Below are 56,910 nucleotides of genomic sequence, written 5' to 3'. Positions count from 1 at the left end.
TTGAGGAACAGGCCGTCGGCGAGCGTCGACGGATCGGCGTAGACCGCGAGGAAGTTCGGCCCGAGGCGCAGGCCGAGGAAACGGTAGAGCTCGTGGTCGAACGCGGTGATCAGCAGGTTGGCGGAGAGCAGCGCCACGAGCAGCCAGTCGCCGGCCCGCCACCAGGGCGAGCGCAGCGGCCGATCGCGCAGCAGCAGCCAGAGCAGAAGGAACGGGCCGGCGAGCAGCCAGACCGCGAGCAGCTCGTAGACCAGCGGCCGGATGATGAACGTCTTCCACTGCAGCAGGAACGGACCGCCGTACGGCGAGGGCCGCAGGTAGAGGAGGAGCTGGAGCAATGCGCAGCCGATCCAGCCGGCCGCGGCCAGCCGCCAGGCGGTCTCGAAATGGTCCGCCCCGCGTCGATCCTCCGCGACCTGGAGCAAGCGCGTTCCCCGATCAGACGCCCCGGTGTAGCACGACGGGGCGCCGGCGTCAGGACGGCGCGAACGAGGCCGAGGCGCGGCCGGGCCGAAGATGAACATCTCCGCTGGCGCCCTTGCCGGATGAGGCATAGGATGCGGGCATGACGAAGGAACCGGAAGAGTTCGACTTCGTGATGATCAAGCCGTCGCATTACGACGACGACGGCTATCCCATCGTCTGGTGGCGGACCCTGATACCGTCCAACTCGCTGGCGGCGGTGAACGGTATCGCGCGCGATTGCGCGGCGCGGCAGGTGCTCGGGCCCGAGGTTCGGATCAATCTGGTCACGCTCGACGAGACCAATACCCACATCGTGCCGGCGCGGATCATCCGCGACCTGCGCAGGCGCGGCGCGCGCGCGCTGATCGGGCTGATCGGGGTGCAATCGAACCAGTTCGACCGCACGCTCGACCTCGCGCGCGAGTTCCGCGCGGCCGGCCTGCCGGTGGCGATCGGCGGGTTCCACGTCTCGGGCTGCCTGGCGATGCTCAAGGCGATCCCGGCCGAGATCCAGGCCGCGCTCGACATCGGCTGCTCGCTGTTCGCCGGCGAATGCGAGGAAGGCCGGCTCGACGAGGTGCTGCGCGATGCGTGGCGCGGCGCGCTCAAGCCGATCTACAACTATCTGAAGGACCTTCCCGACCTCGAAGGCGCGCCGCTGCCGGTGCTGCCGCGCGACGCGCTGCGGCGCAACTCGCAGAGCTGGTCGAGCTTCGATCTCGGTCGCGGCTGCCCCTTCCAGTGCAGCTTCTGCACGATCATCAACGTCCAGGGCAGGAAGAGCCGGTTCCGCACCGCCGACGATCTCGAGGCGATCATGCGCGAGAACCACGCTCAGGGCATCAAGGCGTTCTTCATCACCGACGACAATCTCGCCCGCAACCGCCGCTGGGAGGAGTTCTTCGACCGGCTGATCCGCCTGCGGGAGGAGGAGGGCATCAAGGCCAACCTCACCATCCAGGTCGACACTCTCTGCCACAAGATCCCGAACTTCATCGACAAGGCGGCCCGCGCCGGGGCGATGCGGGTGTTCATCGGGCTCGAGAACATCAATCCGGACAATCTCGTCGCCGCGAAGAAGAACCAGAACAAGATCACCGACTATCGCCACATGCTGCAGGCGTGGCGCGACCGCGGGGTGTTCCTGTTCGCGGGCTACATTCTCGGCTTCCCCGGCGACACGAGGGAATCGATCCTCCGCGACATCGACATCATCAAGCGCGAGTTGCCGATCGACGTGCTGCAGATCGCCTTCCTGACGCCGCTGCCGGGCTCGGAGGACCACAGGACCCTGCTCGAGCGGGGCGCATGGATGGATCCGGACCTCAACAAGTACAATCTCCACCACCGCGTCAGCCATCATCCGACCATGTCCGACGCCGAGTGGGAGGCGGCTTATGCGGACTGCTGGCGGCTGTGGTTCGCCGACGAGCATATGGAGACGGTGGCGCGGCGCCACGCGGTGCGGCCGGGCGGTCGGCCGAAGAAGGCCGTCCAATACATGAACGAGTTCAAGATGCTGTGGGAGGTCGAGGGCCTGCATGCGATGGAGGGCGGCGTGCTGCGCCGGAAGCGCCGCAAGTCGCGCCGTCCCGGCTTCCGGCGGGAATCGCCTGTGACCTTCTACCCGCGCTACGCGCTCGGCACTGCCGCCAAGGCCTGGCGCTACTGGCGGATGTACGCCAAGGCCGCGCGGATCGTGCGCCGGGTGGAGAGCGACCCGGCCCGCTATGCCTATAGCGACATCGCCATCCAGCCGGTCAGCCCCGACGAGCTCGAGACGCTCGACCTGTTCCACCAAACGGCCGGCGGCGAGGCGTTCGTCGCGAGGAAGCAGAGGCAGGACGCGATCATGGAGGCGGTCCACGCACCGCACCAACCCGCAGCCTGAGGACGTCTCAGCCCCGGGGCGTTTCGCGCCCATTGCCATGCCGTGGACTGATGGCATCGACGGCGAGACCGGCTGCCGGCGAGGCCGGATCGCGACCGTCGTCTTCGCCGGTGCCGCCGAGGCCAATGCGCGGGTCGCCGGAGTGGCCGCCGCGGCGCGGATCGTCCGGGCGCTGGCGGAGGCTGGTTTCGCCGAGGCCCGGCTCGAGTTTCGCGGCGGCGGCGCGCTGGATGCGGCGGCGGCCGCCGACGTCGAGCGCCTCGCCGGGCCGCTCTGCGTGCAGACCGCTCCCGCGGTGTCGGAGGCGGAGGGCCTGCGGCTCGACGGAGCGTGGCTGGTGCCGGCGGCCGCGCTGGCCGGCAAAGCGACGACCGGCGCGTCCGGCGCGCTCCGGCTGGCGGCGCCGAGCGCGGCGGCGGAGATCCTCCGCGGCACCGGCAAGGCGAGCGATGGACCGGTCTCGCGATCGCTGAACCGGCCGATCTCGCGGTGGATCTCGGCGCGGCTGTTGCGCCTGGAGTGGATCCGGCCGGTCCACGCCACCGCCGGCACCGCCCTGCTCGCCTTGCTGATGGTGGCTGCGCTGCTCGCCGGCGGAGAGGCCGGGCTGCTTGCCGGCGCGCTGTTGTTCCACGCGGCCTCCGTGTTCGACGGGGTGGACGGCGAGATCGCCCGCGCGACCTTCCGCACCTCGAAGGCGGGCGCCCTGCTCGACAGCTTGATCGACGAGGCCACCAACCTGCTGTTCGTCCTCGGCGTCACCATCAATCTCGGCCTCGCCGGCGCGCGGCTCGCTGTGTTCCTCGGCCTGTGGGGGCTTGGCCTGTTCGCCTGCGGCCTAGCCGTGATTGCGTGGCGGGCGGCGCGCAGCGCCGGGCCGTTCAGCTTCGATCTGGTCAAGCATCATTACCGGCGCCGCTGCACCGGCGCGGCGCCGGCGCGACTGATGCGCTTCCTGACCATCGTCACCTGCCGCGACTTCTACGCTCTGCTGTTCCTGGTGCTGATCCTGATCGGCCGGCCGATGGCGGTGCTGCTGATCTTCGCTGCGGCGGCGACGATCTGGATCCTGTTCGTGCTTGCCGCGCTCGCCGCGCCGGCCTCGGCCCGACCGCGCGCACGCGGATCCCCGCTCCGCCGCGTGCAGAGCTGACCGCTTCCTCCAGCCGCGGCGCGAGAGACCGAAATGCCCGTTTCCCTGTCCACCTCCGCCGAAACCGGGATGCAGGCGCCCCGCCAGCGGCCGCGTGAGCTCGAGGACCGGCTCAACCTTCATCTCTACCATCCGCTGGCGGCGGCGCTGGCCCGCGCCCTGCAGCCGACCGGCGTCACGCCGAACGCGGTTTCGGTCGCTGGCCTGCTGCTGGTCTGGGCGGCGGCCTGGGCCTATACCGCGCTCGTCTGGCCGGCGTCGGCGCTGGTCGGCTTCTCGCTGCACGCGCTCTGGCACGTGGTCGACGGCGCCGACGGCGATCTCGCCCGGCTGAACGGCAAGAGCTCGGCCACCGGCGAGCTGGTCGACGGCGTCTGCGACTATGCCGGCCATGTCGTGCTCTACATCGCGCTGGCGGCCGCGCTCGACGATCGGCTCGGCGGCTGGGCGTGGGGGCTGGCCGCCGCCGCCGGAGCCTCGCACATCGTCCAGACCAACCATGCCGAGACCCAGCGGCGAACCTATTTGTGGTGGGCCTATGGCGTGCCGTGGCTGAAGCATGCTCAGGCCGCGGGTGACGACGTGTTCCGCGGCGGAAATTGGTTCAGCCTCACCTTCGGCTGGATGGCGCGCGACTATCTGCGGCTCGCGCAGCTGATGAGCCCGTGGTCGACGCGGATCGAAGCGCGGCTGGACGCCGCAGCCGCCGACCCGCGGCGGCTGGCGCGGATGCGGCGGCTGGTCCGCCGCGCCTCGCGCCGCTCCCTGGCGCTGGAGAAAGCGGTCGGCCCGAACCCGCGCACCATCATCCTCGGCCTCAGCATGTCGATGGGAAGCCCGCTTTTCTACTTCCTCGCCGAGACGATCCTGCTCAACCTTCTGCTCGTGCTCTCGGTCCGCCAGCATGCGCGGCGCGACCGCGCGCTCGCCCGCCGCTTCGATCGGCTGGCGCGGGCCGCCGCGCCGCACGCCTGAACCGGCGGCTGGCTAGTCCTCGCTGGCGAGCCCGGTCAGGCCCAGGCGCTGCCCGGTCAGATGCATCCACATTTGCAGCGCCGCCGCATAGACGGCGAGCGCCGCCAGGGTCGGCCACCACGGTCCGCGCTCCCAGCCGAGCGCCAGGCTCGCGGCGGCCCCGAGCGCAGCGGCGCCGACCGGGCCAGCATGATGGGCGCGGCCGACCGCGAATGCGAAGCGCGCGCGCAGCGCCCAGCCGCGCAGCAGGGCGCGAACCCCATAAGCGAGCAGGACGGCCAGGCCGGCGCCGGCGGTGCCGAATTGCGGGATCAGCAGCAGAGCAGCGGCGATGCCGAGGGCGATGCTGATCGCCGTCAGCCCCAGCCCCAGCCGCGGCCGCAGATAGACGAACACAAGATCGCCGATGCTGAAGGCGGCCTGGATCGTCTCGGCCGCGGCGAGCGCGACCAGCGCCCAATAGCCGCCGGTGAAGGTCGGGCCGAGCCAGGCGAGCAGGGTACCGCCGGCGGTGAACAGGAAGAGCAGGAGAGGCAGCTGAAGCACCAGCACCAGCCTGGTCGCCGACGCGAGCGCCGCGCTCGTGGCGCCGCCGCCGCGCACGGCAAGGCTGCGCGCGACCAGGGGAATGAGCAGGCCGTCGAAGCTCTGACGGATCTGGCGGAGCGGCGCGGCGATCTGGCGGGCCATGTTGTAGATTCCGGCCGCAGCCTCACCGAGCAGCACGCCGACCAAGTAGAGATCGACGCGCAGGTAGAGGGCGTTGAGCAGGTCGGTGCCGGTATTGTCGGCGGCGCCGCGCAGGGCGGCCGAGAGCTCGCGCCGGATGGGGCGGTAGGTGCGGAGACGCAATCCGCCGAGCCGCCGCCGCGCGGCGCTCGCCGCATAGAGCAGCGCGGCCAGGGTCCCGCAGCCGTAGCCGAATGCCAGCCCCTCGACTCGCCAGCCGAGCCCCCAGCCGGCGACGCAGCCGGCGAGCAGCGCCCAGGGCTCGACGATGCTGCGGGCGACGATCTCGTCGCGGATGACATGGGTCCAGCGGGTGGCGGCGAGGAAGAGATCGAGCAGCGCCTGGCCGGCCACCGCCGGCGCGAGCAGCAGCAAGGCGGTTGCGGTGCCGGCCGCGATTGTCTCCGGCGGAAGCATCGCCGCGAAAAGGGCGATGACGCCGCCCAGCGCGAGGCTCGCGGCGAGGACGAGCAGCGCGGAGTCGAGCAGGGCGTGGGCGGCCGGCCGTGCCGCGCCGCCGCGGTGGCGATCGAGCAACTGGAAGAGCGTCTTCTTGGTGCCGAGGCTGCCGACGCTGACGGCGAGCTCGACCGCCGCCAGCGCCAGCGCGTAGCTGCCGAACACGGCTGCGCCGTAGAGGCGGCCGGCGACGAACAGGAACAGGAGACGCGCGGCGAGCCGGACGGCAAAACCGAAGCCGGTGGCCCGGGCGCCGTGCAGGATGAGCCGACCGCTGTCTTCGTTCACCCTCCCGCCTTCGTTTCGCTGTGTCTCACCACGCATTGCGCAAGTTTCGCTTGTATCGCGCGCGGGGAGCGATGACCAAGGGAGAGATGGACGGCGTTCCCCGCGAGGACAGACCGGCGGTCGCGATCTTCCGATCGCCGCTGTTCAACGCGTCGGAGACGTTCGTCCGCGATCATGCCGACGGGCTGCGCCGCTATCGGCCGGTCCTCGTCGGCCTGCACGATCGCGGCGGCGGCGCGGGCGCGATCGTTCCCCTCGGCCTGCGCGAGCGGCTCGGCCTCACCTTGTTCGGCCGTGCGGGCGCGATGGCTGCGCGGCTGACCGCCGAACGGCCGTGCCTCGTCCACGCCCATTTCGGCACCGACGGCGTGCTTGCCCTGCCGCTCGCCGAACGGCTCGGTGTGCCGCTGGTGACGACGCTGCACGGCTACGAGATCGGCCGCTCGCCCGGACGGATGCTGCTCTCCGGCCGTCTGTCTTGGATCCGCTACGCGCTGCTGAAGCGGCAGCTGGCGATGCGTGGGCGGCTGTTCCTGGCGGTCTCGGAGGCGCTGCGCACCGAGGCGCTCGCCGCCGGCTTTCCCGCCGCGCGGACACTGGTCCATTACAATGGCGTCGATCTCGACCGCTTCCGGGCCGACGGCAGCGCGCCCGAGGCCGAGCTGGTGCTTCATGTCGGCCGGCTGGTCGAGAAGAAGGGCACGGCCGTGCTGCTCGATGCTTTCGCCGCGGTGAAGGCTCGAGTGCCGGCCGCCTCGCTGGTCGTGATTGGGGAGGGGCCGCTGCGCGCGACGCTCGAGCGGCGCGCCGCCGCCCTGGGACTCGCCGGAACGGTCTGTTTCACGGGCGCGCTCGCACCGGCGGCGGTGGCGGCTTGGATGCGCCGCGCCTGGCTTCTCGCGGTGCCGAGCCACCGCGCGCGGGACGGCGACAGCGAAGGCCTGCCGATGGTGATCTGCGAAGCCGCAGCCAGCGGCCTCCCGGTGGTGGCGAGTCGCCATTCCGGCATTCCGGAGGGCGTCGTCGACGGCGAGACGGGGCTGCTCGTGCCGGAGCGGACGCCAGGTCCGCTCGCGGCGGCGATCGTCGCATTGCTCGGAAATCCGCCGCTGCGGGCGCGGCTGGCGAGCAAGGCGCGGGCGCTTGCCGGGGTGCGCTTCGACGCCGCCAGGCAGATCGAGCGTCTCGAAACCCTGTACGATGAAGCGCTCGGCACCGGCGCGGCGACGGCGCGATGCGGATAGCCTATCCGCTGCTGTGGGCGCGGCCGTCGCGCGCCGCCTGCCAGGAGCAGACGATCAACACCGTCGCGGCGCTGGCGCGGGGCGGCGCGGACATTACCCTGATCGCGCCGCAGGGGCGGGGTGATCCCGATCTCTCCGCCGACGACCTGCGCCGCTGGTTCGACGTTCGCGGGGACTTCGCTTTGGTCCAGCGGCCGAGCCGCTGGGCCGGCGAGCGGCTGCTGCTCTCGCTGCTGTGGCTGAGGCAGGTGTTCGAGGATCCGGAGGTGCGCAACGCCGACTGCCTCTATTCGCGCATCCCGGCGATGCTGGCGATGGGGGCCCGATCGCCGCGGCCCTTCGCGACGGACCATTATCGCGCCTGGCCCGACGAGCTTCCCGCGCTGCGGCCGCTGTTCCGGCGGACGGCGCGGCATCCCTCCTGCTTGGGCCTGATCCTGCACTCGCATTATGCCGCGGAGAGCTACCGCCGATCCGACGTGCCCGACACGAAATTGCTGGTCGCGCACAATGGTGTCGACCCCGAGCGAATGCGCGCCGTCCCCGCCCGGGACGCGGCGCGCGCAGCGCTGGGCCTCCCCATGAAGCGGCCGATCGCCGTCTATGCGGGCCGGGTCAATGCGCGAAAGGGCCTCGACCAGCTGCTCGCGCTCGCCGATCTCAGGCCGTCCTGGCTGTTCCTGCTCGTCGGCGCCGAGGACCGACAGGCGTTGGCGCGGGCGCGACCCAATGTGCGGCTGGTGCCGTGGCAGGCGCCTGCGGCGCTGCCGCCCTATCTAGGCGCCGGCGACGTGCTGCTCGTACCCGCCGCCAGCGCGCCGCTGCGCCGTCACCGCACCACCGTGCTGCCGATCAAGATCTTCGCCTACCTTGCCGCCGCCCGGCCGATCCTTGCGCCGCGTGCGCCCGATACGGCCGAGCTGCTGGCCGACGGCGACACTGCCCTTCTGGTCGAGCCGGATCGGCCGGAGGAGGCCGCGGCGGGGCTCGACCGCCTGCTTGCCGATCCCGCCCTGGCGGCCCGACTCGCCGCTGGTGCAGCGGCCCGGGCGACGGGGCTCAGCTGGGATGCCCGCGCCGCTCGGATCGCGGAGTTCCTGGAAGCGCGGCTCGCGACGCCTCAGGCCTCGCAATAGACGAGGACGGTCGTCGCGATCAGCCCGAACAGGCACGGTGCTGCCCATGCACCGATCCAGGGCAGGATCAGGCCGGCTTCGGCGGCGAGCGTCAGCACACCGTCGCAAACGAGGAAGACGACGCCGCCGAGCACGGGATAGAGCAGCCGCGGCCAGCTCGGCCCGCGGCTCGATCCCAGCGCCAGCGGCAGCGCCATCAGCAGCATGATCACCGGCACCAGCGGCTCGGCGAAGCGACGCTGCAGGCGCGTCTCGAACCGCGGCGGCCCCTGCTCGACCGGGGCGACTCCGGCGAGCGCCCGCCGGGCCTCGGCGATCGAGATGTGCGACGGTGATGCGAGCAGCGCGCGAAGGTCCGTCGGGACGAGCGCGGTCGTCCAATGCGCCGATGCGTCACGGCGCCGCCCTATCCTTGCGTCGGCGACGGTGACGATCCTGACGTCGCTGAGACGCCAGCCACCCGGCCGCGCGACGGCACGCGACGCCGCGATCCGCGCCGACAGCAGCCCATCCGGCCCGCGCCGGTAGAGCGACAGGCCGACGATCTCGTCGCCGCGCGGTGATGCGCCGTCGATATGGACGATGTCGCCGCCGATCCTGAACCAGCGGCCTTCCGCCTGGCGCGGCGCCGGATCGGTGCCGCGCCACCAGGTCGCAACATCGACCTGCCGCGGAGGAACCGCGCGATCGGCGAGCAGCGCGTTCGCCATCGCCATGGTGGCGGCCAGCGGCAGCAGCATCAGCAGCAGCCGCGGCAGCGAGATTCCGGCGGCGCGGATCGCCACCATCTCGCTGAACCGGGTGAGACGGAGCAGGCCGAACACCGCACCAGCGAGGGCCGAGACGCCGATCGCCTGCTGTAGCAGGATCGGCAGGCGCAACAGGGCATAGCGGCCGACATTGGCGAGACCGAGCCGGCGATCGACGAAATCGTCGCTGCGCTCGATCAGATCGACCATCTGCAGCAGCAGGATCACCGCCGCGGCGGCGACGAGCGTCCAGAATGCCAGGCTCCCGGCGACGTAGGCGCCGATCGTTCCACCCGGGAGCGGAAGCAGGCGGCTCCGTCGAACGCGCGGCCGCGGCGCCGCCAGCCGGAGCCGGTCGAGCAGGGCCGAGAGAGGACTGTGGCTCGGCAGCCTGCGGCTCGCCCAGAACAAGGCGACGACGAACGAAGCATAGCCGCCGCAGAGCAGGCCGAACAGCAAGGCGGGATCGGGGTCGGCGTCCCGGGAGACGTTCCGGGCGAAATTGACACCGTGGTGGAAGGCCATCAGCAGCGTGCCGCCGAGGGCGATGCCGATGCCGCGCCGGGTCCTCTTCGCCGCAAAGGCCAGCGGTATGGCGAGCGGCGGCAGCAGGACGATGCTGATCGAGCGGGCGAGGCGGGCGTAGAGCTCGGCCGTCACCGCGGCCGGCGGCAGGCGCCGCGCGCCGCTTGCCCGCTCGACGAGCAGCTCGGCGATGGTCAGCTCCTTCTGATCGCTGCTGCGGCGGCGGCCGACGACTGCGCCGGCCGCAGTCTGATCGATCTGATAGGCGTCGAAGACGAGCACGAATGCCTGCTGCCGCCGCGCCGGATCGGCATCCTGATAGCTCAGCCCGTCCTCCAGGCCGAGCCGGATCAGTCGTCGGTCGGAACTGGTCGCGAGCTGCGCATGGCGCGCTGTCAGCAGAGTCTCGCCGCCGTCTTCCCGCTGCCGGTGCACGAACAGACCCGACACACGCCCCCGCTGTGCGCCGGCCGCGTCGAAGCTCAGGGTCAGGCTCTCTGTCGGCCGGTAGAAGGAAATCGGCTGGAGCGCGCCGATCCGCGCCGACGCCTGCGCCTCGGCCCGCATCAGACGGAAATGGTGGCGTCCGAGCGGCTCGAGGAAGCCGTTGGTGACGAAGGTGGCGCCGGCGACGAGCAGGGCGAAAGCGATCAGCGGCAGCGCGATTCGCGGCAGAGTGAGCCCCGCCGCCAGCATCGCTTCGAGCTCCAGCATCTCGTCGAGCCGCGCGATCATGAAGACCAGGGCGATCATCAACGCCATCGGCATCGCCAGCCCCAGATAATATGGCGTCAGCAGGCCGAGCAGCGGCAGAAAATAGGAAAGGTCGGAGCCGGTCGCGGCGAGGTCCTGGGCGAGCCTGAGCGCACGCTCCAGCATCATGACCGTGGCGGTGAGCAGCAAAGCGACGACGAACGGTCCAGCAAGGTTGCGGAGCAGGTAAAGGTCGATCCGGCACGGGGGAACGAAGCGCGGCCGACGCGCGGATATTTCGGGTGCGGGACCGGCAGCATGCGCCATGGCGACGAATTCCCCGTCGTGGCCGCGTCCCGGATAGCGATGCGGCAAATCGGCTACGCCCCGACTCAGGGCGCATGATGCGGACCGCTCAGGGGTAGCGCAGCGTCACCCGCGTCTCGAACCCGCTGTGCGGCACGCTGAACCGGACCGCGCCGAAGCGCGGGAGGCCGAAGACGGTCGGCGCATTGTTGGAGAAGCCGTAGCCTTCCTTGGGCAGACCGAGGGCGTTGCGATCGAAGCCGCGGTCGCCATCGGCGTCATGGTAGACGGCAAGGCCGTAGATCCCCGTGCTGGGAAGATGGATGCAGACCCGGGTGCGTCCCTGCCTCGCCGGCACCCGCCCGACATAGAGCGCGCCGCGCTTGGCGAGAAAGCGCTTGGGGTCGTCGGCGTAGAGAGTCACGGCAATCAGGCCCTCCGCGGCGCGCACCCCTTCGACGGTGACGAGCAGCCGCACCTGGCTCTCGGGGCCGGTGCAATCCGTCTCGGCCGCGAGCAGCGGCAGCGGGGCGCCGATCAGGCCCAGGCCGGCGGCCGCCCGTCCGATCCCGGCGCCTCTCCACCCGCCGGGAGTCATGCTGCGGCCGCCGGTTGCGCCGCCCGATAGGCATTCTGGTCGTGATCGAGCGAATTGGGAGGCAGAGCGTCCCAGAACGTCCCCAGGTCCTTGCGAATGCGCCCGGTGAAGAAGGCGGGGAGGACCCGCGTCTCGCCGTTCAGGAAGGCGAGCAGGTCCGGCTCCTCGCGGAGCCTGCGCGCCATTCCGGCCTGGTATTTGGGACGGCCGGTGGTCACTCCGCGCAACAGGTTGAACAGGCGCGCCGTGACTCCCGGATTGGCTGCGAAGCGCCGCATCGTACCGCGCGCGCCGAGCGCGTGCTGGGTGAGATCGGCGACGTGATCGTAGAATTCCGCCCAGCCGTAGTTCTTCGGGACGATGTTCATGCCGTGATTGCTGTCGAGGAAGTGGAACGGCATTGCGTTGATCCGCCCCGCCCGCTGCAGTTCGAGGTTGAGCGGCGAGGCCCGGCCGTAACAGGTGAACAGCGAAAAGGCCGGATAGGCGCCTGGCGTGAGATCGATGAACCGCTTAGTCAGCTCGAACGGCTCGCGTCCGAGATCGGAATCGAGGCCGAGGATGAAGTTGGTCTGGACGAACGGGATCCGGGCAAGCACGCGATTGACGTGATCGGCCACCTGGCGGACGCGCTCCGCGCCGGAGACGCGAGTCGTGCGGGTCTTGTTGCCATATTCGTACCAGGATTCGATGCCCGGCAGCATGCCGACGAAGCCGTTGCGGCGCAGCCTCTCGAGATTGGCGTCGCCGAGCAGGGACATGCTCATCTCTGCGATCGAGCGGGTTGATCCGGGCGGCACCGCCGCCTCGATCGCGTCCATATAGTCCTTGAAGCGCACGCCGAAATTCGGATCGTGCCAGCCGAGCAGCGGCCTTTTCACGCGGCTGACGGCGAAGCGCAGATCGTCCTGCAGCTGGTCGAAATCGAGCGGCTGATAGGCGATCGTCGCGTCGATGCAGAAGCTGCAGCTATAGGGGCAGCCGAAGCTGCCGATCATCGGGATGATCTTGATCGGACCCGCTTTGGCCAGGGTCGGCTCGACGAACTTCCAGCGTTGCCGGAGGCTCGGCAGCGCGCGGGGCTGACGTTCGGCACCGAGCAGCCGGCCGATCGGCCGGCGCGGCGCCCGCTCCTCCAGCATCTCGGCGATCTCGGCCTTGGTGGTGAAGCCGAGGACATAATCGAAATGGCGTGCCGCGTCCTCGGGATAGCAACGGGCATGTGGGCCGCCGAGCGCGGTGACGGCGCCATGGCGGCGATAGATGTTGCTGACCGCGTAAGCCGTGAAGGCGGAGAGGGTGAACGCGCCGACGATCAGCATGTCGGTGTCGCGGGCCGGAGCGGCGACGTCCTCATAGCCGGTGTAGCAGAGATAATGGACCTGGTGGCCGAGCTCTTCGCACCACACCGCCACTGCCTGCGGCATCACGCTGGCGAAGCTGGGGCTCATCTTGCGCTTGAACAGGTCCCGCGTCGGGCCCCGCTCGGCAAAGTCGATCACGGTGATCCGCACCAGCCGCTCCTTCGTCGCCGCCGCCAGCCTATCAAGAGAACGGCCGCAGCGCCAATGACTAGCGGCGAGGCGCGGAGGGCGGGGCCGAACCTCTGCCGGTCCGCCGGCCTCCGGCGGCCGGCCAGATCGCGCCGCTGCGCAGCAAATGATCGTTGAGACGGGCCGATCGCCGCGCCCATTGCTCGATAGCCGCCGCCGACCGGCCCTGGGGAAGCGGCCGGTTCTGCAGCCAGTCGTGCCGGCGATCGAACAGGCGGAAGGCGTCGCTCACCGGATCGGTGACTCCCGAGACGCCTTCGTCTTCGGCAAGGACCAGATCGCGGGCGACCATATGGAACGCGCGGTTCGGATCGGCGGCGAGCAGGCTGTGCCCTTGCCAGGGATTTGCCTCCCGGATGCCGAGCAGATCGGCGACGGTCGGTGTGATGTCGAGCAGGCTGGCATGGCCATGATGTACTCCCCTGGGCAGGCGGGGATGGGCCCCGAGGAAGAGCAGGGGCACCCACACCGACTCCCGGTACAGGTTCTGCTGCCCCGGGCGTTGATCGTGCTCGCCGAGATTGAAGCCGTGGTCGCCGAAGATGACCACGATTGTGTGCGCGAACCAGGGCTCCTTCTCGAGCGTACCGAGCAGCTCGGCCACGACGTCGTCGGTATAGCGGGTGGTGTTGCGGATGCGGTGCTGCGGCGTGTCGTGCTCGGCGATGTCGAGGCGCGTCTCGCGGCTCAAGAACGGCGTGTGGTTGCTGACCGAAACGATCGTAGCGAGGAACGGCCGGCCGGAGCGGCCGAGCGCCCGGATACGACGGGCAGCCGCGCGGAACACCGGACGGTCATGCTCCTTCGCTTCCGGATAGCGCCACAGGCGATCGTACCAGCGCGTCAGCCAGTAGGTGGCGCCGTCCCAGTCGGTGTCGCCGGCGTTGAACATCTCCGCGCGGTAGCCGTAACGGCGGAGCATCCCGGGAAGGCAGTGGAACTCGGTCGCCACGAAGGCAGTGACGTAGCGGCGGCTGTGCGGCGCCACCGAGCAATGGCCGGCAAAGATGCCGTTGATGCTCGGCGGTCCGAAGCTGAGCGCACGGGAAAAGGCGGCGGCACGGCCGCTCGTGGCGAGCGAATCGAGATAGGGAGTCGCGGAGGGACGCGCGCGGGACCCTAGAAAGCCGACGTCCACGCCGCGCAGCGTCTCCAGCTGGATCAGGATCACGTTCCAGGGCGGTTGCGCGGGGCCGGTCGCGCCCCCGGTCGGCTCGCGCAGATACGGGTAAGCGGGGTCGGCGAAGCGCCAGGCCTTGTCGTCGCTCTCGTCCAGCCACCGGGCCTGATAGGCGGTGACGAGGCTCCGAAGATCGTCGGGCGCCGACACGTCGCCAAAGCCGAGCGCGGCGTCGGTCGCAAGTGCGAGGACGACCGGCTCGACCTTGCGCAGGCGGAACTGGCTCGTCGCCATCCGCCAGCCGTTGGCGGGCGCCGCGAGCGGCACCAGCAGCAGCAGCACGGCGATGCCGTACGGGATTGCCGCGGGCCGACACCGCGCGCCCGGCGCGCGTGCGATCAGCCGCATCGCCCATGAAGCGTAGAGGCCGGGCACGAGGATCAGCAGCACGAGTGGGAGCAGAGCTCCGCCGGCGTCGGCGAGCAGGACATCGGCGAACAGGCTGTCGCCCAGCGTATGCGAGCGAGCGTAGGTGGCGAGGAACGACAGACCGAGGCGTATGCCGAGGAAGCGGAGGACCTCGTGGTCGAGCTGACTGAGCAGCAGGTTGAAGGTCAGGAGGGCGGCCTGGATCCGATGGACCAGGCGCGCGCCGCGCCAATTGCCGGTGCGGCGATACCACATCAGCCAGAGGAGCAGGAACGGTGCCGAGAGCAGCCATACGCCGAGCAGGTCGTAATAGGCCGCGAGGAAGGCATAGCGTCGCCACTCGAGCAGGAACGGACCGCCATACGGCCCCGGCCGCGCATAGAGGAACGCCTGCAGGACAAGGCAGCCGAGCCAGCCGCTCGCCGCCAGGCGCAAGGCGATGACAAAATGCCGGCTTCCCGCCGCCTCTGGCTCGCCCTGCGACATCGTCCCCGATCCTCGCGAAGACGAGAGCCTAACCCAGCGAGCGGGAGGCGACTAGGCGCGAGGGCGGCGTCGCCGGCGAGACGCCGCCGCCGCGGTTACTCCTTGCCGCTACCGGGCTCCGCCATATCGCGGTGCATCTCGGCCGCGACGCCGCCGCCGAGCACCTTCGCGCCGGCGACCTGCAGCTTGTTCATCAGGCCGTGGACGACGCTGCGCTCGCCCTTCATCATCGCCTCGTAGCCGGTCTTCGCCACGTCGGCCGGATCGTCCTTCTTGGACGTGCCGACCTTCGTGTCCTCCATGCCGGCGCGCTCGAAGAACTCGGTCTCGGTCGCGCCGGGCTTGAGGCAGGTGACCGTCACATTGGTCTCCTTGAGCTCGTTGCCGAGCGCGTCGGAGAAGCTGTCGATGAAGGCCTTGGAGCCGTTGTAGACCGCCTGGAAGGCGCCGGCGATGTGGCCGGCGATCGAACCGGTGATCAGGATCCGCCCCTCGTCGCGCGCCACCATCTGCTGCGCGACCTTCTGAATCAGATAAAGGGTGCCGGTGATGTTGGTGTCGATCACATGGCGCCACTCGGCCGGATCCTGCTCGAGGAAGGCGCGGCCGAGGCCGTGGCCGGCATTGGCCAACAGCGCGTCGACCTGCCGGCCGCCCGCCGCCGACAGCAGCTGGTCGACGCCCTCGAACGTCGAGAGATCGGCCTCGACGTTGGTGACCTCGACGCCCATGCCCTTGAGCGACGCCGAGGCGTCGACCAGCGGGGTGTCGGCGGCGATGACCAGATCGTAGCCGTCCTGCGCGGCGAGCTTGGCGAGTTCCAGGCCGATGCCGGTCGACGCGCCGGTGACGATGGCGAGCTTACGCTGGCTCATGCTGCTTCTCCTGCTTGGCCTTGACCTCGCCCTTGGCGAGGCCGGGTTTGAGAACGATTTTGGTGTAGCTGTCCTGCTCGTCGTGCCAGTGCCGGTACATGTCCGGCCCGTCCTCCAGGCTGGCGTGGTGCGAGATGAACCAGGTCGTATCGAGCTTGCCCTCCTGGATCATCTCGAGCAGCTGCCTGGTGTACTTCTGGACGTGGGTCTGGCCGGTCTTCATCGTCAGCCCCTTCTCCATGAAGGCGCCGATCGGGAACTTGTCCATCATCCCGCCATAGACGCCGGGCACGGAGACCCGGCCGCCCTTGCGACAGGAGAGGATCGCCTGGCGGAAGGCGGCGGGACGATCAGTGCCGAGTTTCAGCCAGACCTTGGCATGATCGGCGAGATTGTCGATGCCGAGGCCGTGGGTCTCCATGCCGACGCATTCGATGCAGGCGTCGGGGCCGATGCCGCCCGTCATCTCGAACAAGGCGTCGCGGACGTCCACCTCGCGGAAATCGAGGATTTCGGCGCCCATCTGCTTCGCGAGCTGGAGGCGGCGGGGATAATGATCGATCGCGATCACCCGGTGCGCCCCGAGTTGGAAGGCCGACTGGATGGCGAACAGCCCGACCGGCCCGCAGCCCCAGACGGCGACGGTGTCGCCCTGCTCGATCTCGGCGTTGACCGCGCCCATCCATCCGGTCGGCAGGATGTCCGAGAGGAAGAGGACCTGATCGTCCTCGAGTCCGTCGGGGATCACCACCGGGCCGACGTCCGAATAGGGCACGCGCAGATATTCGGCCTGGCCGCCGGCATAGCCGCCGGTGAGGTGGGCGTAGCCGAAGGCGCCGCCCATTGGATAGCCGTAGAGCGTCTCCGACATGTCCGAGGTGGTCGCCGGATTGGAATTGTCGCAGGCCGAATATTGCTGCTTCGAGCAATGGAAGCAGCTGCCGCAGCTGATCGTGAAGGGGATGACGACCCGCTGGCCGACCTTCAGCGTGCTCTTGGAGCCGACCTCGACCACCTCGCCCATGTTCTCGTGGCCGAGGATGTCGCCGGCTCGCATCGTCGGGATGTAGCCGTCGTAGAGATGGAGATCGGAGCCGCAGATCGCGGTCGAGGTGACCTTGATGATCGCATCGCGGGGGTTGACGATCTCGGGATCGGGAACGGTGTCGACGCGGACGTCGTGCCGCCCGTGCCAGGTGAGTGCGCGCATCATGGTCTCCTTAAAGATACTGGCGGGTCGGCTCTTCCGAGCGACGGCCGGACGGGCTGGCGGAGCTGGTGATCTCGCCGGTCTCCATCAGCTGCTTGAAGCGGCGAAGGTCGCGCCGCGCCTGGACGTTGGGCTCGCGCTGCAGCAGCTTGGCGACGCCGCGGCCGAGCGTGCCGAACGGCGGATCGTAATCGACGGTGGCGCGCACCATCGTGCCGCGGCCCGGCGCGGCGTCGAGGAACTCCACGCGCCCGCTGTTGCGGACCGGCGCGTCCTCCTCCGATTCCCAGGCGATGACGCGGCCGGGCTGATCCTCGGTGATCCGGCTGACGAACTGGATCTCCGTCCCGCCGGGCGCGGCGATCGTCCAGCGCGAGCGCTTGTCGTCCAGCGTCTCCACCGATTTCACATTGTCCATGAAGCCCGCGAGATTCTCGAACCGGCGCCAGAAATCGTACAGCTCCCGGGCAGGCCGGGCGATCGTCACCGTCCGACTGACCAGGGCGTCTGACGGCTTGTAGCCGCGCCGAAGCGCCGAAGGCGGCGCGTCGCTGATCGGCGCTTTGTCGCCGCCGCCGCCGCCCAGCGTCCGGGCGACGAGATAGGCGAGGCCGGCCGTCGCCGCGACCGCCGCCGCGCCGATCAGGGCACGCTCGACGCTGCCGTTGCGTTCATCGTCTTCATCATTGAGCATAAAGGGCGCCATTGCTCCTCCTTGGCGGCTCAGCTTGGCCGCGACCCTGGTCCTAATCCGGTATGCTTTCGCGCTGTCGCGCTGATCTGTCGCTGTTCTTGCCGGTGAACCAAGCGCGCGCTGGTCGGTTCCCCATCAACGGAGCGCATCCTGCTCCGGCAAGGGTGGCCATGCTCAGTCTCCAGCGCGCGATCGAACGGCAGGTGCATCGGCTGCTCGGCGAAGGGGAGGCGGGGGACGCGGTACGCGTCCCCGTCCGTGCCTCGACCTCGCCGCCGCTGTTCCCGCCGACCGCGGTCTGCCGCGCCGTCCATGCCGATTTCACCACCATGCTCGTCGGCGGCATGTCGGGCCTCCTCGTCCAGATGCTGCACCCGGGCGCGCTGGCGGGGGTCTGGGACCACAGCAACTTCCGCGCCGACATGGCCGGGCGCCTGCGAAGGACGGCGCAATTCATCTCCGCGACCACCTATGGCAGCCAGGACGACGCGGCGCGGCTGATCGGCCGGGTGCGAACGATCCACGATCGGGTCCACGGCCGGCTCCCCGACGGCACGCTCTATTCGGCGAACGATCCGGCGTTGCTCACCTGGGTGCACATCGCCGGCGCAAGCAGCTTCCTCGAAGCCTATCGCCGCTACCGCGCGCCCGGCATGAGCGCCAGGGATCAGGATCGGTATTTCGCCGAGACGGCAGAGGTCGCGCGCGCGCTCGGCGCCAACGACGTGCCGGAGAGCCGGCGCGCGGCTGCGACCTATCTGCGAGCGCTGCGGCCGAGCCTGCGCTGCGACGAACGCACTCGCGAGGTCGCGGCGGCCCTGTTCGAGGAGCCGGCGCCGAGCCTCGCCCTGTTGCCGTTCCGGCAGCTGGTGATCCGTGCCGCGATCGACCTGCTGCCGGATTGGGCCGCGGCGATGCACGGTCTCTCCGTGCCCGTGCCGCAGCGACCGGCGATCCGGCTCGGACTTTCCGGCGTCGCGGCCGTCACTCGCTGGGCGCTGGCGCGCTGACCCGGCGAAGCCTCACTCGCGGGTGAGCGCCTCCGACTTGTGAGCGGCGCGCTTGCCTTCGTCGGTCTTGACGATGAACTGGGGCGCGTCCTTCGAGGCCGCGACCTTGTGACCCTTGATGTGGGTCTCGCTGGTCTGCTTCTTCTCGACGACGCCGTGCGCCTGGCCGCCGTGACTGTTCCAGCGGACGCGGTCGCCCGCCTTGAGATCCTTCGCCATGTCGCCTCCTCTCGGTGCGTCGGAGGAACAGGCGTCGGCACGGAACGGTTCCTGCGCCTTTCTATGCGTCACGGCCCAAAGGCCATGACGGTGACGATCGTCAGGGCGCTGGGGAGCGCAGGTCGCGGCCGAGCGCCTCGGCCAGCTCGGCCGCGCGGAACGGCTTGGCGAGGCGCGGGAGATCGGGCGCGATGTCGTCGACATCGGCATAGCCGGAGACGATCAGCAGGTGCATCGCGGGCCAGCGGGTGCGGGCGGCGCGCGCCAGCTCGGTTCCCGACATGCCGGGCATCAGGTGATCGGTGATCAGGAGATCGAACGATCCTTCGGCGAGCAGGTCGAGCGCCTCGGCCGCGGAACCAGCCTGAACCACCTCATAACCGAGCCCGGCGACGATCTCGGCCGTGCCCTCGAGCACCAGCGGCTCGTCATCGACCACCAGCGCGCGTCCCGCACCGGCCGCGCCGACCGGCGGCGCCGCCTCGACTGCCGGCGTGGCCGCGGCCTCGCCGGCCTCGCGCAGAAACAGGCGGATTGTCGTGCCCTCGCCAAGGGTGCTCTCGATCCTCAGGCCGCCGCCGAGCTGCGCCAGCAGGCCGTGCACCATCGAGAGGCCGAGGCCGGTGCCGCGGCCGAGCCCTTTGGTCGAGAAAAAGGGCTCGATCGCCCGTTCAACGACCTGCGGCGGCATGCCGGTGCCATTATCGGTGACGGCGACCTCGACGTAGCGACCTGGTTCCGGGCCCTCGCGATCATTCGGAACGAACGTGGTCAAGCGCGCCGCGATGCGGATCCTTCCACCGTCGGGCATCGCATCCTTGGCATTCACCGCCAGGTTGAGGATGGCGAGCTCAAGCTGGTTGCAGTCGGCATGGACCGGCCGCAGCCCGGCGGGCACGTCGATCTCCAGCGCGACACGCGGGCCGAGGGTGGTCGCGAGCAATGGCTCGAGATTTCCGAAGCATTCGGCAAGATCGACCGCACCGGCCTTCAGCGGCTGGCGGCGAGCAAAGGCGAGCAGGCGCTGGACGAGGACGCGGGCGCGCTCGGCCGCTTCGATGGCGTTACCGACCATCCGCTCGGCGCGCGAATCGGGGAGGCCGCGCTGGCGTAGCAGATCGAGCGTCCCGACGATCGGAACCAGCAGATTGTTGAAATCGTGCGCGACGCCGCCGGTGATCTGCCCGATCGACTCCATCTTCTGGGTCTGGCGCAGGGTTTCCTCGGCCTTGCGCAGCGCCTCCGCCTGCTCTTTCTCGCGGGTAATGTCGCGGGCGACGCTGTAGAAGCGGTTGCCCTCGGGCACGGAGTTCCAGGACAGCCATTTGTAGCGGCCGTCGCTGGCGCGGAAGCGGTTCTCGAAGCGCTCCGTCACGTTCCCGGCCGCGAGCGACTCGTTCTCCGCACGAGTCTTGGCGGCGTCGTCCGGATGCTCGAGCCATTCGGACGTTCGGCCGAGAAAGTCCTCGAGCGGATAGCCGAGCAGGCTGGTCCAGGCCGGGCTTGCCGCCAGCCAGACGCCCTTGTCGTCGGCGACGACGAACGGGTCGCGGGCCAAATTCCAGAGCCGGTCGCGCTCGAGCGTCCGTTCCTGCACCTGCCGCTCGAGAAGCTCGTTCAGCCGGTGCAGCGTGTCCTCGGCCTCATATTCGATCGTCCGGTCGCGAACGATACCGACCGAGCCGATCCTGCGCCCGTCCTCGCTGAAAATGGGCCGCCCCTTGGCCACGATCCAGCGGACCGATCCGTCGGGCCGCAGCACCCGATATTCGATGCTGGCCGGATCCCCCGCCGCCAGTGCGGTGTCGACGCGCGCGAGGTAATCGGCACGGTCTTCCGGGTGGACGGTCTCGACGACCTGCGAAAAGCGGAGCGGCCCGCGGACGTGGGAGAGGCCGTGCATCTCCTTGTAGGTGTCCGAAACATGGCCCTGGTCGCGCAGCGAATCCCAGCTCCAGGAGCCGATCCCGCCGACCTCCTGCGCCAGCGCAAAGCGTTCGCGGCTCTCGTCCCGCTCGGCGATTGCGCTGGTGAGGAGCTGGCTCAGCGTCTGGAATTCGGCGAACCGGCTCGGCGCGAATGCGGGCGCTTCGCCGTCCTTGATCCGTTGCGCGCCGTCGCCGAGGATCGCGATCTCGCGCCGCACGGCGCGCGCCGCCGCGAACGCGGTGAGCAGGGCTCCGGCGAGCAGAAGCCCGGAGACCAGCGCGCCGCCGAGCAGCGCCCGCCGCGAGCCGGCGGCGAGCTCCGCCCGCGGCACCGCGACGATGAAGGTCCAGCCGTTGCGCTCCGAGCGGCTGAAAGCCACCACCGTGGGCGTGCCTTCGAGCGACCGGCTCTCGGTCGTGCCCTCGCGACGAGCCGACAGCAGGCGCAACAGATCGGGCGTGCCGGGCGTGCCGACGAAGCGGTCCGGGCGGACGTTCCGCCAAACCACTACGCCGTTGCGATCGAGGATCGTCGCATAGCGGCCCTCCGACACGCGCTGGGCGTCGATGATCCCCTGGAGAAGCCGCGGCCGATAGATGACCGACAGGACGTATTCGGCCCGGCCGTCCGCCATGATCGGCCAGTCGACGCAGAGGATCCGTTTCTCGACCACGCCCGTGGCGAGGTTGCAAACCCGCGGCTCGCCGGTGTCGAGCGCCGCCAGCACGTTCGGAGGATATTGGCCCGTGGGGAGAGGCGATCCCGGTGCCAGCCGCGTGTTGACCAGCTGCTTGCCGTTGCGGTCGCTCAGCATAACCCAAGCGTCGGGCTCGTTCAGCGCCGTCCGGGCCTGGCGGTCGAGGGCGGCGAAATCGCCGGCGCGCAGCGACGGCGAGGCGGCGAGCGCGCCGAGCAGCCGCTGGTAGGCGCCGAGCCTGGCGTCGACCACTTGCGAGAGCGCGCGGGTTGTGTCGACCAGCTGGGCTTCGGTCTGCGCGCGCCCCCAGGCATCAGCCTCGCGGACCAGCACTGCCGCAGCGGCGGTAAGCAGGATCGCAAACAGCGCCGCCAAGCCGAGGATGTAGGTGCGGATCGAGCGCAGGACCGCGGGTCTTCCCGCCCGGAGAGGTGAGGCAAGTCCGTCGGCCACTCTTGTACGCCCTCCCAGCGAAGCCGCGACGGCTTCGCAACGATGCGTGTCGGTGCAGCGGCCTGCCCAGTCAAGCGCGGAGCGCGGTCGCCCGCGTCGCGGTCACGCCGCGGCTGGAGCCGGGATGCGGTAGAAAGGCCGGGGTGCGGCTTTACGTCCGATGGAGCAGGTTCGGCTCCGGCCGATCAGGCGCCGAACCAGCCCTTCGCCTGCGCCGCCTCGAGCTGCGGCGCCATATAGGCCCAGAGCGCGGGGCAGCCGGCGGCGATCGGCGGGCCGATGCGATCGACGACGCGCTGATGGGCGATGCCATTCTCGCGCCAGCTTTGGCCCTCGTTGGCGAGGTTGAGCAGGGCCGGCATGGCGCGGTCGACGGCGTTGGCGAAACGGGCCTCGGCGGTCTCGCCCGTCTCGAATTCCCGCCAGAGCGCCAGGAAGTGTTCACCGCGCCCGTCCGGCAGCGCCCCGAAGATGCGGCTGACGGCGGCGAGCTCGGCGGCCTTGCGCTCTTCCCAGCCGTGTTCCTCGAAGACGATGGTGTCGCCGGTGTCGATCTCGCCGATGTCGTGAACCAAAAGCATCAGGACGACGCGGTTCACGTCCACCGGCGTATCGGCAAGATGCGCCAGCGAGGCGGCGAGAAGCGCGATCTGCCAGCTATGCTCTGCGCTGTTCTCATAGCGATCGATGCCGACCGGCTTCACCTTGCGGGTGACCGCCTTCAGCCGATCGAGCTCCAGCACGAAATCGACATAAGCCTGCATGCGCCCCTCCTGCCCCGGGCGCGGTCTAGCCGGTCCGATCTGCGATGGGACTGCGCGCGAATGGTTAGCCTGTTGGTAGGCTTTTTCGTCCTAGGAGCGGGGCAGGAGGACGGAGAATGCAGCAGGTTCGGCGCCTCACCCCGGCGGGCGCTGCCATCGACGTACGCGCGGTCGAAGGGTTCGGCGCCGAGATCGATGCTGCGGCCGCGCGCGCCGATTCGCGGCACCTGTTCCTGCGTCGCGCATGGTACGCCGCGAGCGAACGGCCCGGAGCGCGAACCCTGATCGCGTGCCGCGCCGACGGCAGCATCGTCGCGGCCTTGCCGACGCTGCCGGGCCTCGCCGGCGCGCTGCGCGAGGTGCCCGGCGGCTATTGGCCGTTCCGGAGCTTTCCGATCGCGTCCGATCTCGGCGACGACGAGCTCGGCGCCTTGCTCGCCTCTCCTCCGGCGCGCCGCGTCCTTGGACCGGTGTGGCGGATCGGTCCGGTCTATGCGGACGATCCGACGCTGGTGCGGTTGCTCCGCGTCTGCCGCGGGGCGGGCTGGACCGCGCTGCCGCGGCGGATCGCGCCTTCGTTCCGGCTCGACATGGCGGCGCTGCGGCGCGAGGGCACGTGGCCGCGCGGCTCGACGCTGAAGAAGAACCGGTTCCACGAGAAGCACCTCGCCAGCCACGGCGCGCTGGAGTGGCGCTTCGTCTCCGGCAGCGACTGGACGCCGGCGCTGTTCGAGGCGCTCGCCGAGGTCGAGCGGAAGAGCTGGATCGCGTCCGAGACCGACGGCTCCGACGCCAAGTTCATGGCGCCGCAGCATCGCCGGATATGGGAGGGCGCGGCGCGGGACCCGGTGCTGGCCCGCGCGATGCGGGCGGCGATCCTGTCGGTCGACGGTACCCCGGCGGCGTTCTCGTTCGACCTCGATGCCGGCGCGCTGAAATACGCGATCGCGAACAGCTACGATCCGCGCCTCGCCAAGCACAGTCCAGGCAAGTGCCTCTACTATCGCAATCTCGTCGAGGCGCTCGATCGGGGCATCGAGACCGTCGACTGGGGCGCCGGGGACAGCGGCTACAAGCGCACGATCGGTGCCGAGCCGGGTCCGGACCTGGTCGACGTGCTGTTCGTCCGGCGCCCCATTCCGGCCGCCCTGCTCGGGCCGCTGTGGCGCGCCAGCGGGCGTTAGCCCTGTTCGGGCGGCTCCCCTTCCTCTAACGCGACGGGATGCCGACCCGTCCGCTCTTCGCCACGCTCTTCTACGAAGCCGCGCTCGCTGCGCCCGACCTCATCGCCGAGCTCGACGAGGCCTGCCGCGCGCTCGCCGAGGAGGACCAGGCGGGGCGGCGCTGGTCGCGCGACCACGGCTATCGCGGCTATACCTCTTATGCGTCGCTGAATGATCTTCCGGTGCGCGATCCGCGCTTCGCCGATCTGGTGCGGCTGCTGAACCGCCACGTCGCCGCGTTCGCCGCCGATGCGGCATTCGATCTCGGCGGACGCAGGCTGAAGCTCGACAGCCTCTGGGTCAACGTGCTGAAGCCGGGCGGGGCGCACAGTGCCCATATCCATCCGCACAGCATCGTTTCCGGCACCGTCTACGTCGCCGTGCCGCCCGGCGCCGGGCCGCTCAAGCTGGAAGACCCGCGGCTGCCGATGATGATGGCCGCGCCGACCCGGCAGGACGATGCGCCCGAGATGCTGCGGACCTTCGTCACCGCCGCCCCGCAACCCGGCAGCGTCTTCCTGTGGGAGAGCTGGTTGCGGCATGAGGTGGTGCCCGGCAGCGGGAAGAATCCGCGGATCAGCATCAGCTTCAACTATCGCTAAAAAATCACGCGGCGCGCCAATGCTGGCTTGTCGCAGAAAGAAGCATCCCGGTCACAAACACATAGCGCGCGCAGTGGTCGTCGGGTCTGATCTCGTGCGGCCGACCGGGGGAGAGGCTGGTCATCTCCCGTTCATCCGCGGGTTGGAAACGGCGCCGCCACGGGAGGAGATCGGGTCAGTGGGTGCAGCGGAACGCGCTCGCGATACAGGGGAGGGCAGCCCGAGCGGGCTCGAGCAGGTCTACCTGGTCCACAGGGAGGCGCTGCTCCGCTTCCTGCGCGCGCGAGGTGCCGGCGACGACGCCGAAGACCTGCTCCAGGAGATGTGGATCAAGGCCTCCGCCGGGGTTTCGGGGCCGATCCGCGATCCCGTTCCCTATCTCTATCGCACCGCCAGCAATCTGATGCTCGATCGCCGCCGCGCCGGTCTGCGGCAGGCGAAGCGCGATACCGAATGGGCCGGTGTCGAGCCGGGCGTCGAGCGTCCCGACGACCGTCCCAACGCCGAACAGCAGGCCGTGGCGCGCAGCGAACTGGCCCAGGCCGAGGCGGTTCTCACCGGCCTCGGCGAGCGCACCGATGCGATCTTCCGCCGGTTTCGGCTGCGCGGCCAGAACCAGCGGGAGATTGCCGCCGATCTGGGCATCAGCCTCAGCGCCGTCGAGAAGCACCTCCAGAAGGCGTATCGCGCGCTGATCGACTATCGGAGGCGGCGCGATGCGGATTGAGCCGTGCCGCGGCGTCTCGGCATTGAGGTGGTCCCGATGCTGACGCGACGACAAGACGATGAGGCGATCGGCTGGGTGATCCGGCTGAAGCACGGCTCTGCCGAGGATTGGGAGGCGTTCACCGCCTGGCTCGAGGCGGATCCGGCCAACCTCGCCGCTTATGAAGCGGCCGAGCTGGCCGATGCCGATGCCGGCATGCTCTCTCCGGCCGCCGCGGTCCCCGAGATCCCGCAAGACGTGTCTGCGGAACGCGCGGCGCCGCGGCTCCCCCGCCGCATGCTGTTCGGGACCGCGGTCGCGGCCGGGATCGCGCTGTTCGGTGCCTGGATCAGCATCGATGCCGGAGACGTCTACAGCATCGAGACCAGGCCGGGAGAGAGCCGAACGATCGCGCTCGACGACGGCAGCCGCATCGAAATCAACGGCGCCAGCCGCGTGACGCTCGACCGGGATCGGCCGCGCTACGCGGCACTGGATCGCGGCGAGGCCCTGTTCCGGATCGTGCACGACGAGACGCGGCCCTTCGAGGTCGATGCCGGCGAGTCCGTGCTCCGCGATCTCGGCACCGTCTTCAACGTGGTGCGGAGCGATCGCGTCCTCGAGGTTGCCGTGTCGGAGGGCGCGGTGCTGTTCGAGCCGGAGGGAGAGAAGAAGATTCTGCAGCCTGGCATGGCGATCAGCAAGGCCGCGGGCGAACCCGCGCGTGTGACGCGGGTCGCGCCGGACGCGGTGGGCGCGTGGCGCGACGGGCGGCTGGTCTATGCCGGGGCCGACGCGTCGCGGATTGCGGCCGATCTTTCGCGCAACCTCGGCGTCCCGGTCACCGTCGCAGGAAGCCGCCCGTTCAGCGGCGTGATCGTGCTCGACGGCAGCGACCAGGAAGTGCTCGGCCGCACGGCGGCCCTGCTCGGGCTCCGGCTCGCCCGCCAAGGCGAAGGCTGGACTATGCAGACGGGGACCGGTGCGCCTCGCTGAGACTCTCGTCGCCGCGATATGTCTGGTCTCGCTGGGCTCCGCCGCACAGGCGGGCCAGCGCCACCGGCTCGATCTGCCTGGCGGGCGCCTCGGCGATACCGCGGTCGCGCTTGGCCGCCAGTCCGGGATCAGCATCGGCATCCGCGATCCGCAGCTTGCCGCGCGAAGGGTCAAGGCGGTCCGCGGCAATCTCTCGGTCGACGAAGCGCTGCGGCGGATGCTTGCCGGGGCCGGCGCGCGGGCGGTGCCGCTCGGACCGCGCACCTGGCTGATCGTCGCCGCGCCGCCGCCCGCGCGGCCGGCGAAGCCCAGGCGCGTCGCGCCGCCCAGGGCCAGGCCGCTGCCGCGGACCGTCCTGCCGCCCGTCGAGGTGGCGGAGCAGGAGATCATCGTCACCGGCAGCAAGCGCCGCTTGCGGCTCGCCTTCTACCCGGGCGTCGCCACCCTGATCGACGGCAGCGACCCGGCGTTCGAAGGACCGCGCGGATCGGAGGGGCTGGTCGAGCGGGTCGCTTCGGTCACCTCGACCCATCTCGGCCCCGGCCGCAACAAATTGTTCCTGCGCGGGGTCGCCGATTCCAGCTTCAACGGCCCCACCCAGGCCACGGTCGGCCAGTATCTCGGCGAGACCAGGCTGACCTACAACGCGCCCGATCCGGACCTGCGCCTCCACGACGTGCAGCGCATCGAGATCCTGCCGGGCCCGCAGGGGACGCTCTACGGAGCCGGATCGGTCGGCGGGATCATCCGCGTCCTTCCGAACGCGCCCGACCTTCTCGACATGCAGGCGGAGATGGGCGGCGGCGCCTCGGCGACGCAGCACGGCGGCCTCGGCGCGGACCTCTCCGGGTTCGTCAACTTGCCGCTGGTCGAGGATCGCCTCGGCCTCCGCCTCTCCGCTTATGGCGAGAGCGAGGCCGGCTATATCGACGACCTCGCGCGCGGCCTGGACGACGTCAACCGCACCCGCACGGTCGGCGGCCGCGCCGCGCTCCGCGCCGCCTCGGCGAACGGCTGGACGATCGACCTCGGCCTCACCGGCCAGCGGATCCGCGGCGAGGATGCCCAATTCGCCGACCGCGATGGTCCGCCGCTCACCCGGCGCAGCCGCGTGCCGCAGGATTTCCGCAATTCCTATGGCCTCGCCGATCTGGTCGTGAGCCGCGACTGGGGCGATCTGCGCCTCGTCACGGCGACCGGCCTCGTCCGTCAGACGCTGACCGAGCATTACGACTCCAGTCGGCCGGACGGTCCCGCCACCCAGTTCGAGCAGCGCACCGAGGTCTCCATGCTCTCCGCCGAGACCCGCCTGACCCGCGACGCCGGCGAGGGGCGCGGCTGGCTGGTCGGCGCCAGCCTGATCAGCAACCGATCCGAGCAGACGCGCGCGATCGGCGCGCCCGGCGCGCTCCGTCCGATCACCGGAGTGCGCAACGTGATCGACGAGGCAACGCTGTTCGGAGAGGCGAGCATCGGGCTGCTGGACGGGGTCGTGCTCACCGGCGGTGGCCGTCTGTCGCATTCGCGGCTGTCCGGCGCGGCGCTCGACGTGCCGCTGACGTTCATGCCGCTGCTGCGCTCGATCCAGGCGAGCCGCAGCGAGACCTCGTTCCTGCCCTCGGCATCGATCTCGGGGCGGGTGACGCCGGACCTCACCCTCTTCCTGCGCTATCAGGGGGGCTTCCGTCCCGGCGGGCTCTCGGTCACGGGCGAGTTGGTCCAGCGCTTCCGCAACGACAAGGTGGCGACGGTCGAAGGCGGGGCGCGCCTGCGGCACGACGGGGTCCGTCCGTTCGAGGCGGCGGCGTCGCTCGCCTACACACGCTGGAGCGACATCCAGGCAGACGTCATCGACTTCGCCGGCCTGCCCACGACGACCAACATCGGCGACGGCCGGATCTACACGCTCGACCTGCGGGCGGCGTGGCGGCCGCTGCCAGGCCTCGGCCTCGACGCCGGAGCGGTGCTCAACGACAGTCGCGTGACCAATCCGGTGCCGACCGTGATCCTCACCCCGTCCGCGCCATTGCCGAACGTGGCGCGGGTCAACGCCCGTTTCGGCGCCGAATATCGCATGGCGCTGGCCGACGACCTGGATCTCAGGCTGACCGCGTCCGCCCGCTATGTCGGCAAGTCCCGGCTCGGCATCGGGCCGATCCTCGGCGAACCGCAGGGAGACTGGCTCGACACGCGGTTTGGCGCGCGGCTGGAGAGCGGACGCCACGCCTGGACGCTCGCAATCTCCAACCTCCTCGACGAGGAAGGGAACCGCTTCGCTTTCGGTTCGCCCTTCACCCTGGTCGACACGCGGCAGATCACGCCGCTTCGGCCGCGCAGCCTGCGTCTGGGCTGGGATCTGCGCTTCTAAAAAAAACGCGAGCGGGCGGTGCGGGTCCGCCGTGGCCACATCGTCATGTCCTTCGAAAGGGCGGTCCGCCGGGGGCGGCGCCCTCACCGACAAGAAGGATCATCATGCGTCACCTGCTCGCCTGCACCTGCCTGACTCCGATCGCCCTGCTCGCTGTCGTCGCCACCGATGCGCATGCAGAAACGACGATCGCCAGCAAGGTCACCACCGCCCAGAGGACGTCGACCATCAAGGCCGGTGCCGCGGACGATCTGCGTATCACCAGCGCCGGCTCGGTAGTGCCCACCGCTTCCGGCGCCGCGGTGACACTGGACAGCAACCACAAGGTCACCAACGAAGGCGTGATCCAGACGACCGACCTCAGCGACGTGACCGGCATCCTGGCGCTCGCCAACAATTCCGGCACGATCACCAACAGCGGTCGGATCGAGTTGCTCGAAGGCTATACGCCGGCGGATGCCGACAAGGACGGCGACAATGACGGCGCATTCGCCACCGGCGCCCGCCGGATCGGCATCCGGCTGGCGCCTGGCGGCACCTTCACCGGCAGCGTGGTCAACAGCGGCACGATCAGCATCGAGGGGAACGATTCCATCGGTATCGCCTCCGATGGGCGTCTCGCGGGGTCGCTCACCCAGAGCGGCACCGTCGCCGTGGTCGGGGATCGTGCGATCGGCGTGCGCGCCGGAGAGGTGACGGGCGACGTGCGCATCACCGGCGCGACCAGCGTGCTCGGGCTGAACTCGAGCGCCGTCACACTGGACGGCGACGTCGGCGGCGCCTTGCTCGTCCAGGCCACCGTCTCGGCCACCGGCTATCGCTCGGTGACGCCGCCGGCCGACGTCTCGAAGCTCGACGCCGACGATCTGCTCCAGGGCGGCCCGGCGATCCGTGTCTCGGCCGACGTCGCCAAGGGCATGGTGTTCGACGTTCCGCCCAAGGACGCCAGCGAGACCGACAAGGACGAGGACAAGGACGGGATCGAGGATGCGAAGGAAGGCAGCGCCGCCGTCGTCTCCTATGGCGCGGCCCCTGCGGTGCTGGTCGGCTCCTCCACCCGCAGCGTCGCGATCGGCGCAGTGACGGGCAATGCGAACGGCCATGGCATGGTGATCAACGGCGGCATCGCCGGCCGCGGCGTCTATGCCGGGATCGACGCCAATGCGCTGCTCGTGGGCGGGCTCGGCCAGGCGGTGACCGTCGCCGGCGGCATCACCGTCAACGGCAGCGTCGGCGCAATCGCCAACGCCGGCAATGCGACTGCCATCCGTGTGGGCGGCGGCGCCAGCGTCGGCGAGATCCGCGTGGTCGGGATCGTCTCGGCCGAGGGCGCGTCGACCGGCGCCACGTCGTCGCGCGCCATCGTCCTCGATGCCGGCGCGAACGTCCTCGCGATCCGCAACAGTGGAAGGATCGGCGCGACCGCCACCGCGACCGGTACGGCGGCGGCGATCGTCGACAACAGCGGCGGGCTTTCGCTGGTCGAGAACAGCGGCACGATCACCAGCGGCGCTGGTGCCGTCGAGCGCGCGATCGCGATCGATCTGCGCGCCAACGCCACGGGCGCCATCGTGCGCCAGACCTTGGTTGGACAGGGTGTTGCCGCCCCCTCGATTTCGGGCAACATCCTGTTCGGCGCCGGCAACGACCTGCTCGACCTCGCCGACGGCACGGTGAAGGGCAATACGCAGTTCGGTGCCGGCGCCAATCGGCTCGTCCTCGGCGGCGACGCGGACTATGCGGGCAATGTGACGTTCGGCGCGGGCGCCGACCGGATGATCCTCGCCGGCACCTCCGTCTTCAGCGGCACCGCCGATTTCGGCGGCGGAGCGGACACGCTCTCGCTCTCCGGCAGCGCGCGGTTCAGCGGCAGCCTGGTCAACGCCGGCGCGCTCGCGGTCGATGTGGCCGGGGGTACGCTGGAGCTGGGCAGCACCGGCAGCGCCGCGATCGGCGCGCTGAGCGTCGGCAACGGCGGCGTCCTCGGGGTGACGGTCGATCCCGCCGCGGGCAAGACGAGCCTCTATCAGGTCGCCGGCACGGCCGCCTTCGCCCAGGGCTCGAAGCTGCAGCTTCGCCTCGCCAGCGTCTCCGGGTCGCTGGGCAGCTATACCGTGCTCAAGGCCGGGACCCTCACCGGCACGGCGGGCCTGTCCTCCAGCGCAGTCCTGCTGCCCGCCTTCCTCAAGAGCAGCGTCGCCGCGAACGAAGCGGCCGGCGAGATCAAGGTCGAGATCGCACGCAAGACTGCGGCGGAGATGGGCCTGAACGGATCGGAGGCGGGCGGCTGGAATGCCATCTACTCGGCGCTCGACAAGGACACGAAGGTCGCCGGCGCCTTCCTCCAGATGGCCGACGCCGAGACGTTGCGCGACGCGATCCAGCAGATGCTCCCGGAGCATGCCGGCGGGGTGTTCGAGACGGTGACCCAGGGCTCGCGGGCGACGGCGCGGATCCTGCGCGACCCCGGCGCGCCCTATGTCGACGGCGGAAGCTGGGGCTTTTGGCTGCAGCAGGCCGCCTGGGGCACGTCGAAGGATCTGGGCGACACGTCCGCTTACGACATCGCCGGCTGGGGCGCCTCCGGCGGCGCCGAGATCGCGCTCGGCGGCGCCGGGCGGATCGGCGCCTCGATCGCCTATCTCAACGGCCGCGACGAGGGCGTGAACGGCAACGAGGTGCGCGCCGACCAATATGAGCTGGCGGCGCACTGGCGCGGCCAGTGGGGCGGCCTTCGCACCTATGCGCGCGGCTCTGCGGCGATGCTCAGCTTCGACGGGACGCGCAACTTCACCGGCACGACAAGCAGCGAGACGATCACCCGCACCGCCGCCGGAACGTGGGACGGCCGCCTCTATTCGGCCGCCGCGGGAGTCGCCTACGAGGCCGCATTCGGCCGGCTCAGCGTCAGGCCGCTGCTCGCCGTCGATTATTACCGCCTGAAGGAAGACGGTTATGCCGAGACCGGCGGCGGTGACGCCATGAACCTGGTCGTCGACGCGCGGACCAGCGACGAATTCGCCGGGGAGGCCTCGCTGAGCCTCGGCTATGCGCTGATTTCGCCGCGAGACGGTGAAAGCGGCTGGCTGCGCACGGAGATCGAGGGCGGCCGGCGGCAGATCCTCGGCGGCGAGATCGGCGCGACCACGGCGCGGATCGGCAGCGGCACGGACTTCACCCTTCTCCCGGAGCATCGCAGCGACGGCTGGATGGGGCGGCTCCGGCTGGCCGGCGGCAGCGACGATTTCTCGATCGCCGCGGAGGTCGGCGCCGAGGAGCAGCAGGGCCGCGCCGCCGTCTCCGGCCGGGTGGCGCTGCAGATCGGCTTCTAGGCACGAAGCGCCTCTCGCCGCGAGACGGGGGGCGCGACGCCGGCGCGTTCGACTGCCCACCCGAACGAGCCCCGCCCGCGCAGGCTTGACCCGCCCGGCGGGAGGCCGCACGCGGGGGGGATGACGAACCAGGATCGCGCCGCGCTGACGCCTTTTGCCCTGAGGCTGGCCGAGATCGCCCGTGGCGAGACGATGCACCGCTGGCACGAGGGGATCGGCGCCGCCGACGTCGAGGACAAGGGCGGGGGCGGTCCCGACTTCGATCCCGTGACCGACGCGGATCGCGAGGCGGAGCGCGCGATGCGCGCCGCGATCGAGGCCGCCTTTCCCGACCATGGCATTGCCGGAGAGGAATTCCCCGATCGCCCGGCGCGCGGGCCGTTCACCTGGAGCCTCGATCCGGTTGACGGCACCCGCTCCTTCACCTGCGGTCTCCCCAATTGGGTGACCCTGATCGGCCTGCTGGACGAAGGGCGCGCGATCGCCGGCGTGATCGACGTGCCGTCCCTCGGTGAGTGTTATTGGGGCGATGAAGGCGGGGGCGCGTTCGTGCGGGCGGGGCGGGAGGCGCCGCTCCGCACCAGCGGGCGCACCGACCTCGCCGAGGCGCGCCTGTCGACCACCGACCCCTACCTGTTCCAGGGTGCGGAGCGTGAGGCGTTCGAGCGAGTCCGCGCCTCGGTTCGCACCACCCGCTACGGCCATGACGGCTATGCCTATGCGCGTCTCGCCGCAGGAACGATCGACTTGGTCATCGAATCGCTGCTGAAGCCGCACGATTACAATGCGCTGATCCCGGTGGTCCGCGCCGGCGGCGGCGTGATCGGCGATTGGACCGGCGGCGAGGATTTCTCCCCGGGCAAGGTGATCGCTGCCGCGACGCCGCGCTTGTTCGATCAGGCCGTCGCGCTGATGCGGGACGCCGCCTGACGATGGCGGAGATCGTCAACCTGCGGTCGGCGCGCAAGGTCAGAGCACGGGCGCAGGCGGCGGAGCAGGCAGAGCGCAACCGCCATGCCTTCGGACGGAGCAAGGCCGAAAAGCGCGCCGCCCAGCGCGAGCGGGAGCGCTCCGAGGCGGTGGTCGACGGGGCGAAGCGCGATCCCGAGTGAGATGGCGGGCGCGGGCGGAGACCCGCGCCCTGCACTCACGAAAGCCCTGCATCCCAAAGGAGGAGGCAGGTAACGGCCACGATGCCGAGCAGCGCCAGGATGATCAGCCAGTCCTTGGTCGAAAGGGCGACGTCGGAGCCGTGGTCCTCCCTGAAAAGCGCGAGCTGCGCCTCCAACTCCTCGTTCGCGGTCACGAGGCCGACCTCGAGCGAGCGGCCGCTCTTGAGAAAACGCGCGATTTCGGTTGCTTCGTCGGCCGAAACGTTCGGATACCTTCGCAGAAGGGATTCCACGCGGCGGCCCCGAGTGCCGATGGCGCGCGTGTGGGACGGGTGGTTCGACATGTCCATGAATCATGATCCTTGCTTGTGCGCCTGCCGGGCGCGCAGGGGCGCTGCCTGGCAGGCTGTGAGGGGGGGAGGGCCGGCGCCTCGCGGACGTCGACCGGGAAGACGTCACGACGCGCGGGGCTTGCGCATCAGTGATGCGAGGCGGTCCTTCACCGCCAGGCGAAGCTTCTTGAGGCGCAGCAGTCTGAGGCTGTCGGGCAGCCGACGGCTCATTTCGCGCAAGATGGCGTCGTCCACCCTGCGGTGGATGCGGGTAAGGCGATAGGTTGCGGATGACATGGTGATCTCCAGCATGAGGGGCCCGCCGAAGGGCGGGTTCGTTTCCAGATGCCGCCGAAGCGGTGCTCAGGCTGCCGGAGGGGCTCGCGCGCGATAGGCTGCGGGGGCCGGCGTCGCCGGCGGCGACGCGGCCGAGACGATGCACGCGCTGGTCGGATAAGCGACGGTGCGGGTGGCGATCTGCGGCGGCGACGGCGGCAGGAATGCCTTGGCTTGGTCGGGTGCCGCCTGATCGGAGAGTGTCGCGCGCTCCGCGGTTCGGAGGAGCGAGGGCGAGGCGCCGGGGCGTACGGCGCCCAGACGCGCGGAAGTGTCGCGGACGGTGCCGCCAAGCTGCGGGCTCACGCCGAGAAGCAGGCAGAACAGGACGAGGAGCGCCGCAAGCGGCATCGCTCTGTCCGTCCGATCCGTCCTTCCAGCCACCGTCACTCGCTCCTCGATCATCCCAGAATTTCGAACTCTAACCGAAGTGGGCGGCGAGCGTTTCCACGGGTTTTTGAGGTGGGGCGCGACCGCCCGCGCTTTCAGCAGACGGCGTCGAAGATCGCATCGGCGAGGGAATCGGGCGGCACCCCGTTGCGCTCGGGCGCGTCGAGCCTGCGGCGCCCGAGCAGCTCTCCGTTCGCGTCTCGCTCCTCGCTTTCGAGAACGTAGACCGCTCGCTCGCTGCAGGCGTAGACGACGCGCTGGTCGATCCGTGCCGGCTTGCCGCGGCGCACGAAGCGCTGGCGGAGGGCAATGCCGCGCGGGTCGCTGGCAAGGGACTGCTCGTCCACTGAGGCGGCCGTGCCATCGGTGGCGACGGCGATCTCGACCCAGCTTCCGCTGCGCTCGTCTCGAGAGGGGATCGCCTTCAGTGCAGCGAGGCCCGCGCCGGCGGCGGCAAGCACGAGCGCCGGCGCCCACACGCGGGCGCGCCTGCGGCGCCGGCTCAAGAATTCGTTCCCGCCGCCCATGGTGCCAGCCAGCCGACGAGCGCGAACACGGCGCCGCCGATCAGGGTGACCGCAAGCACCGCGGCCAGGGTAAACTCCCCTGCGAAGCACCGATCCGAGCGGAACTGGCCCGGGTTCGTCCCGATCACGCCGGCGGCGAGGATCGAGCCGGCGCCGGCGGCGTAGATGGCATATTGTCCTATCCCGGCGCCGCGCCAGCCGAGCCAGGCGGGCAGGACCAGCCAGGCGGAGATCCAGCACGCGGCTTCCACGAGACAGGCGAGATCGGCCCAGTCGTTGAGCCGATCCGCGGCGATGGTGCGTCGCATTGCTGTCTCCGTGGCCTTGGTCCGACGTCTTTCTACGCGCACCGCCGCGGGAGCGTTTGCACGGGTTTTTCACACGCAGGGACAATCCGGCGGGGCCGCGACCAGCATAAAAATCCCATGGTAACGGTTGGGCCGCGCTTGCGGCTAGCGGGGTCCGGAACGGCCGGCGTGTGTCGGCAGACGAGAGGAAGACGATGAATGCGAGGCGCATGCGCATCCTGATCGCCACCGGCGTGCTGGCATTTTCTGCGGCCTGCTCGAACAAGCAGGCGGAGCAATTGCCGCCGGCGCCCGTGGGAAGCGACGGGGCCGCGACGGCCGCGAACGGACTCCAGGCCGAGGGGATTCTGGACGCGGCCGAGCGGCTGCGGCGCGACTTCATCGCGCAAGTCGGGTCCGACACCGTCCATTTCGTGACCGACAGCCATTTGCTCGACGCTCGGGCGCGGCAGATCCTCGACGCTCAGGCAGCCTGGCTGCTTCGCCAGCCGACCGTCAGGGTCACGATCGAGGGCCATGCCGACGAGCGCGGCACGCGCGAGTACAATCTGGGGCTCGCCGAGCGGCGCGCCAATGCGGCCAAGAATTATCTCGCGGCGCGCGGTATCGCCGCATCGCGGATGAACGTGATCAGCTGGGGCAAGGAACGTCCGGTCGCGCTCGGCTCTGACGAGGCGTCCTGGGCGCAGAACCGGCGGGCCGTCTCGGTTGTCGTGCAGGGCTATTGATCTGGATTGCGCGTCGCCGGGACCGCCACGCCGCGTGGGCGCCTGACATGGCGGGGCGCGCGATCGCGCTCGTCGTCCTGGCGTTCGCCGCCGGCTGCGGAGGCGTCGAGCCGGTCGATCGCAATGCGAGCGTCGAACTCGCGGCGTCGGCACCCGCGCACGAGGCGATCCGCCCCTATGTCGCCAGCAGCCCGATCCGGACCTGTCCGCAAGCGGCCGACTTCGAGGCGAGCATCGCCCAGTTCGTCCACGGCAACCCGACCCACCCGCTTCCGGCCCGCTGCACCACGCTGCCGACCGGCTCGACGGTGCTGCTCAGCGCTCCCGGACGGCGGCCGCGCATCGAGCATCTCGGCTTCGCCGTCGAGCAGGGCGCCTTGCCGGGCGGCGCCGTGATCTGGTCCGATCAGCTCAGCGACGACTACATGCGACCGAGATGAAAAACTCGCGCGGCGCGGCGGCATAAAAAAGCCGTGCTAACTGCCGGCGGCGGCAGCCTTCATGAAGGGCTCGGCCGCGCCAGCCCGATCGGCGCGGCCGGTGATGGGGGCATGCCCCCACGTCGCCCCCATCACCGTTCTAGCGACGAGAGGAAGCTGCCCGTGAAGCTCGCGATGATCCTCCCAGCCGCGCTTATGGGCGCGTGCGCGGCCCAGCCCGACGTGGGGCGCGGACCGATCGCCACCTTCGCGTGTGAGGCGGGGCGCTCGTTCGACGTGGAGTATCTCGACGGAAGCGTGCTTGTGACGGCGGACGGGACGACGTACCGGCTCGATCACGGTCGCTCGTCGATCGGCAGGAAGTATCACTCGGAAACGGTCTACTTCATCGCCGACGACGATCGCGGCGTCCTGGTCGGCGCCCCGGGCGGGCCGTATCGCAGCTGCAGGGAGAAAGCAGGCCCCGCTTGACCGGCAGAACGACGATCTCACGAGAGCAGGCGGTGCCGGCGGAGCAGGTGCCGGCCGCGGGGCTGCGCGGCGAGCGCGAGACGTGGGGCTTCCGCACGCTCGAGGAGCAGCGCGCGCCCGCAGCTTGGATCGGGATCGCGATCTTCATCCTCGTCACGGCGACGGCGGTCTTCTCGCAGCAAATCGGACGGCCGATCACCGCGGCGATCGTCTATCTGCTGGGGGTGACGATCGTCGGTGGCCTGCACGGAATGCGCGGCGGCCTTGCCGCCGCGCTCGCCGCCTCGCTGATCTACAATTTCTTCATCTCCGACCCGGTGTTTCGCTTCAGCCTCACCTCGGCGGAAGAGCTTGTGCCTTTGCTTGCCTTCAACCTCAGCGCTGCGGCTTCGGCCGCCCTCGCCGGGCGGCTGCGCGAGCGCGCCGTCGCGGCCGAGACGGCCAACCGCCGGGTCAATGCGCTGCTGGACGTGAGCCGCGGCCTGCAGGCCGCCGCCCAGGTCGAGCAGATCCCCGCCGTCATTCATGGCTTCGTCACGGCGCGGGGGAGCAGATCGTCCGAGCTTTACCACTACACGAACGGCGAGCTCGTCCCGATCGATGCCGATCGTGCCACCGGCCTGGCGTTGGCAGAAACGCTGCTGGCGCGCGGCACGGTCGATCTCGAAATGGCGGGCAATCGGGCGATGCTGCTCTCCACCGGCGCCGGCGCGGTTGGGGTGCTCATCCTCATCGGCTTCGCGCCGGACATGAGATCGGGCCAGCAGCAGGACCTCGCCGCCTTTCTCAATCTTCTCGGCATCGCTCTCGAACGCTGCCTGCTGCTCGAGCGTCTCTCGGAAGCGGAGCTCGTCCGACGCTCCGAGATGTTCAAGACCACGCTCTTGTCCTCGGTGTCGCACGACATGCGCACGCCGCTCGGCGCGATCTCGGCCTCGGCGAGCAGCCTCCGGCGCTATGGCGACGCACTCGCAGGGGACGTGCGGGCCGATCTCATTGCCACGATCGAGGAGCAATGCGGCCGCCTCAACCGCTACACGGCCAATCTACTCGGCCTGGTTCGCCTGCAATCGGGAGTCGATGCGGCCGCGTTCACCGAGTGCGAGGCGCTCGAAGTGCTCGGCGCGGCGATCTCGCGCGCTCGCGCGACGGCCGGCGGCCGCGAGATCGCGAAACATTATGCGTTGGCCGGAGCGATCGTCCGAGCCGATCCGGTGATGCTGGAGCAGGTCTTCTACAATGTGCTGGAGAACGCCATTCGCTACAGCCCGGCGGATACCCCGATCGAGGTCAGCACCTCGGCGTCCGACGGGCAGCTCCGCGTCGCCGTTTCGGATCGCGGTCCCGGTATCGCGGCGGGCGACAGCGCGCGGATCTTCGAGCGCTTCTATCGCTCGTCGACAGTCGCACATCAAGAAGGCAGCGGTCTCGGCCTGTCGATCGCCAAGGGCTTCACCGAGGCGTTCGGCGGGACGATCCGGCTTGCCGAACCGGGCGATGCGCCGGGCACGACGGTCGAGATCATCCTGCCGGCCGAACGGATGGAGTGAGGGATCGTGAGCAGCCGCATCCTCATCCTCGACGACGAGCCGGCGATCGCGCGGGTGCTGCGACCCGTGCTCGAGGCGACCGGATCGACCGTCTTCACCGCTGCGAATGCCCAGGAGGGCCTCCGCGCCGCCAGGGACAATGCCGTCAATCTCGTTCTCCTCGATCTCGGCCTGCCCGACGCCGATGGGAAGGAGCTGATCTCAAGCCTCCGCGGCTTCGGCGAAATGGCGATCATCGTCATCTCGGCCCGGCACCAGGGTACCGAAAAGGTCGCCGCGCTCGACGCGGGCGCGGACGATTATGTCGACAAGCCGTTCGACATCGAGGAGTTGATGGCGCGGATCCGCGTCGCCGAGCGGCGTGTCGCGCCGGAGGCGCGGCGGGGCGGCCTGGTCAGGGCCGGCGAGCTCACCGTCGATCTCGCCGCGCGCGAGGTCCGGCTGATGGGCGAGGAGATCAAGCTCTCGCCGAAGGAATATGATCTGCTGCGTGCGCTCGCCGAGCATTGCGGGCAGGTGGTCACCCACCGGCGGCTGCTCCTCGCCGGCTGGGGGGATCCGGCGGCGGATCCCCAATATCTGCGGAGCTACGTGGCCCTGCTCCGGCAGAAACTGGAGGAGGACCCGGCGGAACCGCGGATCCTCGTCACCGAGCCGGGGGTCGGCTACCGACTCGCCGGCTGAGCGACCGGCGCCGGCGCTCAGAACTCACCGGCGACCCCGACCTTCACGGCCGTGCTGCGGCCGCCGCCGTAGGAGAAGCCGGCGGTGATCGCGACCGGCTCCTCGGTATCGAGCCGGTGGGCGAGCGCGCCGCCGATCGCTTGCTCCCCCCGGTAGGCGGCGCCGTTCAGCACGTAGGCGGTCCGGCCGGGACCGGAGGGCATCGGCGCGGTGCCGATCGCGATTGCCGTCGCCACGCCCTGACGCATCTCGCGCCGGTCACGTCGCATGCGATCGTCGAGCCGGCCGATGGCGTCGGGGCCGAAATCCGACAACGCGAGATTGCCGCCCGGATCGGCGGTGACGAAGCGCAGATCGCCGGACTGGGCTGCGGTGCTCGCCGCAGAGCCGATGCCGGGAAGCGTGTAAGTCGAGGCCGCGTTGCCGAGCGCCACCTGGCCTGTGCGGCTTGCCGAGGCACCGTCGCCGATCGCCACGCTGCCGGCAGCGGATGCGTTCGCCGCCCGTCCGAGTGCGACCGCCGATTGCCCCTCGGCGACGCTGTCGGCGCCGATCGCCACCGCGCCGAGTCCTGCCGCGCGATTGTCGGCACCGATCGCCACCGCGCCGCGCCCGGTCGCCACGTTGGGATCGCCGATCGCGACCGCCCCCGGGCCATCCGCGATATTGCCGGCGCCGATCGAGACGGAGGGGCCGCCGGTCGCCCGTGCGCCGGCACCGAAGGCGACCGAGCGATCGCCGCTCGCGACGGCGCCGCTGCCTATCGCGATCGCATTGCTACCGGAGGCGAGAGCGGCGGGGCCGCTGCCGTTCACCTCCAGATAGGCGGTGCGGGCGAGCGCCCGGTCGGCCGTGGACTGCGCCGCGGCGGCGTTGTCGACCGCGTTGCGGGCAAGGGCTTGGGCGAGCTGTGCGTCGATCGCGGCGTCGCCTGCGGCCTGCTCGGCAGCCTCGGCCTGTGCCTTGGCGGTATCCGCGGACTGCTGCGCATTGGCCGCGTTGGCGAGGGCCGTCTGGGCCGTCACGGCGGTGACCGCGCCGCTCGCCGCCGCCTGCTCGGCTATGTCGCGCGCCTCGTCGGCACGCGTCTGGGCTGCAGCAGCCTCGTTGCGCGCCGCGGCGGCCTCTCCTGCGGCGAAGTCGGCGCGCTGCCTTGCCGTCGCCGCATTGGCGATGGCGGTGTTCGCCGTCAGCTGAGCGGCGGCAGCCTCCGTCCTCGCGGTGTCGGCCGTGGTCTGGGCCGCTGCGGCGTTGGCCATCGCCGTGTTTGCAGTGCCCTGCGCGGTGGCGGCATTGGCGAGGGCGGTGTTGGCGGTGTTCTGCGCCGACGCGGCATCGTTCACCGCCGTGTTGGCGGTGTTCTGCGCGCCTGCCGCGTTGATCAGCGCCGTGTTCGCCGTGCCCTGCGCCGCGGCGGCGTTGATGAGGGCGTTGTTCGCATTGGTGAACGCCGTGTTGGCGGTGCCCTGCGCCGCGGCGGCGTTGGTGAGGGCGTCGTTCGCATTGGTGAGCGCGGTGTTGGCGGTGTTCTGCGCCGCAGCGGCGTCGATGATCGCGTCGTCGGCGGTGTCCTGCGCCGCCATCGCCTCGTCGTGGGCCGTGTCCGCCGTCGTCTGGGCCGTGGCGACCGCCTGGTTCGTGGTGTGAAGCTGGGTGCCGTTGACCGCGTCGGTGCTCGTCGTGGAGAGCGTTCCGGCGGCAACCTGGACGATGCGTCTTTGCAGGCCCGCATTGCCGATCGAGACCGTATAGTCGGCCCCTGCGACCGAGCCGTTGCCCAGCGCGATCGCCTGGGTTCCCGTCGCCAGGGCCCCGACTCCGATCGCCGTCGAGCCGAGCCCGTAAGCATGGGACACGCGGCCGAGCGCGGTGGCGCCGTCGTTGACTGCTTCCGCCTCGGCGCCGATCGCCGTGGTGGAATCATGGTTGGCGACGGCGCGAAAGCCGAAGGCGGCGCCGAGGTCACCGGTGCCCAGGCTCCAGGTGCCGACTGCCGTGGCGCGGTCGCCGAGCCCTCTCGCGGCGCCGCCGATCGCAATTCCGTGGATCGATGTGGCCGCAGTCTCGTCCGGATCGACCACGCCGTTGCCGTTGCCGTCGTACCAGCCGCCGACGGCGACCGAGGCGGTCCCGGACGCCGACGCCAGCCTGCCGATGGCGATGCCGCCGCCCGACGAGGCGGATTCACCGAGCGCGACCGCACCCCGCGTCGAGGCGAACGCCGAGAAGCCGAGCGATATCGCGCGGTCAGCGCCGGCGGAGCTGTTGGCGCCGAGCGAGATCGCGCCGGCGCCACCGGCGTTGGCGAAGGAGCCGACGCTCACGGCTTCGGTGGAAGCCTGAGACGAGTAACCGAATGCCGAGCCGCTGGAGCCGTAAGCGGAGGAATTTGCGCCGAAGGCCGATGAATATTGGTCGAAGCTGTCGTCGCCGGCGCGGGCATTGGCCCCGACCGCGGTGCCGGAAAAGGCGTTGACGGTCGTGCCGAAGCCGATGCTCACGCCGTTGGCATTCAGGCTGCGGGTGAATTCGCCCGAATCCCGGATGCCGTCATTGTCCAGGTCGAACCAGCCACCGATCGCCACGCCACGCTGGTTGCTCGACAAGGCTTCGCTGCCGAGCACCGCGCTGCTTTGCGCCGCCCAGCTGTTCCATCCCACGGCGGTCCCGTTGGTCGCCGCCTCCGAATTCTGGCCGAATGCGCTGCCGTGCGTGCCGGCCAGCGCGTCATCGCCGACGGCGGTCGCCTGGTCGCCTGCCTGCGCGCCGGTCCCGCAGGCGACGGAATCAACCCCGCTCACCGATCCGGATCCGCAAGTCTGCGCTGCGGCCGGGTCCGAAAGAAGCAAGCCGGACGCGAGAGCCGCCGTCGCGGCGGACAACAGCATTCCCGATCGCAACGGCCGTGCAGCCAAAGCACCAATGATCATCTCGTCCGTCCCCTCGAAACGCGCTCGTTCCGGGTACGAACCTATCGCGCGAAACGGTTCCTGCGCAGCGGACACTTCAGGAAAATTCGGCACATTCGCCTTGCCCGCCGCCACCAGCCCGGCGGGTCCACCCGCGCTGATCAGCCCCGCACGTAATCCCGCGACTGGACGATCATGATCCGGTCGCCGACGACCAGCCACTCGATGTCCTGGGGCCGGCTCCCGAATGCGCGCTGAATCGCGCCGCCGATCGTGCCCAAGCGGCGGACGAGATCGTCCGAGAGCACGGCGCGGTTGGGATCGATGCGCACCTCCTCCACTCCTCCGCCGGGCGCGAAATGGAGCATGACGTCGTCCTGCGAGCGGGTGAGTACCTGGATCGAGTCCAACTCCGGGCGATATATCAATTGCTCGGCGATCTTCCTGCCCTCGACGACCCGGATGCCGATGCCGCGCTTGGCGGCGATGAAGATGCGCCGCTCGTCCGCCTGCTCGTCGAAAGGATCGATGGTCGTCATGACGCCGGCCGCATCCGCATCGATCCCGGCCTGCATGAGGACGGCGGCGCGGACGGCGAGATGGTCGATCCCGGCGCGCTCACGCGCGGCGAAGGCGCGCTCGTTCCACAGCGAGCCCCACACCGTCTTCACCGCCGCCGCCAGCGCCGCCTCCTCGACGACGTTCGGTACGGTATCGTAGAGGCCGGCGCCGTTGAAGCCGGGCAGGTCTTCGGCATTGGTCGAGGAACGGACGAACAGCGCCTTGTCCCCGAGCAGCGCCCGCCGGCGGGCGACGATCGCATCGAGGTCACCGGGCGGGATGGTGCCGGCGGCGAAGCGCGCGCGCAGCGCCGCCAGCGCGTCGCGGCGCCAGGCCGGATCGTTGCGCCGTCCGTCGCGGGTAATCGCCTCGATCGCCGGCGCGAGACCGTTGGCGACGACGAAGCGCTCGTAGAAGGCGAAGGGGATGCTGAAGCCGGGCGGCACGACGAAATCGAGCTCGGAGCGCTTCATCGCGAGACGGGCAACCTCGCCGAGGTTCGCCGCCTTCGCGCCGGTGCGCGACGCCCAGCCGCTGTCCTGCTCCGCCAGCGCGGGCAGGCCCGAGTATGTGAGATCGGCCCGCGGGGCGCGGATCCGGCGCACCGCGCGCGATTGCTCGGCGGCCCGCACCTCGGCCGCAGTCGCGGGGCGCAAGGTCACGCTCGCCCCGCGCGTATCCAGCACGACCTGCTTTCCGGCGAGACCTGCCCAGAGTCGATCGGCCTCGGCGCGATAGGCATTGGGGATGCCCCAGGTCTTGGCAAGCAGGCTGACGTGGTTGATCGGCGTCGTAAAAGTCGAGGAGAGGATGCCGGCGACCGGGGGAAGGCGGATCGGCATCGCCTTCAACAGCGCGATGTCGCCCGGCAGCAGATCGTCCTCCGCGCCGTCCGCAACCAGCACCAGCCGCCCGACGGCGCGCCCGCGGTTCAGCACCAGTTGCTCGCGCGCGCCATAGGCCTCGTCGATGCCTATCACCGGCAGGCCGGCTGCGCGGGCAGCTTCCAGCTGCTGGGTCGAATTGGGCTTGAAGGTGAGCGGCGCGTGGAAGCCGGCCTGGAGCGTCGCCATCATCGCTGCGAGCAGCTCCGGCTCGACCTTGTCGCCTTCCCACATCTCGACGCCGTAGCGGGCGATCAGTGGGTAGCGCACCACCGCGCCGAGGACGAAGCGCCGGTCAGGTTTCGAGTAATTGGCGTCGATGAAGGCGTCGGCATCGGCGAGCGTCAGGTAGCGCGCCTGCAGATAGGAGAAATGGTAGAGATAGCGCTTGGTATCGATCCAGTGGATCCGCGGCGGCGCCTTGCTGCGATCGATCGCGAACATCACCCGCGGCGCGCCGAGGAAGCGTCCTCCGGTCTCGGTGCGCGCCTTCCGGTTGAAATCGGCCTCGTTGGAGATCCGCTCGTCTCCGGCCTGCTCGCGCGCGCTGTCTTGCGAGCGCGCCATGGCCGGTGTGGTGAAGGCGAGAACCGCCAGTACGAGCCGCAGAAACCCGGTCATCGCGCGCGCCCCCTGCGCCGGCCTACCGTGGCGGCGGTCCGCCGCATCATCCCGCGAAACGCTGCGCACTGCAACGTCGCCGCCTCAGCCGGCGGTGCGCGCCGTGTCAGGCCGGATCAGGGGAAGGCTATCGCCGGCAGCCGTCTCAATGGGCGAAGGCGGGGGTACGCTGCGACGGCACGGGGGCTGGCGCGAGGCTCGCCTGGGCCTCGGCGATCGAGGCGGCGGCATCCGCGCTCTGCTCGGCGCCGAACGCGTCGTAGATCATGCGCGCGGCGGTCGCGATCACCGCCGGGCGGTTCTCGCCGCCGCGAGCGAAGAAGGCGACGGCGATCCGGCGGCCGGTCGGCGTGGTGAGGAAGCCGACATCGCCGGTATATCCGCTGAGCGTACCGGTCTTGTGCTCGACCGTGGCGCCCGGCGGAAGGATGCCGCGGATGCGGTTGGAGCCGGTGCGGCAGCGCCGCATCATGTCGAGCAGGATCGAGCGGCTCTGCGGAGTCAGCGCGGTGCCGCTGTCGAGCAGGCGAAGCAGGCCGAGCATCGCCGTCGGCGTGCTCGAATCCCGCACGTCGCGCAGGTCGCGGCGCGCGCTGAGCAACTGGGCGATGGTCCGGTCGACCCGGATCCCGGTCAGGCCGTGGCCGCGCAGCCACTGGTCGACCGAGGCCGGCCCGCCCAGCGCGCCGATCAGCAGGTCGGTCGCGCGATTGTCGCTGCGCGTGATCATCGCGTCCATCAGCGCGCGGGCGGTCGTGCCGGCAATCGGATCGTCGAGGGTCCGGCGGCCGGCGTCGACATCGGTGAGATAGGCGGCGGCGACGGCGATCTTCATCGTGCTCGCCATCGGGAACGGCTCGTTGCCGTTGAAGCTGACGGTGCGGCCGGTGGACAGATCCATCGCGGCGATGCCGAACTCTCCCGGATTCTCGCTCGCCATCGAGCCGAGCCGCTGCTCGAGCACCTGCAGCTTCGGCGAGACCTGGCCGACGGCCGGCTGCGCCAGCAGGGCCGCAAAGGGGAGAAGCAACCAAGAGAACCGCATTCGCACGCTCCGATCAGACCTGCGCACCAGGATCCGGTGCGCCACACTCCAATGTAGAGCAGCTTACATGCCTCTTCCTTGCAGGACGCTGCCAGGATCCGCTGCCGGTCGCGCGGGATTCACGGTTCGTCCTGTTTTCGGCCGGACGAACCGAAACTCGGCCCTCGACCGCGGGATGCCGCCGCAGCTCAGCCGGCTTGATGCCGCCGCTTGAGCACGGCGATTACGTCCTCCCAGCCATAGCCGCGCGCCTCCATCAGAACAGTCAGGTGATAGAGGAGATCCGCCGTCTCCTCGACGCACCCGGCAGCGTCGCGAGTCACCCCGGCGAGCGCGACCTCGACCCCTTCCTCGCCGACCTTCTGGGCGATCTTCGCCGGCCCTTCGGCGAGCAGCCGGCGGGTGTAGCTGGTCTCGTCGCCCGAGGCGGCCCGATCCCGCACGATTGCGGCGAGCTCGGCGAGCCAGGCTGGGCCGTTCTCGTCGCCGCCGAAGCAGCTGGTCGTGCCGAGATGGCAGGTGGGACCTTCCGGCGCCGCGCGCACGAGCAGGGCGTCTCCGTCGCAATCCTCGTGGACCGAGCGCACGGCCAGCCGGTTGCCGCTGGTCTCGCCCTTCATCCACAGCCGGCCTTTCGAGCGGCTGTAGAAGGTGGCGAAGCCGGAGGAGAGGGTTGCGGCGAGCGCATCCCGGTCCATGTAGCCGAGCATCAGCAGCCGCCCGGTCGCGGCATCCTGCACCGCGGCCGGCAGCAGGCCGTCCATCTTGTCCCAGGCGAGGGAGGAGGCATCCGCCTCGGTCAGCGGCGCATTTCGATCCCGCATGCGGCGAGATACTCCTTGAGATCGGGAATGGGGATGAGGCGATCGTGGAAGACGGTCGCGGCCAGGGCGCCGCTCGCACCGGCTTCGACGAAGGCGTCGCGGAAATGCTCGGGTGCACCTGCGCCGCCCGAGGCGATCACGGGCACGCTCGCGGTTTGGACGACGGCCCTGGTATGGGCGAGATCGTAGCCGGTGCGCACCCCGTCGCGGCGCATGCAGTTGAGCACCACCTCGCCGACGCCGCGATCCGTGGCTTCCTTGACCCAGTCGAGGGTGCGACGGCCGGTGTCTCGCGTGGCGTCGGGCGATCCCGTATATTGCTTCACCCAATAGTCTCCGTCGGCCTCGAAGCTGTCGACCCCGAGCACGACGCACTGGCTGCCGAAATCGCGGGCGAGCTCCTCGATCAGGGCGGGGCGCTCGAGCGCCGGCGAGTTGATCGAGACCTTGTCGGCGCCCGCGTCGAGGCATGCGGCCGCCTGGTCGCGGGTCCGCACCCCGCCGGCGACGGCAAACGGAATGTCGATCACCCGGGCGATCCGCCGCACCCACTCGGGATCGAGGCTGCGCCGCTCCGCACTGGCCGCGATATCGTAGAAGACGAGCTCGTCCGCGCCTTCTTCGCGGTAGCGCATCGCGCTCTCGACGATGTCGCCGACGTCGCGATGGTCGCGGAACTGGATGCCCTTGACCACCCGTCCGTCCTTGACGTCGAGGCAGGGGATGATCCTACGCGCGGGCAAGGGCGACCGCCTCCTCGAGCCGGATGCGGCCCTCCCAGAGCGCCTTGCCGATGATCGCGCCGTCGGTGGTGAGGCGCTCCAGGTCGTCGAGCGAGGAGACTCCGCCCGATGCCTGGATCGCCAGATGCGGCAGCCGCGCACCTGCCTCCTCGAGCACTTCGAAATTGGGCCCTGCGAGCATGCCGTCGCGCCCGATGTCAGTGAGGAGCAGGTGGCGCGCGTCGGGATAGAGTGCGGCGACGTCCCACAGCGAGCGGCCGCTGTCCTCAGTCCAGCCCGCGGTGGCGACGAACGGCGTACCCTCGACGATCCGGACGTCGAGCGAAAGCGTGATGCGGTCGCCGCCGAACTCGTCCAGGAATCCACGAACCAGATCGGGCTGCTTGACGGCGAGGCTGCCGATCACGACCCGGCCCACGCCCGCCTCAAACATCCGCGCGATCTGCTCGCGGGTGCGGAAGCCGCCGGCGACCTGCAGGCGGAGCGGCGCCGTCTCGGCGAGCGCGGCGAGGAGATCGTGCTGGACGGGCGTGCCGGCGCGCGCTCCGTCGAGATCGACGATGTGCGCCCAGGTCGCGCCCGCCGCAGCAAAGCGGGCCAGCGCCTCGATCGGATCGGCCGGGTAGGTGGTGGCGTCGTCGAAGCGGCCCTGAGCGAGCCGGACGACCTTGCCGCCCATCAGGTCCATGGCGGGGTAGAGGATCATGCGTCGAGGAAGCTTTCGAGGAAGCGCGCGCCGGCCTCGCCGGAGCGCTCGGGGTGGAACTGGGCGCCGAGGAAATTGCCCGCGCGGACGGCGGCCGGAATCTCGCGGCCGTAATCGGCGCTGGCGACCGTCGCCGCGCCCTCGTCACAGGCGAAACTGTGGGCGAAATAGACATAGTCTCCGGAGCGGAGGCCGATCTCCTCGTCCCGCACCTGAAGCCGGCTCCAGCCCATGTGCGGCACCGGCCGCCCCGGGGCGGGATCGAGCCTGCGCACCGCGCCCGGAATGATGCCGAGGCAGGCGGTGTCCTCCTCCTCGCTATGCTCGAACAGGATCTGCATGCCGAGGCAGATGCCGAGCACCGGCTGGCGCAGGGCACGGAGGACCGGCGCCAGGCCGCGCCTGGCGATCTCGCCCATCGCATAGCCGGCCGCGCCCACTCCGGGGAGGATGACCTTGTCGGCCGTCGAAATCGCCTCGCCATCGCCGGTGATCCGGGGCGAGAGTCCGAAGCGCTCGAAGGCGATTCCCACCGAGCCGATGTTGCCGCAGCCGACGTCGACGATGACGAGGTTCACAGGACCCCCTTGGTGCTGGGCATCGCGTCGCGATCGCCTTCGCGGGCGACGGCCTGGCGAAGCGCACGGCCGAACGCCTTGAAGCATGCCTCGGTCTTGTGATGGTCGTTCTCGCCCTCGACCCGGACGTGGATCGCCGCGCCGAGGCTGTCGGCGAGCGAGCGGAAGACGTGGCGCGTCATCTCGGTCGGATAGGCGCCGATGTGGCTGGCCTCGAACTCTCCCTCGAACACCGTGTAGGGCCGCCCCGAGAGGTCGATCAGCACGTGCGCCTCGGTCTCGTCCATCGGCAGCGAGAAGCCGAAGCGACCAATGCCGCGCCGGTCGGCCAGCGCGCGCGACAGCGCCGTGCCGAAGGCGATCGCGCAATCCTCGATGCTGTGGTGGCCGTCGATGTCGAGATCTCCGTCGCAGGAGAGGACGAGGCTGAAGCCGGCGTGGGCGGCGACCTGATCGAGCATGTGGTCGTAGAATGGGATCCCCGTCTCGATCTGCCGCGGAGCCGAACGATCGAGATCGACCGCGACCGCGATCTTCGTCTCCTTGGTGTCGCGCACGACCTCGGCGCGGCGAGCGGGCGCGTCGCTGGACGTGACTCCGAACGCGGCGAGCGCCGCTTCGTTCTCGGCGTCGGTGCCGATCGTCAGGCGGACGCCGCCCGGCGCGGCGTTGGGGCGGAAGCGGACGCGGATGCCGAGCCCGTTCAGCTTCCTGGCGAGGCCGGCCGGATCGTCGACCTCGAGGAACAGGAAGTTGCCGCCGCCGCTGCGCACCGTCTCAACGATCGGCGATCCGGCGAACAGGCCGGCGAGCCGCTCGCGATCGGCCTTGATCCGGGCGATGCGCTCGAGATGAATCGGACGGCGGGACGGGGCGAGAGCGGCGAGCGCGGCCTCGATCGACAGGGTCGGCAAAGGGTAAGGCGGCAGCGCCCGGGCGGCGATGGCGATCGTCTCGCCCGGGCCGAGCAGGGCGCCGACCCGGGCGCCGGCGAGACCATAGGCCTTGGACAGCGTCTTCAGCACTACCAAATTCGGCCGCCGCGTCGCTTCCTCGGCCAGGCTCGGCGTCTCCGAGAATTCGAGATAGGCCTCGTCGAGGACGATCATCGTCTCCGGCAGCGCGTCGGCGACCCGAAGGACGTCGGCCGGATCGACGGGATTGCCGGTCGGGTTGTTCGGCGAGCAGAGGAAAGCGAGCTTGAGCGACCGCTCACCCCGCACGGTCTCGATGAAAGCGTCGGCATCGAAGTCGAAATTGGCGTCGAGCTTCGCGTCGATCACGCGCGCGCCCTGCAGCTGCGCGAAATGCGCATAGGCCGAGAAAGTGGGCGTGCAGATCGAGATCGCATCCTCGGGTCCGCGGCAGAAGGTGCGGACCAGGATGTCGATCGCATCGTCGGCGCCGCGCGTGACGATCAGATTCTCGGGACCGACGCCGTACAGCGCCGCCATCGCCTGCTTGAGCCGCATCGGCTGCGGCTCGGGGTAGCGGTTGAGTCCCTTGGCGAGCGCGCCCTCGCTGAGCGGCCCATAGGGATTTTCGTTGGCATCCAGCTTGATCGCGTCGGGCCCGAATGCGTCATTCGCTGCGGCCGCGATGTCGAAGGCGGGGAGGGCGAGGATCTCCGGACGTGCGAGACGGGCCGCAAGACCGGAACCAACGCCTCGGCCCTCCGGCAGACGCGTGGGCGGCGTAGTGCCCGCGCCCAGCCGAGCGTCCGCCGCGCGTGCGTGTGCCTCGAGCCCCTCGAGCCGGGCCAGCGCCGCGGCCGGCGCCGCGATCCGGGCGGCTGCTTCCGGCGTCACGGTCTGGACGCTCATCGCCTTGAGGAATGTGTAGACGGAGACGCCGCTCCAGGCGCGAGCGGCGCCGTCGGTGGGGAGGACGTGGCTCGAGCCGGCGAGATAATCGCCGAACGTCTCGGCCGCGAGCGGCCCGGCGAAGACGGCGCCGGCGTTGCGGATCGCTCCGACCAGGGCTGCGGGCTCGGCGACGGCCAGCGAGAGATGCTCGGGCGCGTAGAGGTTGGCGACCTCCGCCGCCTCGCCGAGATCGGCCGTGCGCAGGATGCGCGCATGAGCAAGCGACGCCTGGGCGATGGTTGCGCGCGGCAGCGCGGCGGCGCGGCCCTGGAGCTCCCGCTCGATCCGGCCGATCAGGTCCTGCGACGGGGTCGCCAGAAGAACCTGCGCCGAGGGATCATGCTCCGCCTGGCTGAGCAGGTCGGCGGCGACGAGGCCGACGTCGGCGGTCTCGTCGGCGATCACCATCAGCTCGCTCGGTCCGGCGGGCATGTCGATCGCGACTCCACCCGGGAGCGACGCGACGTAATTCTTGGCCTCCGCGACCCAGGCATTGCCGGGTCCGCAGATCTTCGCGACGGCAGGGATGTCGCCGGCGCCGAAGGCGAGAGCGGCGATCGCCTGGGCGCCGCCCACGGTCCAAAGGGCGTCGATGCCGCAGAGCTCGGCGGCGAGCGCGATCACCGGATCGAGCCCGCCTTCCGGGCGAGGCGGCGTGACCGCGACGATCTCGCGCACCCCCGCCGCTTTCGCAGGCAGCGCCAGCATCAGCAGGGTCGAGAAGAGCGGGGTCTTGCCGCCCGGAATGTAGAGGCCGACCCGATCGATCGATCGCCAGACCTTGCGAACGCTGAGGCCGGGGACGGTCTCCACCTCATGCTCGGCAGGGAGGCTGCCCCGGTGGAAGGCCTCGACGTTGCGGACGGCGAGGGCGATTGCCTGGGTCTGCTCGGGTGCGAGGCTGCGGCGCGCCTCGGCGGCGATCGGCGCCACGGGCACGCGCCGCGGCGCCTCGCCGTCGAGCCGCGTTGCCTGGGCGACGAGCGCGTCCCAGCCGCCGGTGCGAACATCGTCGACGATCGCGCGTACCGCCGCCTGCAGCGCGGGATCGCTGCGCTGCTCGGGGCGCGCGAGAGCCGTCTTGCGGGCGTCGGCGTCGAGACTGGTCCAGTCGAGAAATTTCACAGCATCATCTTTTCGATCGGGAGGACGAGGATCGCGGACGCGCCGGCGTCCTTCAGCTTCTGGAGGGTCTCCCAGAAGACCGATTCCTGACAGACGGCATGGACGGCGAAATGACCCGGACGCTGGTGCAGCGGCAGGATGGTCGGCGCCTCGGCGCCGGGCAGGATCGCGGTGATCTCGCGCAGCGCCTCGCTCGGCGCATTGAGCATGATGTATTTCGATTCCTTGGTGGCGAGCACGCCTTCGATGCGGCTCATCAGCTTGCCGCCCTGATCGATCTTCGCCGGCGCCATCGGCTTCCTCGTGCGGATCAGCACTGCCTCGCTCTCGAACACCGTCTCCACCGCCCTCAGGCCGTTCGCCTCGAGCGTTGCGCCGGTCGAGACGAGATCGCAGATGAAGCCGGCGATCTGCAGGCGCGGCGCGAGCTCGACGGCGCCGTTCATCTTCACCACCGTCGCCTGGATGCGATTGTCGTCCAGGAAGCGCTGGACGATACAGGGATAGGAGGTCGCGATCCGACCGCCCTGCAGCGACTGCGGACCTTCGTAGATCGCATTCTCGGGCGCCGCGATCTTGAGCGCGCAGCGACCGAAGCCGAGCTGGGCGACGATCTCGATCCGCGGCTCGGCCTCGCCGAGGGTGAATTCACGAAGCACGTTCTCGCCGACGATCCCGAACTCGCAAACGCCGTCGCTGACGAAGGTCGGAATGTCGTCGTCCCGCACGAACATCAGGTCGGCGGGGACATTGTCCACCCGGGCGGTGAGATCGTTCTTGCCGTTCTGGATGCGCAGGCCCGCATCGCGGAGCAGGCCGCGGCTGTAGTCGGAGAGGCGGCCCGACTTCTGGATGGCGATGTGCAGGCGGGTCTCGTCAACGAGCATTTTCGGTTCCAAGCATATCGATGGCGCGGCGGTAGCCCTGGTTCGGCTCCTGGCGCAGGAAACGGGCGACGCGCACGATGGTTGTCGTGCTCACCCCGGTTGCCTCGTGAATGTCGCGATAGGAGAGGTCGGAGCCGTCGAGCAGCCGTGCGACGTGCCAGCGCTCGGCCAACGTCCTGATCTCCGACGGCGTGCACAGATCGGTGAGCAGCCGCGCCATTTCCTCGCGGTTGCGCGGGGTGAGCAGCGCCGCGCAGAGGTCGTCGGTAAGCGCCTGTGCGTCACGTGTCACATCGATTGGGCGAGGGGCGGGAGCGTCCATCTTGTTCCAACGTGTTAATACAATGGAACGCCGAAATAGGGTCATGGGGCGGAGTTGGCAAGGGCGCGTTTGGCCACTCGCCTCCTCACCGATCGAGAGGCGGTGCCAGAAAGACCAGAGCTGAAGAACGAATGGAGGGGGACGGGACGCCCGCTCAGCGGCCCGCGACCTGCTCCAGCGCCTGGGTCAAATCCTTGTTGACCCGGCGCTGCCGGACGATCGAGGCGGCGAGAAGGACATTGAGCGCGGTCGCTTCGAAGAGAAAGAACCACCCCGGGCTGCCGAGCGCCATGCTGGCGCCGAGAAACAGCGTTCTGAGATTGGCGCCGAGCGGGACCTGCCAGGCAAGCGCGCGGCGGCCGACCTGGCGGGAGACCGATCGCGCCTGTTCGCGCGTCGCCGGCGCGGCCTCGAGGCGCTCGACCAGCGCGTCGGCCTGCGCGCTGCGCGGGATCAGCAGGCCGGCGAGGCCGACGTAGACCGCCGCCACCGGCGCGAGCAGGATCGCGGCGACGCTGCGCCTCGCTGCGACGCCGGATTTCGACTGGCGCAGCCATGGCACGCCGTACGCGCGCCACAGATAGGTACGCCGGACGCTCTCGATGTGATTGGCCTGGAGGATGCGCGAGGCGGCGGCGAAAGCGGCCGCCCACCAGGCCCAACCGCCGGCGTGGAAGGCGAGCGCGGTATAGAGGATGATGTGTCCGACGTAGTCGCACAGGCCGTCGATCATCTCGCCCACGGGCGAGCTCTTGCCGGTCAGGCGGGCAAGGTCTCCGTCGGCGCCGTCGATCACGTGCCAGAGGACGTGGAAGAAGAGGCCGAGGGCGATGCCGAGCGGCCCCTCGACCAGCGTGTAGCAGGCGGTCGCGGCGACGATCGAGAGGCCGCTGGTGATCGAGATCATGTTGGGGGTCACCGGCGTGTGCTGCAGCGCCAGCGCAATCCGCCGCGACAGCGGATGGTAGATCGAGCGGTTCAGCCAGTCCTCGAGCTCCACCGGCCGCGCCTTCAACACCCCTTCGCTCCTGCGCTCGCTTGCGCTCACCTGCACCCCGCTCGTCATCACGCTCGTCTTTTCCCCTCGTCTCGGCTGCGTCCTTCGTTCTAAAGGCGCGTGATGAAAAGCAAAAACAAATCGGTGCGCGCATGAAGTGCCTGATCATCGCCGCGGGGCAGGGGACGCGGCTGCGCGCGATGGCGTCGTCCAAGCCGCTGGCGGAAGTCGCCGGCGCACCGCTGATCGAGCATGTCGTTCGTCTCGCGGCGGCTGCCGGCGCAACGGATTTCGTCGTTGCCACCGGCTACCAGGCCGAGCGGGTCGAGGCGTTCCTCCAGGATCTTGCCGGGAGGACCGGCCTGGCGATTGCTTGCGCTCGCAATCCCGATTGGGATCGGCCGAACGGCCTCTCGGTGCTGAGCGCCGCCGAGCGACTGGGCGGCGATCGCTTCGTCCTGCTGATGTCCGATCATCTGTTCGATCCGCAGATCCTGCGCGATCTCATCGCCGCGGCGCGGCCCGACGCAGCCCTGACGCTTGCAGTGGACCGGCGGGTCGACCGCGAGGACCTCGACCTCGATGACGCCACCAAGGTCGCACTCGGCCCTGACGCGCGGATCGCCGCGATCGGCAAGACGCTGCCGGCCTATGACGTGGTCGACACCGGCCTGTTCCTTGCGGGCCCGGAGCTCCTCGCCGCGCTCGACGAAGCGATGTCGGAAGGCGGCAGCGGGTCGCTGTCGGAAGGCGTCCAGCGCCTCGCGGCTGCGGGGCAGGCGTTCACCCACGACATTGGCGACGGCTGGTGGGTCGACGTCGATGACGAGCCGGCCTTTCGTCGCGCCGAGCGAGAGCTTCCCGATCGTCTCGCTGCGGCCGAGCTGCGCTAGGCCCAGCCGCGCCGCGCGCTCGGCTCGTCGTATCCGCCGCCGCGCCGGCTCGCGCCGCGGGCGCAAAGCCATTAGATTCCGCTGCCGAGGAGGAGCTCATGGGGACGGCGAAAGCGACGGAAGAGGCGCAATTCGAGCCGGCCGACATCCTGCGCGCGCTCTACGGCGATGGCATCACCGCTCTCAAGGGTGCATTCTCACGCGGATGGACCCAGCGCATGCGCGAGGATATCGAAATCCTGTTCGCCGAGGCGCGGGCGGTCCCCGGCGGCGCGCTGCCGCGCGGTCCGCAGCGCTGGTACGTCGAGGTCCATCCCGAGCGGATCCGCGGCTTCGTCGACATCGCCACCCATCCCTGGTTCGTCGCAGTGTGCGAGGCGGTGCTGGGCCCCGATTATCGGATCGTCGAGATCGGCTTCGACATTCCCTTCCCGGGCGCCGCCGATCAGCCCTGGCATCGCGACTTCGCCGTGCCCGAAGCCACCACCCGCGGCCGGCGGCTGAACTCGCTGGCCTTCAACCTCACCGCAGTCGACACCGTGGTCGAGATGGGGCCGTTCGAAGTGGCACCGGGCACCCAGTGGGACCAGTTCGAAGGCTGCGCCAAGGGCATGTTCCCGCCTCGCGCGCTCTGGTCTCGCTACATCGCGCGGGCGCAGCAGAAAATGCCGCAGATGGGCGACATGTCGGTCCGCTCGGCGCTCACCATCCACCGCGGCACGGCGAACCGCTCCGATCAGCCCCGGCCCGTGCTCGTCGTCGGCGTCGATGCCCCCGACGCGACCAATTCCCTCCACCACGATCTGCAGGTGACCCGCAGCTATCTTGACTCGCTGCCGCCGCAGGTGCGCGACCACCTCACCTGCCGCGTCGTCGAGCGGCTGGAGACGGTGGTGCAGCACCACGTCATCGAGGGGCTGCTCGAGCCGGCCTATTGAGGGGGGTGGGGCGCGCCTCCGCATCCCAGTTCGTCACGCCGGCTTGACCCCAACTCGTCACCCCGGCGAAGCCGGGGTCTCAGGTCAGAAGGGTGTTGCCCATTGGGCAGACGCTGCCGAAGTTCCCATTGGCGCGCCCATTGAGGCTTGCGCCCTCAGCTCGCTGAGATCCCGGCCTTCGCCGGGTGACGGTCTCGGGTTTAGCTCTTCGTGATCACGTCCACCCGCATCGCCAGCGACATGGTCTCACCGGGATCGAGCACGCGCATACCCAGTTCCGGCCATTCGGTCTCGGGTGCGTTCAGCGCAGCATTGGCGTGGCTGACCGGCTCGGCGACGAACAGGCCGCCCTGCTCCGGCGAATAAACCTGGAAGAACTTCGCATCCGGCGACGAGATTTCGATCCGGAAGGGGAGGCTCGGATCGTCAATCCGCGCAAGCCCGTTCCATCCTCCGAAGCCGTGGTCGAGACCTTGACCGCAGACGAGGCGGTTGCGCAGGTCGTACCGGCCGTCGGCGGCAATGCGCTCGATCGGAAGCACCTTGTCGTCGATCGTCCAGACACTCTCCACCCTTGTGTCGAGCCGCGTCTCGCCGGTGCAGGGCATATAGGGATGATGCCCGAGACCGCAGGGCATCGGCTCGTCCGACCGGTTGGTGCAGCTCAGGGTCATCGTCAGCCCTTGGGGATCGAGCGCGAAGCTCTGCCGCGCCTCGTAAGCCCAGGGCCATTCCCCAGGCGCATGACGAAAGACGAGCTCGGCCTCGGTGCCGGTCAGGCTCTCGACCTCCCATGCCGATGTCCAGCCCTGGCCGTGAAGCGGGCTGGGATCGCCCGGAAGGTTGGTGCTGAGCCGCACCTCCCGGCCGCGGAAGCTGAAGCGGCCGTCGCGGACCCGGTTGACGAACGGCACCAGCGGGAAGTTCGCATGGTCGAGAATGGACGGATCGTTACCGTCAACACCGCGAAATACCGGAGTTTTCGCGCCCCCGCCGGCGGCGTAATCGAAGCGTGCGATGCTGCCTCCCCGTGCGGGTGTCAGCACCAGCAGGAGCGGGCCGGAGGAGAGTGTCGGTTGGGCGTCTGGAGTGGTCATCATGTCTGCTCGCTAACGACGGCGTTCAGCCGATTGCAACTCTCTTGTGGATAAATGCAGGGTTAGCCTTGCGGGCGGATTCTCCGCGGAGGTATTTCAACCCCGGGGAGAGATACCGGGAGGGGTTTGGGTCATGAGTAAGCTTGTCAAAGACTATATTGAAGTTTCGGATCAAGGGTCGCTCGACGCGCTGATCGAACGACTTGTCGAGGTGCGGGATTCTCTCTCGAACAACGGCGAGGTGCAGGTCCGCATGCGCGGTGACGACGTGTTCGGCCGTCATCTGAGCATCAGCTTCATGCGTCCGCAGACCGCCGCCGAGGCGGAGTGCGACGCCCGTTACGCCGACGCCTACCGGGAATCGCGCGAGCGCGAGCTCAGCCAGCTGCAGGACGAGCTCGGCTTCTGCTCGCTTCCGCAGCGTCCGGCGCGTCAGCTGCGCATCGTCGCCTGATCTGGCGAGGGCCGCTTCAGCCGGGGGGCTGAGGCGGTCATGCCCCGCCGGCCGGCGCTGGCTCACCATTCGGCGAAGCTTCCATCCTTCTGGCGCCAGATCGGGTTGCGCCAGCGGTGGCGGTCCTTGTGCGCCTCGCGCACCGCGGCCTCGTCGATCGTGATCCCGAGGCCCGGCCCCTGCGGGATCGGCAGATAGCCGTCGACCGGCGTCAGCACCTCCTTGTCGCTGAGGAATTCCAGCAGGTCGTGGCCCACATTGTAGTGGATGCCGAGCGACATTTCCTGAATGGCGACATTCGGCGCGTTGGCGGCGAGCTGCAGGCACGCGGCGAGCGCCAGCGGTCCCAGCGGGCAATGTGGCGCGACGGCGACGTCGAACGCCTCGGCCATGGCGGCGATGCGGCGGCACTCGCTGAGGCCGCCGGCATGGCTGAGGTCCGGCTGGATGATGTCGACCGCGCCCTTTTCGAAGAATGGCTTGAAGTCCCAGCGCGAGTAGAGGCGCTCGCCGAGCGCGATCGGGGTCGAGACGAGGGCGCTGATCTGCGCCAGTCCTTCCGGATTCTCGGAGAGCAGCGGCTCCTCGATGAACAGGAGGCCGAGCGGCTCGAGCACATGCGCGAGCTGCTTCGCCATCGGCCGGTGAACGCGTCCGTGAAAATCGAGCCCGACGTCCATGCCCGCTCCCTGCGCGGCCTCGACAC

The 56,910-nt window shown here is 70.0% G+C and carries 52 protein-coding genes (2 of these 52 running past the window's edge); 22 read left to right on the top strand and 30 right to left on the bottom strand.

Features of this window, described 5'->3' with window-relative positions:
- On the bottom strand, positions 1-425 hold the 5' portion of the coding sequence (locus E2493_RS09345) for an LTA synthase family protein (protein ID WP_167737462.1). The gene continues 1,534 nt to the left of window position 1, outside the view; 425 of the gene's 1,959 nt are visible here — the first part of the coding sequence; the start codon lies at positions 423-425; the stop codon falls past the left edge of the window.
- 140 nt (positions 426-565) lie between these two features.
- Between E2493_RS09345 and E2493_RS09340 the strand changes: the two genes are divergently transcribed.
- The 3 genes from E2493_RS09340 to E2493_RS09330 are packed head-to-tail and all read left to right on the top strand — an operon-like array spanning position 566 to position 4,484.
- Positions 566-2,356, top strand: a complete 1,791-nt coding sequence (locus tag E2493_RS09340; RefSeq protein ID WP_225421291.1) for a B12-binding domain-containing radical SAM protein — start codon at positions 566-568, stop codon at positions 2,354-2,356.
- Positions 2,357-2,393: 37 nt separating this feature from the next.
- Positions 2,394-3,509: a CDP-alcohol phosphatidyltransferase family protein gene (locus E2493_RS09335; protein ID WP_135086027.1), complete on the top strand. Its 1,116-nt coding sequence runs from the start codon at positions 2,394-2,396 to the stop codon at positions 3,507-3,509.
- A gap of 33 nt (positions 3,510-3,542) precedes the next feature.
- Positions 3,543-4,484 (top strand): CDP-alcohol phosphatidyltransferase family protein, encoded by a 942-nt coding sequence (locus E2493_RS09330; RefSeq protein WP_225421289.1) that lies wholly within the window; start codon positions 3,543-3,545, stop codon positions 4,482-4,484.
- Between the two features lie 12 nt (positions 4,485-4,496).
- On the opposite strand, the gene E2493_RS09325 is transcribed toward E2493_RS09330, so the two are convergent.
- Positions 4,497-5,960 carry a lipopolysaccharide biosynthesis protein gene (locus E2493_RS09325; protein WP_167737461.1) on the bottom strand — a complete coding sequence of 488 codons (1,464 nt, stop codon included), beginning with the start codon at positions 5,958-5,960 and terminating at the stop codon, positions 4,497-4,499.
- Between the two features lie 71 nt (positions 5,961-6,031).
- On the opposite strand from E2493_RS09325, the gene E2493_RS09320 reads away from it, so the two are divergent.
- Together E2493_RS09320 and E2493_RS09315 are read left to right on the top strand one after the other, a co-directional pair.
- Complete coding sequence (locus tag E2493_RS09320) at positions 6,032-7,204, top strand: glycosyltransferase (RefSeq protein ID WP_135086023.1); 1,173 nt, start codon at positions 6,032-6,034, stop codon at positions 7,202-7,204.
- Positions 7,195-8,340: a glycosyltransferase gene (locus tag E2493_RS09315; protein ID WP_135086021.1), complete on the top strand. Its 1,146-nt coding sequence runs from the start codon at positions 7,195-7,197 to the stop codon at positions 8,338-8,340. The genes E2493_RS09320 and E2493_RS09315 overlap by 10 nt, the downstream gene beginning before the upstream one ends.
- On the opposite strand, the gene E2493_RS09310 is transcribed toward E2493_RS09315, so the two are convergent.
- The 7 genes from E2493_RS09310 to E2493_RS09280 form a co-directional block, all read right to left on the bottom strand.
- Positions 8,325-10,634: an LptF/LptG family permease gene (locus tag E2493_RS09310; protein WP_135086019.1), complete on the bottom strand. Its 2,310-nt coding sequence runs from the start codon at positions 10,632-10,634 to the stop codon at positions 8,325-8,327. The two genes, E2493_RS09315 and E2493_RS09310, sit on opposite strands and share 16 nt — an antisense overlap.
- A gap of 88 nt (positions 10,635-10,722) precedes the next feature.
- Positions 10,723-11,211, bottom strand: a complete 489-nt coding sequence (locus E2493_RS09305) for a DUF2141 domain-containing protein (protein ID WP_135086017.1) — start codon at positions 11,209-11,211, stop codon at positions 10,723-10,725.
- A complete protein-coding gene (locus E2493_RS09300; RefSeq protein ID WP_225421287.1) occupies positions 11,208-12,725 on the bottom strand; it encodes a hypothetical protein in 1,518 nt (505 codons plus the stop codon). The genes E2493_RS09305 and E2493_RS09300 overlap by 4 nt, the downstream gene beginning before the upstream one ends.
- Positions 12,726-12,783: 58 nt before the next feature.
- Positions 12,784-14,799: an LTA synthase family protein gene (locus E2493_RS09295; protein WP_135086013.1), complete on the bottom strand. Its 2,016-nt coding sequence runs from the start codon at positions 14,797-14,799 to the stop codon at positions 12,784-12,786.
- Between the two features lie 95 nt (positions 14,800-14,894).
- Entirely contained in the window at positions 14,895-15,674 is a 780-nt protein-coding gene (locus tag E2493_RS09290; RefSeq protein ID WP_135086011.1) for an SDR family NAD(P)-dependent oxidoreductase, read from the bottom strand.
- Positions 15,661-16,884 carry a zinc-dependent alcohol dehydrogenase gene (locus tag E2493_RS09285; RefSeq protein ID WP_135086009.1) on the bottom strand — a complete coding sequence of 408 codons (1,224 nt, stop codon included), beginning with the start codon at positions 16,882-16,884 and terminating at the stop codon, positions 15,661-15,663. The genes E2493_RS09290 and E2493_RS09285 overlap by 14 nt, the downstream gene beginning before the upstream one ends.
- 10 nt (positions 16,885-16,894) lie before the next feature.
- Positions 16,895-17,590, bottom strand: a complete 696-nt coding sequence (locus E2493_RS09280) for an SRPBCC family protein (protein ID WP_225421286.1) — start codon at positions 17,588-17,590, stop codon at positions 16,895-16,897.
- 158 nt (positions 17,591-17,748) lie between these two features.
- Here E2493_RS09280 and E2493_RS09275 point away from each other — a divergent pair, with 158 nt between their 5' ends.
- Positions 17,749-18,588 carry an oxygenase MpaB family protein gene (locus tag E2493_RS09275; RefSeq protein WP_135086075.1) on the top strand — a complete coding sequence of 280 codons (840 nt, stop codon included), beginning with the start codon at positions 17,749-17,751 and terminating at the stop codon, positions 18,586-18,588.
- Between the two features lie 12 nt (positions 18,589-18,600).
- Here the strand turns inward: E2493_RS09275 and E2493_RS09270 are convergent, their stop codons facing one another.
- The 3 genes from E2493_RS09270 to E2493_RS09260 all read right to left on the bottom strand — a co-directional run bounded on the left by E2493_RS09270 (position 18,601) and on the right by E2493_RS09260 (position 22,650).
- Positions 18,601-18,807, bottom strand: a complete 207-nt coding sequence (locus E2493_RS09270) for a hypervirulence associated TUDOR domain-containing protein (RefSeq protein ID WP_135086007.1) — start codon at positions 18,805-18,807, stop codon at positions 18,601-18,603.
- Positions 18,808-18,907: 100 nt separating this feature from the next.
- Positions 18,908-21,886 (bottom strand): PAS domain-containing protein, encoded by a 2,979-nt coding sequence (locus E2493_RS09265; RefSeq protein ID WP_135086005.1) that lies wholly within the window; start codon positions 21,884-21,886, stop codon positions 18,908-18,910.
- A gap of 185 nt (positions 21,887-22,071) precedes the next feature.
- Positions 22,072-22,650 carry an HD domain-containing protein gene (locus E2493_RS09260; protein WP_135086003.1) on the bottom strand — a complete coding sequence of 193 codons (579 nt, stop codon included), beginning with the start codon at positions 22,648-22,650 and terminating at the stop codon, positions 22,072-22,074.
- A 116-nt stretch (positions 22,651-22,766) separates the two neighbouring features.
- Here E2493_RS09260 and E2493_RS09255 point away from each other — a divergent pair, with 116 nt between their 5' ends.
- The 8 genes from E2493_RS09255 to E2493_RS09220 all read left to right on the top strand — a co-directional run bounded on the left by E2493_RS09255 (position 22,767) and on the right by E2493_RS09220 (position 32,989).
- Positions 22,767-23,834 (top strand): GNAT family N-acetyltransferase, encoded by a 1,068-nt coding sequence (locus E2493_RS09255; protein ID WP_135086001.1) that lies wholly within the window; start codon positions 22,767-22,769, stop codon positions 23,832-23,834.
- Positions 23,835-23,872: 38 nt separating this feature from the next.
- Positions 23,873-24,475: a TIGR02466 family protein gene (locus tag E2493_RS09250; protein ID WP_135085999.1), complete on the top strand. Its 603-nt coding sequence runs from the start codon at positions 23,873-23,875 to the stop codon at positions 24,473-24,475.
- A gap of 178 nt (positions 24,476-24,653) precedes the next feature.
- Positions 24,654-25,202: an RNA polymerase sigma factor gene (locus E2493_RS09245; RefSeq protein ID WP_225421285.1), complete on the top strand. Its 549-nt coding sequence runs from the start codon at positions 24,654-24,656 to the stop codon at positions 25,200-25,202.
- A gap of 36 nt (positions 25,203-25,238) precedes the next feature.
- Positions 25,239-26,177, top strand: coding sequence for a FecR family protein (locus tag E2493_RS09240; RefSeq protein ID WP_135085997.1), 939 nt, complete (start codon positions 25,239-25,241; stop codon positions 26,175-26,177).
- Positions 26,164-28,545, top strand: coding sequence for a TonB-dependent receptor domain-containing protein (locus tag E2493_RS09235; RefSeq protein ID WP_135085996.1), 2,382 nt, complete (start codon positions 26,164-26,166; stop codon positions 28,543-28,545). The genes E2493_RS09240 and E2493_RS09235 overlap by 14 nt, the downstream gene beginning before the upstream one ends.
- A 104-nt stretch (positions 28,546-28,649) precedes the next feature.
- A complete protein-coding gene (locus E2493_RS09230; protein ID WP_135085994.1) occupies positions 28,650-31,877 on the top strand; it encodes an autotransporter outer membrane beta-barrel domain-containing protein in 3,228 nt (1,075 codons plus the stop codon).
- A 120-nt stretch (positions 31,878-31,997) separates the two neighbouring features.
- Positions 31,998-32,807 (top strand): inositol monophosphatase family protein, encoded by an 810-nt coding sequence (locus tag E2493_RS09225; protein WP_135085992.1) that lies wholly within the window; start codon positions 31,998-32,000, stop codon positions 32,805-32,807.
- A gap of 2 nt (positions 32,808-32,809) precedes the next feature.
- Complete coding sequence (locus tag E2493_RS09220) at positions 32,810-32,989, top strand: DUF4169 family protein (RefSeq protein ID WP_135085990.1); 180 nt, start codon at positions 32,810-32,812, stop codon at positions 32,987-32,989.
- A gap of 35 nt (positions 32,990-33,024) precedes the next feature.
- Here the strand turns inward: E2493_RS09220 and E2493_RS09215 are convergent, their stop codons facing one another.
- The 5 genes from E2493_RS09215 to E2493_RS09195 all read right to left on the bottom strand — a co-directional run bounded on the left by E2493_RS09215 (position 33,025) and on the right by E2493_RS09195 (position 34,882).
- Entirely contained in the window at positions 33,025-33,339 is a 315-nt protein-coding gene (locus E2493_RS09215; protein ID WP_135085988.1) for a hypothetical protein, read from the bottom strand.
- A gap of 105 nt (positions 33,340-33,444) precedes the next feature.
- Positions 33,445-33,633: a DUF465 domain-containing protein gene (locus E2493_RS09210; RefSeq protein ID WP_225421283.1), complete on the bottom strand. Its 189-nt coding sequence runs from the start codon at positions 33,631-33,633 to the stop codon at positions 33,445-33,447.
- A gap of 51 nt (positions 33,634-33,684) precedes the next feature.
- Positions 33,685-34,041 carry a hypothetical protein gene (locus E2493_RS09205; protein ID WP_135085986.1) on the bottom strand — a complete coding sequence of 119 codons (357 nt, stop codon included), beginning with the start codon at positions 34,039-34,041 and terminating at the stop codon, positions 33,685-33,687.
- A 101-nt stretch (positions 34,042-34,142) separates the two neighbouring features.
- On the bottom strand, positions 34,143-34,553 hold the full coding sequence (locus E2493_RS09200; protein WP_225421281.1) for a hypothetical protein: 411 nt from the start codon (positions 34,551-34,553) through the stop codon (positions 34,143-34,145).
- Positions 34,550-34,882 (bottom strand): hypothetical protein, encoded by a 333-nt coding sequence (locus tag E2493_RS09195; protein ID WP_135085982.1) that lies wholly within the window; start codon positions 34,880-34,882, stop codon positions 34,550-34,552. Before E2493_RS09195 ends, E2493_RS09200 begins: the two co-directional genes overlap by 4 nt.
- A 194-nt stretch (positions 34,883-35,076) precedes the next feature.
- On the opposite strand from E2493_RS09195, the gene pal reads away from it, so the two are divergent.
- From pal to E2493_RS09170, 5 genes are all read left to right on the top strand, one after another.
- A complete protein-coding gene (gene pal, locus E2493_RS09190; RefSeq protein WP_135085980.1) occupies positions 35,077-35,610 on the top strand; it encodes a peptidoglycan-associated lipoprotein Pal in 534 nt (177 codons plus the stop codon).
- A 47-nt stretch (positions 35,611-35,657) separates the two neighbouring features.
- Positions 35,658-36,050, top strand: coding sequence for a hypothetical protein (locus E2493_RS09185; protein WP_135085978.1), 393 nt, complete (start codon positions 35,658-35,660; stop codon positions 36,048-36,050).
- A gap of 162 nt (positions 36,051-36,212) precedes the next feature.
- Positions 36,213-36,521: an MliC family protein gene (locus E2493_RS09180; RefSeq protein ID WP_167737459.1), complete on the top strand. Its 309-nt coding sequence runs from the start codon at positions 36,213-36,215 to the stop codon at positions 36,519-36,521.
- Positions 36,518-38,071, top strand: a complete 1,554-nt coding sequence (locus E2493_RS09175) for a sensor histidine kinase (RefSeq protein WP_135085974.1) — start codon at positions 36,518-36,520, stop codon at positions 38,069-38,071. The genes E2493_RS09180 and E2493_RS09175 overlap by 4 nt, the downstream gene beginning before the upstream one ends.
- Positions 38,072-38,077: 6 nt before the next feature.
- Positions 38,078-38,755, top strand: a complete 678-nt coding sequence (locus E2493_RS09170) for a response regulator (protein ID WP_318531690.1) — start codon at positions 38,078-38,080, stop codon at positions 38,753-38,755.
- Between the two features lie 17 nt (positions 38,756-38,772).
- Here E2493_RS09170 and E2493_RS09165 read toward each other — a convergent pair whose 3' ends face one another.
- The 11 genes from E2493_RS09165 to E2493_RS09115 form a co-directional block, all read right to left on the bottom strand.
- On the bottom strand, positions 38,773-41,556 hold the full coding sequence (locus E2493_RS09165) for a hypothetical protein (protein ID WP_135085970.1): 2,784 nt from the start codon (positions 41,554-41,556) through the stop codon (positions 38,773-38,775).
- 269 nt (positions 41,557-41,825) lie between these two features.
- Positions 41,826-43,730, bottom strand: coding sequence for a PEP/pyruvate-binding domain-containing protein (locus E2493_RS09160; protein WP_135085968.1), 1,905 nt, complete (start codon positions 43,728-43,730; stop codon positions 41,826-41,828).
- Positions 43,731-43,875: 145 nt separating this feature from the next.
- Positions 43,876-44,775, bottom strand: coding sequence for a serine hydrolase (locus E2493_RS09155; protein WP_135085966.1), 900 nt, complete (start codon positions 44,773-44,775; stop codon positions 43,876-43,878).
- A 188-nt stretch (positions 44,776-44,963) separates the two neighbouring features.
- On the bottom strand, positions 44,964-45,599 hold the full coding sequence (hisIE, locus tag E2493_RS09150) for a bifunctional phosphoribosyl-AMP cyclohydrolase/phosphoribosyl-ATP diphosphatase HisIE (RefSeq protein ID WP_135085964.1): 636 nt from the start codon (positions 45,597-45,599) through the stop codon (positions 44,964-44,966).
- The gene (gene hisF / locus E2493_RS09145; RefSeq protein WP_135085962.1) at positions 45,575-46,342 is read right to left on the bottom strand and encodes an imidazole glycerol phosphate synthase subunit HisF; all 768 of its coding nucleotides are present in this window, start codon (positions 46,340-46,342) and stop codon (positions 45,575-45,577) included. Before hisF ends, hisIE begins: the two co-directional genes overlap by 25 nt.
- Entirely contained in the window at positions 46,329-47,048 is a 720-nt protein-coding gene (locus E2493_RS09140; protein WP_135085960.1) for a 1-(5-phosphoribosyl)-5-[(5-phosphoribosylamino)methylideneamino]imidazole-4-carboxamide isomerase, read from the bottom strand. The genes hisF and E2493_RS09140 overlap by 14 nt, the downstream gene beginning before the upstream one ends.
- Positions 47,045-47,626 carry an imidazole glycerol phosphate synthase subunit HisH gene (hisH, locus tag E2493_RS09135; RefSeq protein ID WP_225421279.1) on the bottom strand — a complete coding sequence of 194 codons (582 nt, stop codon included), beginning with the start codon at positions 47,624-47,626 and terminating at the stop codon, positions 47,045-47,047. The genes E2493_RS09140 and hisH overlap by 4 nt, the downstream gene beginning before the upstream one ends.
- Entirely contained in the window at positions 47,623-50,616 is a 2,994-nt protein-coding gene (gene hisD, locus E2493_RS09130) for a histidinol dehydrogenase (RefSeq protein ID WP_135085956.1), read from the bottom strand. Before hisD ends, hisH begins: the two co-directional genes overlap by 4 nt.
- Positions 50,613-51,503, bottom strand: coding sequence for an ATP phosphoribosyltransferase (gene hisG / locus E2493_RS09125; protein WP_135085954.1), 891 nt, complete (start codon positions 51,501-51,503; stop codon positions 50,613-50,615). Before hisG ends, hisD begins: the two co-directional genes overlap by 4 nt.
- A complete protein-coding gene (locus tag E2493_RS09120) occupies positions 51,493-51,795 on the bottom strand; it encodes a YerC/YecD family TrpR-related protein (RefSeq protein ID WP_225421277.1) in 303 nt (100 codons plus the stop codon). The genes hisG and E2493_RS09120 overlap by 11 nt, the downstream gene beginning before the upstream one ends.
- A gap of 184 nt (positions 51,796-51,979) precedes the next feature.
- Entirely contained in the window at positions 51,980-52,843 is an 864-nt protein-coding gene (locus E2493_RS09115; RefSeq protein ID WP_225421275.1) for a CDP-alcohol phosphatidyltransferase family protein, read from the bottom strand.
- Positions 52,844-52,974: 131 nt separating this feature from the next.
- Between E2493_RS09115 and E2493_RS09110 the strand changes: the two genes are divergently transcribed.
- Positions 52,975-53,715: a phosphocholine cytidylyltransferase family protein gene (locus E2493_RS09110; protein WP_135085948.1), complete on the top strand. Its 741-nt coding sequence runs from the start codon at positions 52,975-52,977 to the stop codon at positions 53,713-53,715.
- A gap of 98 nt (positions 53,716-53,813) precedes the next feature.
- Positions 53,814-54,653, top strand: coding sequence for a phytanoyl-CoA dioxygenase family protein (locus tag E2493_RS09105; protein WP_135085946.1), 840 nt, complete (start codon positions 53,814-53,816; stop codon positions 54,651-54,653).
- Between the two features lie 200 nt (positions 54,654-54,853).
- Here E2493_RS09105 and E2493_RS09100 read toward each other — a convergent pair whose 3' ends face one another.
- Entirely contained in the window at positions 54,854-55,753 is a 900-nt protein-coding gene (locus tag E2493_RS09100; RefSeq protein WP_135085944.1) for an aldose 1-epimerase, read from the bottom strand.
- A 130-nt stretch (positions 55,754-55,883) separates the two neighbouring features.
- Here E2493_RS09100 and E2493_RS09095 point away from each other — a divergent pair, with 130 nt between their 5' ends.
- Positions 55,884-56,204 carry a hypothetical protein gene (locus E2493_RS09095; RefSeq protein WP_135085942.1) on the top strand — a complete coding sequence of 107 codons (321 nt, stop codon included), beginning with the start codon at positions 55,884-55,886 and terminating at the stop codon, positions 56,202-56,204.
- Positions 56,205-56,266: 62 nt separating this feature from the next.
- On the opposite strand, the gene dgoD is transcribed toward E2493_RS09095, so the two are convergent.
- Positions 56,267-56,910: the 3' portion of a galactonate dehydratase gene (dgoD, locus tag E2493_RS09090; RefSeq protein ID WP_135085940.1), read on the bottom strand. It continues 496 nt past the right edge of the window; the window shows 644 of its 1,140 coding nt (coding positions 497-1,140); its start codon lies off the right edge, out of view; its stop codon occupies positions 56,267-56,269.

It is taken from the genome of Sphingomonas parva (ex Maeng et al. 2020), from assembly GCF_004564275.1.
Classification (GTDB): domain Bacteria; phylum Pseudomonadota; class Alphaproteobacteria; order Sphingomonadales; family Sphingomonadaceae; genus Allosphingosinicella; species Allosphingosinicella parva.
This window is presented reverse-complemented; position numbering and strand designations above follow the sequence as displayed.

Excerpts from the sequence above, each read along its gene's own strand:
- E2493_RS09340 (WP_225421291.1), top strand. The coding sequence starts at position 566 with ATGACGAAGGAACCGGAAGAGTTCGACTTCGTGATGATCAAGCCGTCG.
- E2493_RS09335 (WP_135086027.1), top strand. The coding sequence starts at position 2,394 with ATGCCGTGGACTGATGGCATCGACGGCGAGACCGGCTGCCGGCGAGGC.
- E2493_RS09330 (WP_225421289.1), top strand. The coding sequence starts at position 3,543 with ATGCCCGTTTCCCTGTCCACCTCCGCCGAAACCGGGATGCAGGCGCCC.
- E2493_RS09320 (WP_135086023.1), top strand. The coding sequence starts at position 6,032 with ATGACCAAGGGAGAGATGGACGGCGTTCCCCGCGAGGACAGACCGGCG.
- E2493_RS09315 (WP_135086021.1), top strand. The coding sequence starts at position 7,195 with ATGCGGATAGCCTATCCGCTGCTGTGGGCGCGGCCGTCGCGCGCCGCC.
- E2493_RS09310 (WP_135086019.1), bottom strand. The coding sequence starts at position 10,634 with ATGGCGCATGCTGCCGGTCCCGCACCCGAAATATCCGCGCGTCGGCCG.
- E2493_RS09305 (WP_135086017.1), bottom strand. The coding sequence starts at position 11,211 with ATGACTCCCGGCGGGTGGAGAGGCGCCGGGATCGGACGGGCGGCCGCC.
- E2493_RS09295 (WP_135086013.1), bottom strand. The coding sequence starts at position 14,799 with ATGTCGCAGGGCGAGCCAGAGGCGGCGGGAAGCCGGCATTTTGTCATC.
- E2493_RS09290 (WP_135086011.1), bottom strand. The coding sequence starts at position 15,674 with ATGAGCCAGCGTAAGCTCGCCATCGTCACCGGCGCGTCGACCGGCATC.
- E2493_RS09285 (WP_135086009.1), bottom strand. The coding sequence starts at position 16,884 with ATGCGCGCACTCACCTGGCACGGGCGGCACGACGTCCGCGTCGACACC.
- E2493_RS09280 (WP_225421286.1), bottom strand. The coding sequence starts at position 17,590 with ATGGCGCCCTTTATGCTCAATGATGAAGACGATGAACGCAACGGCAGC.
- E2493_RS09275 (WP_135086075.1), top strand. The coding sequence starts at position 17,749 with ATGCTCAGTCTCCAGCGCGCGATCGAACGGCAGGTGCATCGGCTGCTC.
- E2493_RS09270 (WP_135086007.1), bottom strand. The coding sequence starts at position 18,807 with ATGGCGAAGGATCTCAAGGCGGGCGACCGCGTCCGCTGGAACAGTCAC.
- E2493_RS09260 (WP_135086003.1), bottom strand. The coding sequence starts at position 22,650 with ATGCAGGCTTATGTCGATTTCGTGCTGGAGCTCGATCGGCTGAAGGCG.
- E2493_RS09255 (WP_135086001.1), top strand. The coding sequence starts at position 22,767 with ATGCAGCAGGTTCGGCGCCTCACCCCGGCGGGCGCTGCCATCGACGTA.
- E2493_RS09250 (WP_135085999.1), top strand. The coding sequence starts at position 23,873 with ATGCCGACCCGTCCGCTCTTCGCCACGCTCTTCTACGAAGCCGCGCTC.
- E2493_RS09240 (WP_135085997.1), top strand. The coding sequence starts at position 25,239 with ATGCTGACGCGACGACAAGACGATGAGGCGATCGGCTGGGTGATCCGG.
- E2493_RS09230 (WP_135085994.1), top strand. The coding sequence starts at position 28,650 with ATGCGTCACCTGCTCGCCTGCACCTGCCTGACTCCGATCGCCCTGCTC.
- E2493_RS09225 (WP_135085992.1), top strand. The coding sequence starts at position 31,998 with ATGACGAACCAGGATCGCGCCGCGCTGACGCCTTTTGCCCTGAGGCTG.
- E2493_RS09220 (WP_135085990.1), top strand. The coding sequence starts at position 32,810 with ATGGCGGAGATCGTCAACCTGCGGTCGGCGCGCAAGGTCAGAGCACGG.
- E2493_RS09215 (WP_135085988.1), bottom strand. The coding sequence starts at position 33,339 with ATGGACATGTCGAACCACCCGTCCCACACGCGCGCCATCGGCACTCGG.
- E2493_RS09210 (WP_225421283.1), bottom strand. The coding sequence starts at position 33,633 with ATGCTGGAGATCACCATGTCATCCGCAACCTATCGCCTTACCCGCATC.
- E2493_RS09195 (WP_135085982.1), bottom strand. The coding sequence starts at position 34,882 with ATGCGACGCACCATCGCCGCGGATCGGCTCAACGACTGGGCCGATCTC.
- pal (WP_135085980.1), top strand. The coding sequence starts at position 35,077 with ATGAATGCGAGGCGCATGCGCATCCTGATCGCCACCGGCGTGCTGGCA.
- E2493_RS09185 (WP_135085978.1), top strand. The coding sequence starts at position 35,658 with ATGGCGGGGCGCGCGATCGCGCTCGTCGTCCTGGCGTTCGCCGCCGGC.
- E2493_RS09160 (WP_135085968.1), bottom strand. The coding sequence starts at position 43,730 with ATGACCGGGTTTCTGCGGCTCGTACTGGCGGTTCTCGCCTTCACCACA.
- E2493_RS09155 (WP_135085966.1), bottom strand. The coding sequence starts at position 44,775 with ATGCGGTTCTCTTGGTTGCTTCTCCCCTTTGCGGCCCTGCTGGCGCAG.
- hisIE (WP_135085964.1), bottom strand. The coding sequence starts at position 45,599 with ATGCGGGATCGAAATGCGCCGCTGACCGAGGCGGATGCCTCCTCCCTC.
- E2493_RS09140 (WP_135085960.1), bottom strand. The coding sequence starts at position 47,048 with ATGATCCTCTACCCCGCCATGGACCTGATGGGCGGCAAGGTCGTCCGG.
- hisG (WP_135085954.1), bottom strand. The coding sequence starts at position 51,503 with ATGCTCGTTGACGAGACCCGCCTGCACATCGCCATCCAGAAGTCGGGC.
- E2493_RS09110 (WP_135085948.1), top strand. The coding sequence starts at position 52,975 with ATGAAGTGCCTGATCATCGCCGCGGGGCAGGGGACGCGGCTGCGCGCG.
- E2493_RS09105 (WP_135085946.1), top strand. The coding sequence starts at position 53,814 with ATGGGGACGGCGAAAGCGACGGAAGAGGCGCAATTCGAGCCGGCCGAC.
- E2493_RS09100 (WP_135085944.1), bottom strand. The coding sequence starts at position 55,753 with ATGATGACCACTCCAGACGCCCAACCGACACTCTCCTCCGGCCCGCTC.
- E2493_RS09095 (WP_135085942.1), top strand. The coding sequence starts at position 55,884 with ATGAGTAAGCTTGTCAAAGACTATATTGAAGTTTCGGATCAAGGGTCG.